This window comes from Clostridium celatum, from assembly GCF_021412605.1.
In the GTDB taxonomy this organism is placed as follows: domain Bacteria; phylum Bacillota; class Clostridia; order Clostridiales; family Clostridiaceae; genus Clostridium; species Clostridium celatum.
This window is the reverse complement of the sequence record NZ_JAJKGM010000018.1, coordinates 1-57,671: the sequence shown is the minus strand read 5'-3', so window position 1 is coordinate 57,671 and position 57,671 is coordinate 1. Positions and strand designations below refer to the sequence as shown.

Annotated in this window: 69 protein-coding genes, 1 tRNA gene and 2 other annotated features; of the genes, 69 read left to right on the top strand and 1 reads right to left on the bottom strand. The window is 32.7% G+C overall.

Annotated elements, in window-relative coordinates; translation table 11 throughout:
• Positions 1 to 50: 50 nt before the first annotated feature.
• From LPC13_RS09335 to LPC13_RS09010, 66 genes are all read left to right on the top strand, one after another.
• Positions 51 to 1,154, top strand: coding sequence for a PIN/TRAM domain-containing protein (locus LPC13_RS09335; RefSeq protein WP_005214292.1), 1,104 nt, complete (start codon positions 51 to 53; stop codon positions 1,152 to 1,154).
• Between the two features lie 12 nt (positions 1,155 to 1,166).
• Positions 1,167 to 1,841: a 2-C-methyl-D-erythritol 4-phosphate cytidylyltransferase gene (gene ispD / locus LPC13_RS09330; protein ID WP_195245063.1), complete on the top strand. Its 675-nt coding sequence runs from the start codon at positions 1,167 to 1,169 to the stop codon at positions 1,839 to 1,841.
• 67 nt (positions 1,842 to 1,908) lie between these two features.
• Positions 1,909 to 2,092 (top strand) — a binding site (T-box leader).
• Between the two features lie 153 nt (positions 2,093 to 2,245).
• Positions 2,246 to 3,955 carry a proline--tRNA ligase gene (locus LPC13_RS09325; protein ID WP_040419765.1) on the top strand — a complete coding sequence of 570 codons (1,710 nt, stop codon included), beginning with the start codon at positions 2,246 to 2,248 and terminating at the stop codon, positions 3,953 to 3,955.
• A gap of 35 nt (positions 3,956 to 3,990) precedes the next feature.
• The gene (gene cysS, locus LPC13_RS09320) at positions 3,991 to 5,391 is read left to right on the top strand and encodes a cysteine--tRNA ligase (protein WP_005214299.1); all 1,401 of its coding nucleotides are present in this window, start codon (positions 3,991 to 3,993) and stop codon (positions 5,389 to 5,391) included.
• A 256-nt stretch (positions 5,392 to 5,647) separates the two neighbouring features.
• Entirely contained in the window at positions 5,648 to 6,058 is a 411-nt protein-coding gene (locus tag LPC13_RS09315; protein WP_005214301.1) for a Mini-ribonuclease 3, read from the top strand.
• Positions 6,059 to 6,078: 20 nt separating this feature from the next.
• A complete protein-coding gene (gene rlmB, locus LPC13_RS09310) occupies positions 6,079 to 6,936 on the top strand; it encodes a 23S rRNA (guanosine(2251)-2'-O)-methyltransferase RlmB (RefSeq protein ID WP_005214303.1) in 858 nt (285 codons plus the stop codon).
• A gap of 22 nt (positions 6,937 to 6,958) precedes the next feature.
• On the top strand, positions 6,959 to 7,471 hold the full coding sequence (locus tag LPC13_RS09305; RefSeq protein ID WP_005214305.1) for an NYN domain-containing protein: 513 nt from the start codon (positions 6,959 to 6,961) through the stop codon (positions 7,469 to 7,471).
• A 31-nt stretch (positions 7,472 to 7,502) separates the two neighbouring features.
• Positions 7,503 to 8,147, top strand: a complete 645-nt coding sequence (gene sigH, locus LPC13_RS09300; RefSeq protein ID WP_005214307.1) for an RNA polymerase sporulation sigma factor SigH — start codon at positions 7,503 to 7,505, stop codon at positions 8,145 to 8,147.
• Positions 8,148 to 8,228: 81 nt separating this feature from the next.
• Positions 8,229 to 8,304: transfer RNA gene (locus LPC13_RS09295), tRNA-Thr, on the top strand.
• 62 nt (positions 8,305 to 8,366) lie between these two features.
• A complete protein-coding gene (gene tuf / locus LPC13_RS09290) occupies positions 8,367 to 9,560 on the top strand; it encodes an elongation factor Tu (RefSeq protein WP_234088760.1) in 1,194 nt (397 codons plus the stop codon).
• A 173-nt stretch (positions 9,561 to 9,733) separates the two neighbouring features.
• On the top strand, positions 9,734 to 9,883 hold the full coding sequence (rpmG, locus tag LPC13_RS09285; protein ID WP_055268369.1) for a 50S ribosomal protein L33: 150 nt from the start codon (positions 9,734 to 9,736) through the stop codon (positions 9,881 to 9,883).
• Between the two features lie 50 nt (positions 9,884 to 9,933).
• Positions 9,934 to 10,164 carry a preprotein translocase subunit SecE gene (gene secE / locus LPC13_RS09280; protein ID WP_005212816.1) on the top strand — a complete coding sequence of 77 codons (231 nt, stop codon included), beginning with the start codon at positions 9,934 to 9,936 and terminating at the stop codon, positions 10,162 to 10,164.
• Between the two features lie 40 nt (positions 10,165 to 10,204).
• On the top strand, positions 10,205 to 10,726 hold the full coding sequence (gene nusG, locus LPC13_RS09275; protein ID WP_005212817.1) for a transcription termination/antitermination protein NusG: 522 nt from the start codon (positions 10,205 to 10,207) through the stop codon (positions 10,724 to 10,726).
• Positions 10,727 to 10,806: 80 nt separating this feature from the next.
• Positions 10,807 to 11,232, top strand: a complete 426-nt coding sequence (gene rplK, locus LPC13_RS09270) for a 50S ribosomal protein L11 (protein WP_195245061.1) — start codon at positions 10,807 to 10,809, stop codon at positions 11,230 to 11,232.
• A 61-nt stretch (positions 11,233 to 11,293) separates the two neighbouring features.
• On the top strand, positions 11,294 to 11,983 hold the full coding sequence (rplA, locus tag LPC13_RS09265) for a 50S ribosomal protein L1 (RefSeq protein ID WP_005212819.1): 690 nt from the start codon (positions 11,294 to 11,296) through the stop codon (positions 11,981 to 11,983).
• Between the two features lie 44 nt (positions 11,984 to 12,027).
• Positions 12,028 to 12,156, top strand: a sequence feature (ribosomal protein L10 leader region).
• Positions 12,157 to 12,192: 36 nt separating this feature from the next.
• Positions 12,193 to 12,696, top strand: a complete 504-nt coding sequence (gene rplJ / locus LPC13_RS09260; protein WP_040419260.1) for a 50S ribosomal protein L10 — start codon at positions 12,193 to 12,195, stop codon at positions 12,694 to 12,696.
• 33 nt (positions 12,697 to 12,729) lie between these two features.
• Positions 12,730 to 13,095, top strand: a complete 366-nt coding sequence (gene rplL / locus LPC13_RS09255; protein ID WP_005212821.1) for a 50S ribosomal protein L7/L12 — start codon at positions 12,730 to 12,732, stop codon at positions 13,093 to 13,095.
• Between the two features lie 302 nt (positions 13,096 to 13,397).
• Positions 13,398 to 17,099: a DNA-directed RNA polymerase subunit beta gene (gene rpoB / locus LPC13_RS09250; RefSeq protein ID WP_195245060.1), complete on the top strand. Its 3,702-nt coding sequence runs from the start codon at positions 13,398 to 13,400 to the stop codon at positions 17,097 to 17,099.
• A gap of 21 nt (positions 17,100 to 17,120) precedes the next feature.
• Positions 17,121 to 20,657 carry a DNA-directed RNA polymerase subunit beta' gene (gene rpoC / locus LPC13_RS09245; protein ID WP_005212823.1) on the top strand — a complete coding sequence of 1,179 codons (3,537 nt, stop codon included), beginning with the start codon at positions 17,121 to 17,123 and terminating at the stop codon, positions 20,655 to 20,657.
• A 151-nt stretch (positions 20,658 to 20,808) separates the two neighbouring features.
• Positions 20,809 to 21,048 (top strand): ribosomal L7Ae/L30e/S12e/Gadd45 family protein, encoded by a 240-nt coding sequence (locus LPC13_RS09240; RefSeq protein ID WP_005212824.1) that lies wholly within the window; start codon positions 20,809 to 20,811, stop codon positions 21,046 to 21,048.
• A 57-nt stretch (positions 21,049 to 21,105) separates the two neighbouring features.
• Positions 21,106 to 21,483, top strand: coding sequence for a 30S ribosomal protein S12 (gene rpsL / locus LPC13_RS09235; protein WP_005212826.1), 378 nt, complete (start codon positions 21,106 to 21,108; stop codon positions 21,481 to 21,483).
• Positions 21,484 to 21,638: 155 nt separating this feature from the next.
• Positions 21,639 to 22,109, top strand: a complete 471-nt coding sequence (gene rpsG, locus LPC13_RS09230) for a 30S ribosomal protein S7 (protein ID WP_005212828.1) — start codon at positions 21,639 to 21,641, stop codon at positions 22,107 to 22,109.
• 77 nt (positions 22,110 to 22,186) lie between these two features.
• Entirely contained in the window at positions 22,187 to 24,253 is a 2,067-nt protein-coding gene (fusA, locus tag LPC13_RS09225; RefSeq protein WP_005212830.1) for an elongation factor G, read from the top strand.
• A gap of 189 nt (positions 24,254 to 24,442) precedes the next feature.
• Complete coding sequence (gene tuf, locus LPC13_RS09220) at positions 24,443 to 25,636, top strand: elongation factor Tu (protein ID WP_234088759.1); 1,194 nt, start codon at positions 24,443 to 24,445, stop codon at positions 25,634 to 25,636.
• A gap of 796 nt (positions 25,637 to 26,432) precedes the next feature.
• A complete protein-coding gene (gene rpsJ, locus LPC13_RS09215; protein ID WP_021876938.1) occupies positions 26,433 to 26,741 on the top strand; it encodes a 30S ribosomal protein S10 in 309 nt (102 codons plus the stop codon).
• Positions 26,742 to 26,820: 79 nt separating this feature from the next.
• Positions 26,821 to 27,450 carry a 50S ribosomal protein L3 gene (gene rplC, locus LPC13_RS09210; protein WP_005212047.1) on the top strand — a complete coding sequence of 210 codons (630 nt, stop codon included), beginning with the start codon at positions 26,821 to 26,823 and terminating at the stop codon, positions 27,448 to 27,450.
• Positions 27,451 to 27,474: 24 nt separating this feature from the next.
• Positions 27,475 to 28,095 (top strand): 50S ribosomal protein L4, encoded by a 621-nt coding sequence (rplD, locus tag LPC13_RS09205; RefSeq protein WP_005212048.1) that lies wholly within the window; start codon positions 27,475 to 27,477, stop codon positions 28,093 to 28,095.
• Positions 28,095 to 28,391 carry a 50S ribosomal protein L23 gene (rplW, locus tag LPC13_RS09200; RefSeq protein ID WP_005212049.1) on the top strand — a complete coding sequence of 99 codons (297 nt, stop codon included), beginning with the start codon at positions 28,095 to 28,097 and terminating at the stop codon, positions 28,389 to 28,391. The genes rplD and rplW overlap by 1 nt, the downstream gene beginning before the upstream one ends.
• 58 nt (positions 28,392 to 28,449) lie before the next feature.
• Positions 28,450 to 29,283 (top strand): 50S ribosomal protein L2, encoded by an 834-nt coding sequence (rplB, locus tag LPC13_RS09195; protein ID WP_005212050.1) that lies wholly within the window; start codon positions 28,450 to 28,452, stop codon positions 29,281 to 29,283.
• 65 nt (positions 29,284 to 29,348) lie between these two features.
• Complete coding sequence (rpsS, locus tag LPC13_RS09190) at positions 29,349 to 29,633, top strand: 30S ribosomal protein S19 (protein WP_005212052.1); 285 nt, start codon at positions 29,349 to 29,351, stop codon at positions 29,631 to 29,633.
• Between the two features lie 21 nt (positions 29,634 to 29,654).
• Entirely contained in the window at positions 29,655 to 29,990 is a 336-nt protein-coding gene (gene rplV, locus LPC13_RS09185) for a 50S ribosomal protein L22 (protein WP_005212053.1), read from the top strand.
• A gap of 20 nt (positions 29,991 to 30,010) precedes the next feature.
• A complete protein-coding gene (rpsC, locus tag LPC13_RS09180) occupies positions 30,011 to 30,679 on the top strand; it encodes a 30S ribosomal protein S3 (protein WP_005212055.1) in 669 nt (222 codons plus the stop codon).
• A gap of 17 nt (positions 30,680 to 30,696) precedes the next feature.
• Positions 30,697 to 31,131: a 50S ribosomal protein L16 gene (gene rplP, locus LPC13_RS09175; RefSeq protein WP_040419026.1), complete on the top strand. Its 435-nt coding sequence runs from the start codon at positions 30,697 to 30,699 to the stop codon at positions 31,129 to 31,131.
• Entirely contained in the window at positions 31,131 to 31,343 is a 213-nt protein-coding gene (rpmC, locus tag LPC13_RS09170) for a 50S ribosomal protein L29 (protein ID WP_005212060.1), read from the top strand. The genes rplP and rpmC overlap by 1 nt, the downstream gene beginning before the upstream one ends.
• A 22-nt stretch (positions 31,344 to 31,365) precedes the next feature.
• A complete protein-coding gene (rpsQ, locus tag LPC13_RS09165; RefSeq protein WP_234088758.1) occupies positions 31,366 to 31,620 on the top strand; it encodes a 30S ribosomal protein S17 in 255 nt (84 codons plus the stop codon).
• 32 nt (positions 31,621 to 31,652) lie between these two features.
• Entirely contained in the window at positions 31,653 to 32,021 is a 369-nt protein-coding gene (gene rplN, locus LPC13_RS09160; RefSeq protein WP_005212064.1) for a 50S ribosomal protein L14, read from the top strand.
• Between the two features lie 17 nt (positions 32,022 to 32,038).
• The gene (rplX, locus tag LPC13_RS09155; RefSeq protein ID WP_040419031.1) at positions 32,039 to 32,353 is read left to right on the top strand and encodes a 50S ribosomal protein L24; all 315 of its coding nucleotides are present in this window, start codon (positions 32,039 to 32,041) and stop codon (positions 32,351 to 32,353) included.
• A 22-nt stretch (positions 32,354 to 32,375) separates the two neighbouring features.
• Positions 32,376 to 32,918 carry a 50S ribosomal protein L5 gene (rplE, locus tag LPC13_RS09150; RefSeq protein ID WP_005212068.1) on the top strand — a complete coding sequence of 181 codons (543 nt, stop codon included), beginning with the start codon at positions 32,376 to 32,378 and terminating at the stop codon, positions 32,916 to 32,918.
• A gap of 15 nt (positions 32,919 to 32,933) precedes the next feature.
• A complete protein-coding gene (locus LPC13_RS09145) occupies positions 32,934 to 33,119 on the top strand; it encodes a type Z 30S ribosomal protein S14 (RefSeq protein ID WP_005212070.1) in 186 nt (61 codons plus the stop codon).
• A 28-nt stretch (positions 33,120 to 33,147) separates the two neighbouring features.
• Positions 33,148 to 33,546, top strand: coding sequence for a 30S ribosomal protein S8 (gene rpsH, locus LPC13_RS09140; RefSeq protein WP_005212071.1), 399 nt, complete (start codon positions 33,148 to 33,150; stop codon positions 33,544 to 33,546).
• Between the two features lie 65 nt (positions 33,547 to 33,611).
• The gene (gene rplF, locus LPC13_RS09135) at positions 33,612 to 34,154 is read left to right on the top strand and encodes a 50S ribosomal protein L6 (protein ID WP_005212072.1); all 543 of its coding nucleotides are present in this window, start codon (positions 33,612 to 33,614) and stop codon (positions 34,152 to 34,154) included.
• 19 nt (positions 34,155 to 34,173) lie between these two features.
• Complete coding sequence (rplR, locus tag LPC13_RS09130) at positions 34,174 to 34,536, top strand: 50S ribosomal protein L18 (RefSeq protein WP_005212073.1); 363 nt, start codon at positions 34,174 to 34,176, stop codon at positions 34,534 to 34,536.
• A 20-nt stretch (positions 34,537 to 34,556) separates the two neighbouring features.
• A complete protein-coding gene (rpsE, locus tag LPC13_RS09125) occupies positions 34,557 to 35,054 on the top strand; it encodes a 30S ribosomal protein S5 (protein WP_005212075.1) in 498 nt (165 codons plus the stop codon).
• 13 nt (positions 35,055 to 35,067) lie between these two features.
• Positions 35,068 to 35,247 carry a 50S ribosomal protein L30 gene (gene rpmD / locus LPC13_RS09120; RefSeq protein WP_005212077.1) on the top strand — a complete coding sequence of 60 codons (180 nt, stop codon included), beginning with the start codon at positions 35,068 to 35,070 and terminating at the stop codon, positions 35,245 to 35,247.
• Positions 35,248 to 35,269: 22 nt separating this feature from the next.
• Positions 35,270 to 35,710: a 50S ribosomal protein L15 gene (gene rplO, locus LPC13_RS09115; RefSeq protein ID WP_005212080.1), complete on the top strand. Its 441-nt coding sequence runs from the start codon at positions 35,270 to 35,272 to the stop codon at positions 35,708 to 35,710.
• Between the two features lies 1 nt (position 35,711).
• On the top strand, positions 35,712 to 36,989 hold the full coding sequence (gene secY / locus LPC13_RS09110) for a preprotein translocase subunit SecY (RefSeq protein ID WP_195245058.1): 1,278 nt from the start codon (positions 35,712 to 35,714) through the stop codon (positions 36,987 to 36,989).
• A 22-nt stretch (positions 36,990 to 37,011) separates the two neighbouring features.
• Positions 37,012 to 37,662 (top strand): adenylate kinase, encoded by a 651-nt coding sequence (locus LPC13_RS09105; RefSeq protein ID WP_040419037.1) that lies wholly within the window; start codon positions 37,012 to 37,014, stop codon positions 37,660 to 37,662.
• Positions 37,662 to 38,411 (top strand): type I methionyl aminopeptidase, encoded by a 750-nt coding sequence (gene map / locus LPC13_RS09100; protein WP_195245057.1) that lies wholly within the window; start codon positions 37,662 to 37,664, stop codon positions 38,409 to 38,411. The genes LPC13_RS09105 and map overlap by 1 nt, the downstream gene beginning before the upstream one ends.
• A 51-nt stretch (positions 38,412 to 38,462) precedes the next feature.
• Positions 38,463 to 38,774: a KOW domain-containing RNA-binding protein gene (locus tag LPC13_RS09095; protein WP_005212091.1), complete on the top strand. Its 312-nt coding sequence runs from the start codon at positions 38,463 to 38,465 to the stop codon at positions 38,772 to 38,774.
• A gap of 7 nt (positions 38,775 to 38,781) precedes the next feature.
• The gene (infA, locus tag LPC13_RS09090) at positions 38,782 to 39,000 is read left to right on the top strand and encodes a translation initiation factor IF-1 (protein ID WP_005212092.1); all 219 of its coding nucleotides are present in this window, start codon (positions 38,782 to 38,784) and stop codon (positions 38,998 to 39,000) included.
• A gap of 40 nt (positions 39,001 to 39,040) precedes the next feature.
• Complete coding sequence (gene rpmJ, locus LPC13_RS09085) at positions 39,041 to 39,154, top strand: 50S ribosomal protein L36 (RefSeq protein WP_003448032.1); 114 nt, start codon at positions 39,041 to 39,043, stop codon at positions 39,152 to 39,154.
• A gap of 211 nt (positions 39,155 to 39,365) precedes the next feature.
• A complete protein-coding gene (gene rpsM / locus LPC13_RS09080; protein WP_005212096.1) occupies positions 39,366 to 39,734 on the top strand; it encodes a 30S ribosomal protein S13 in 369 nt (122 codons plus the stop codon).
• A gap of 15 nt (positions 39,735 to 39,749) precedes the next feature.
• Positions 39,750 to 40,145: a 30S ribosomal protein S11 gene (gene rpsK / locus LPC13_RS09075; protein WP_005212098.1), complete on the top strand. Its 396-nt coding sequence runs from the start codon at positions 39,750 to 39,752 to the stop codon at positions 40,143 to 40,145.
• Between the two features lie 30 nt (positions 40,146 to 40,175).
• The gene (gene rpsD / locus LPC13_RS09070; protein ID WP_005212100.1) at positions 40,176 to 40,796 is read left to right on the top strand and encodes a 30S ribosomal protein S4; all 621 of its coding nucleotides are present in this window, start codon (positions 40,176 to 40,178) and stop codon (positions 40,794 to 40,796) included.
• Between the two features lie 102 nt (positions 40,797 to 40,898).
• On the top strand, positions 40,899 to 41,846 hold the full coding sequence (locus LPC13_RS09065) for a DNA-directed RNA polymerase subunit alpha (RefSeq protein WP_005212101.1): 948 nt from the start codon (positions 40,899 to 40,901) through the stop codon (positions 41,844 to 41,846).
• 12 nt (positions 41,847 to 41,858) lie between these two features.
• A complete protein-coding gene (rplQ, locus tag LPC13_RS09060; RefSeq protein ID WP_005212103.1) occupies positions 41,859 to 42,200 on the top strand; it encodes a 50S ribosomal protein L17 in 342 nt (113 codons plus the stop codon).
• A 251-nt stretch (positions 42,201 to 42,451) separates the two neighbouring features.
• Complete coding sequence (locus LPC13_RS09055; RefSeq protein WP_195245066.1) at positions 42,452 to 43,297, top strand: energy-coupling factor transporter ATPase; 846 nt, start codon at positions 42,452 to 42,454, stop codon at positions 43,295 to 43,297.
• On the top strand, positions 43,282 to 44,157 hold the full coding sequence (locus tag LPC13_RS09050) for an energy-coupling factor transporter ATPase (RefSeq protein WP_040419044.1): 876 nt from the start codon (positions 43,282 to 43,284) through the stop codon (positions 44,155 to 44,157). Before LPC13_RS09055 ends, LPC13_RS09050 begins: the two co-directional genes overlap by 16 nt.
• Positions 44,158 to 44,955, top strand: a complete 798-nt coding sequence (locus LPC13_RS09045) for an energy-coupling factor transporter transmembrane component T family protein (RefSeq protein ID WP_005212109.1) — start codon at positions 44,158 to 44,160, stop codon at positions 44,953 to 44,955.
• 25 nt (positions 44,956 to 44,980) lie between these two features.
• Complete coding sequence (gene truA / locus LPC13_RS09040; protein ID WP_005212110.1) at positions 44,981 to 45,715, top strand: tRNA pseudouridine(38-40) synthase TruA; 735 nt, start codon at positions 44,981 to 44,983, stop codon at positions 45,713 to 45,715.
• 162 nt (positions 45,716 to 45,877) lie between these two features.
• Complete coding sequence (gene rplM / locus LPC13_RS09035; protein ID WP_005212113.1) at positions 45,878 to 46,312, top strand: 50S ribosomal protein L13; 435 nt, start codon at positions 45,878 to 45,880, stop codon at positions 46,310 to 46,312.
• Between the two features lie 26 nt (positions 46,313 to 46,338).
• Positions 46,339 to 46,731 (top strand): 30S ribosomal protein S9, encoded by a 393-nt coding sequence (rpsI, locus tag LPC13_RS09030; protein WP_005212115.1) that lies wholly within the window; start codon positions 46,339 to 46,341, stop codon positions 46,729 to 46,731.
• A 224-nt stretch (positions 46,732 to 46,955) separates the two neighbouring features.
• Positions 46,956 to 48,566 carry a Na/Pi cotransporter family protein gene (locus tag LPC13_RS09025; protein WP_040419047.1) on the top strand — a complete coding sequence of 537 codons (1,611 nt, stop codon included), beginning with the start codon at positions 46,956 to 46,958 and terminating at the stop codon, positions 48,564 to 48,566.
• A 110-nt stretch (positions 48,567 to 48,676) separates the two neighbouring features.
• Positions 48,677 to 49,372 carry an N-acetylmuramoyl-L-alanine amidase CwlD gene (gene cwlD / locus LPC13_RS09020; protein WP_195244165.1) on the top strand — a complete coding sequence of 232 codons (696 nt, stop codon included), beginning with the start codon at positions 48,677 to 48,679 and terminating at the stop codon, positions 49,370 to 49,372.
• A gap of 273 nt (positions 49,373 to 49,645) precedes the next feature.
• A complete protein-coding gene (locus LPC13_RS09015) occupies positions 49,646 to 50,488 on the top strand; it encodes a fumarate hydratase (protein ID WP_005212121.1) in 843 nt (280 codons plus the stop codon).
• Positions 50,489 to 50,499: 11 nt separating this feature from the next.
• Entirely contained in the window at positions 50,500 to 51,069 is a 570-nt protein-coding gene (locus tag LPC13_RS09010) for a Fe-S-containing hydro-lyase (protein WP_005212122.1), read from the top strand.
• Positions 51,070 to 51,180: 111 nt separating this feature from the next.
• Here LPC13_RS09010 and LPC13_RS09005 read toward each other — a convergent pair whose 3' ends face one another.
• The gene (locus LPC13_RS09005) at positions 51,181 to 52,038 is read right to left on the bottom strand and encodes a YitT family protein (protein WP_195244168.1); all 858 of its coding nucleotides are present in this window, start codon (positions 52,036 to 52,038) and stop codon (positions 51,181 to 51,183) included.
• A gap of 314 nt (positions 52,039 to 52,352) precedes the next feature.
• On the opposite strand from LPC13_RS09005, the gene LPC13_RS09000 reads away from it, so the two are divergent.
• The 3 genes from LPC13_RS09000 to ptsP all read left to right on the top strand — a co-directional run bounded on the left by LPC13_RS09000 (position 52,353) and on the right by ptsP (position 57,560).
• Positions 52,353 to 54,566: a ribonucleoside-diphosphate reductase subunit alpha gene (locus LPC13_RS09000; RefSeq protein ID WP_394371318.1), complete on the top strand. Its 2,214-nt coding sequence runs from the start codon at positions 52,353 to 52,355 to the stop codon at positions 54,564 to 54,566.
• A 39-nt stretch (positions 54,567 to 54,605) separates the two neighbouring features.
• On the top strand, positions 54,606 to 55,640 hold the full coding sequence (locus tag LPC13_RS08995) for a ribonucleotide-diphosphate reductase subunit beta (RefSeq protein ID WP_005212125.1): 1,035 nt from the start codon (positions 54,606 to 54,608) through the stop codon (positions 55,638 to 55,640).
• A gap of 300 nt (positions 55,641 to 55,940) precedes the next feature.
• Positions 55,941 to 57,560 (top strand): phosphoenolpyruvate--protein phosphotransferase, encoded by a 1,620-nt coding sequence (ptsP, locus tag LPC13_RS08990; protein ID WP_005212126.1) that lies wholly within the window; start codon positions 55,941 to 55,943, stop codon positions 57,558 to 57,560.
• Positions 57,561 to 57,671: the final 111 nt, after the last annotated feature.

The following is a 57,671-nucleotide window of genomic DNA, read 5'->3' as shown; positions in this document are numbered from 1 at the left end:
TAAATATATAAACATATTATTTAGTATACATAAAAGTAGGAGGTGAAAAAGTGTTTAAAAAAGGACTAAAAATTATATTCACTCTTTTAGGATTAATACTTGGATATGTTATTGGGGAAGGAATATTAGCTGTTGTAAAAAACTTTAATATAAAATTTTTACAAGGCCCAATCAGCATAACAGTATTTTATATTTTTTGTATTTTACTATTTGGAATTATTTTTTATTTTATTTCTCCTTGGATATATAAAACAATTTCATCTATTATAGATAGAATTGGAAAGAGTGTTCAAAATTTAAGTGTTACAGAATTACTATATGGTACAGGGGGAACACTAGTTGGACTGACAATTGCATCTTTTATAGGGTTGCCTATTTCTGGAATATTTAAAAGTGTACACCCTGCAATAGGACCTATAATACTTGTTTTACTTGAATTAATTGCTGCTATTATTTGTGCAGAAATAGCTATAAAAAAGAAAGATGAAATTTCTTCAACATTTTCAATAATGAAGAAGTCTAATAGTAAGGAAAAGAAAAGTAAGGGATTAAATAAAAGTAATGCTAAGGTTTTAGATACGTCAGTAATTATTGATGGAAGAATATTTGATTTATGCAAAACGGGATTTATAGAAGGAACTTTAGTGATTCCAAGTTTTGTGTTAGATGAACTTAGACATATATCGGATTCTTCTGATGGATTAAAGAGAAATAGAGGAAGAAGAGGATTAGATATATTAAATAAGATTCAAAAAGAATTAGATATTGAGACTCAAATCTGGGAAGGTGATTTTAAAGAAATTGCTGAAGTTGATGCTAAATTATTAAAGCTTGCACAGACATTAGGTGGAAAAGTAATAACAAATGACTTTAACTTAAATAAGGTAGCAGAATTTCAAAGAGTTCCAGTGCTTAATATAAATGAGTTAGCAAATGCAATTAAACCAGTTGTTCTTCCAGGTGAAGAAATGAAAGTCATAGTTATAAAAGATGGTAAGGAATCAACTCAGGGAGTTGCATATCTTGATGATGGAACTATGATAGTAGTTGAAGGTGGACGAAAGTTTATTGGAGAAGAAATATTTGTAGTAGTGACTTCTGTGCTTCAAACAGCAGCAGGAAGAATGATTTTTGCAAAACCTAGAGATAATTAAAGGAGAATTTATATGATAAGTGCTATTATATTAGCAGGAGGAAAAGGTAAAAGAATGGGTGCTTCTGTAAGTAAACAGTTTATAGAACTTAAAGGAAAGCCTATTATTTATTATACTATTAAGAAATTTGAAGAAAATAAAAATATAGATAATATAGTAGTAGTATTACCTCCTGATGAAGTATCATATTTTAAAGAAGAAATTTTAAAAAAGTATTCTTTAAAAATAGATAAAATAGTGCTTGGTGGTACAGAAAGGCAAGATTCTGTATATAATGCGCTTAAAAGCATAGCAGATACAGAAACAGATATAGTTCTTATTCATGATGGAGCAAGACCTTTTATTTCTAATAGAATAATAAATGATGGAATAAAGTATGCAAATGAATATGGAGCAGCAGCTCCAGGTGTTATGCCTAAGGATACAATTAAAGTTAAAAATGAAAATAACTTTTCAATTAATACACCAGATAGATCAAGTTTAGTTGCAATTCAAACACCACAAGTATTTAAATATAAAGAAATTTTAAAATGTCATGAAAAAGTAAAGGTAAACAAGGAAGTAGTTACGGATGATACTATGGTAGTTGAAAAATATGGTTATAAAGTTTATCTTTATGAGGGAGAATATACAAACATTAAAGTTACAACACCAGAAGATTTAATTTTAGGAGAAATGCTAATTTAAAATTAAATTACAGTATATTGACAGAGTTTTACTAAAGATTATATAATAAAATAATCAAAAAATAATTAGTAAAGCATTGAAGAAGAATAGTAGAAATCGCCTTATTCAGAGAGAAAATCCATAGGCTGTAAGATTTTCAAATAGATTTTGAACCAGCTTCTGAGTTGTAGGTAAAAACTATCGGTTTAACACCGTTATCATTATTAGAGCACAAATTTAGGTGGTACCGCGGATATAAGTTCGCCCTAATTATATATTAGGGCGAACTTTTTTAATTACTAATTATTGATTTAGAAAAAGTTAACTAAAAAGTAAGAACTAATAACTCTTAGATAGTTACATAGTATAGTAGTTAAATAATATGAAAATTATAATATTAAATACAACAAATGGAGGAACAAATTATGAAGATGTCAAATATGTTAGTATCAACTTTAAGAGAAGTGCCAGCAGAAGCAGAAATAGATAGCCACAAGCTTATGCTTAGAGCTGGAATGATAAGAAAGATGGCTGCTGGAGTATATAACTATATGCCAATAGGTCTTAAAGTTTTAAAGAACATTGAAGAAATAGTTAGAGAAGAAATGAATGAAGCAGGAGCTCAAGAATTTTTAGCATCAGCAGTATTACCAGCAGAATTATGGCAAGAGTCAGGTAGATGGGATGTTTATGGAGATGAAATGTTCAGATTAAAAGATAGAAATAACAGAGATTTTTGTCTTGGGCCAACTCATGAAGAAGTATTTACAGATATAGCAAGAAATGAAATAAAATCATATAAACAACTACCAGTAAATCTTTATCAAATTCAAACTAAGTATAGAGATGAAAGAAGACCAAGATTCGGTGTAATGAGATCAAGAGAATTTATAATGAAGGATGCTTATAGTTTTGATAAAGATCAAGCTGGATTAGATGTATCTTACGATAAAATGCATGATGCATACGTAAAAATATTTAATAGATGTGGAATAGATGCTAAATGTGTTGCTGCTGATTCAGGAGCAATCGGTGGATCAAACTCTGCAGAATTTATGGTTAAATCAGAAGTTGGTGAAGATGATGTAGTATTCTGTTCAGCTTGTGATTATGCAGCAAATATAGAAAAAGCGGAAGCAACAGCAGAAAGAGCAGAAGTTGAAGAATTATTAGAAATGGAAAAGGTAGCTACACCAGATAGTAGAGGGATAGATGAAGTTTCAAGTTTCTTAAATGTATCACCAAAGAAAACAGTTAAATTATTAATGTTTAACGTTGATGGAAAGATAGTAGGCGTAGTTGTTAGAGGCGATAGAGAAGTTAATGAAGTTAAGGTATCAAATGCGGCAAATGCAGCAACTGATATAGCAATGGCATCTCATGAAGAATATAGAAATGCAACTGGTTGTGAAGTTGGATTTGGTGGACCAGTAGGAATAAAAGTAGATTTATTACTAGTAGACGAAGAAGTTACTTATATGTATAACATGATAACTGGAGCAAATGAAACAGGATATCATTTAAAAAATGTTAATTATGGAAGAGACTTCGAAGGAACTGTAGGAGACTTTAGAAACATAGAAAGTGGAGAAAAGTGTCCAGAGTGTGGAGCAGAAGTTACTATAGCTAGAGGAACAGAAGTTGGGCATATATTTAAATTAGGAACTAAGTATTCAGAGGCTATGAATGCTACATTCATAGATGAAAATGGGAAAAATACTCCATTTGTTATGGGCTGTTATGGAATTGGAGTTACAAGAACAATGGCTTCAATAATCGAACAACATCATGATGATAATGGAATAATATGGCCACTTTCAGTTGCACCATATCATGTTTCAGTTATACCTGTAAATATTAAAGATGAAGCTCAAATGGAAATAGCTAATAAACTATATGAAGAATTAAGAAGAATTGGTGTAGATGCTATATTAGATGATAGAAATGAAAGACCAGGAGTTAAATTTAAAGATTCAGAACTTATCGGAATTCCTATGAGAGTTACAGTTGGTAAGAAAATAACTGATGGTGAAGTTGAATTTAAATTAAGAGATGGAGAAATGGAAGTAATTAAGATTGATGATGTTATTGAAACAGTAAAATCTCAATTTGAAAAGAATAATATAAGATTATAATATTAATACACTAAAAGAAAGGGAGGGATCTCACAGTGAAGATTTTTAATAGCTTAACAAGAAAAAAAGAAGAATTTGTTCCATTAGAACCAGGGAAAGTTAAGATGTATGTTTGTGGTCCAACTGTATATAATTTCTTCCACATTGGTAATGGAAGAACATTTATAGTATTTGATACTATAAGAAGATATATGGAGTATAGAGGATACGAAGTAGAGTATGTTCAAAACTTTACAGATATAGACGATAAGATGATAAATAAAGCCAATGAAGAAGGTACAACAGTAAAAGAAATTGGTGATAAATACATTTGTGAATATTACAAAGATGCTGATGGATTAAATATAAAAAGAGCTACTATTAATCCAAGAGCAACAGAATTTATTACAGATATAATTAAGTTTGTTAAAGGATTAATAGAAAAAGGATATGCGTATGAAGTAAATGGAGATGTTTATTTCAGAACTAAGAAGTTTGAAGGATATGGTCAGCTTATAGGTCAAAATTTAGAAGACTTACAAGCTGGAGCAAGAATAAATGTTGATGAAAGAAAAGAAGATCCAATGGATTTTGCTATCTGGAAAGCTCAAAAACCAGGTGAGCCTGCTTGGCAAAGTCCTTGGGGACCAGGAAGACCAGGATGGCATATTGAGTGTTCATGCATGGCTAAGAAATTACTTGGGGACACTATAGATATACATGCAGGTGGTATGGATTTATCATTCCCTCATCATGAGAACGAAATAGCTCAAAGTGAAGCATTAACAGGAAAGAAGTTTGCAAACTATTGGATGCATTCAGCATTCTTAAATGTTAATAATCAAAAAATGTCTAAATCATTAAACAACTTTTTAACAGCAAGAGATGCATTAAAACAATATGATGCAGATGTAATAAGATTCTTAATGCTATCAGGTCATTATAGAATTCAATTAAACTTCAGTAACGATTTATTAGAATCAGCTAAGGCATCAATTGAAAGATTATATAATGCTATAGGAAATTTAGAAAACTTAATAACTGAAGTTAATACAGAAAAGATGAATGATGAAGAAGTTAAGTATTTACAATCTTTAAATCAATATAGAGAAAGATATATTGAAAAGATGGATGATGATTTTAATACAGCAGATGCTATATCAGTATTATTTGATTTAATAAGAGATACAAATAGTAATGTAACTATAAATTCATCTAAAGAATTATGTGAAAAGGCATTATCTCTTATAAGAGAACTTGGAGCTCCACTTGGAATATTACAAAAAACTACTAAGGGGAACTTAGAAGAAGAGATTGAAGCATTAATTGCGGAAAGACAACAAGCTAGAAAAGATAAAAATTTTGCTTTAGCTGATAAGATAAGAGATGAACTAAAAGCAAAAGGAATAGAACTTTTAGATACTCCTCAAGGAGTAAGATGGAAAAAGGTAGACTAATTCAAAAGTGACAAATTGCAAATAATTAATATGAAGTTTTAAGAAGAAACTACTAAATATGTAGTTTCTTCTTAATGTAGATTTTATAAAAATAGCAATTTATAAGTTGAGAGTAATCTTAAATTTGCTATTTGTCATGTTTAATAAATATGTATAATAATTTATTGAAAAGTATTATTTTAATAAGTTATACATTTTATGGATAATATATTTAATGAAAGAATTTTTACCTTTATAATTGATAAGGAGAGAACTTATGTTAAAGGACTTAAAAGTAAAAGAATTTACTGAAAAAGAAGCTAGACTTTTAAATCCACTTCAACTTGCTTTAGTTGGGGATGGTGTATATGAGCTTTTTATAAGAAATTCTATATTAGCTAACAACATTGAGTTAAGTGCACATAAGATGCATGTAAAAGCAATTGGATATGTAAAAGCAAAAAGTCAAAGTGCTATTATGCATGCTATAGAAGAATATTTAACTGAAGATGAAAGTTACATATTTAAAAGAGGTAGAAATGCTAAATCTGCAACAGTGCCAAAAAATGCAGATGTAAGAGACTATAGAATGGCAACTGGATTTGAGGCTTTAGTTGGATACTTATATTTAACTGGTAATAATGAAAGATTAGAATTTGTATTTGAAAATGCATTAAAGATAATCTAATAGCTAAAAGGAGAATAGATATGGCTAAAAGAGAAAACCCTAGAAGAAGAGAAAGAGAATTTAATAAGTTACAAGAAAAACAAAATAGAAGAGAAAGAGCGAGTTTTGCACCGGCAAAAGAAACTAATATTGAAGCAGTAAGAGAAGATTTAGTTATAGGAAGAAATGCGGTTATAGAAGCATTAAAAAGTGATAGAACTATAGAATGTATATATGCTATTAAAGGAGATTTAGAAGGATCAATAAAGGTTGCTTTAGGCCTTGCAAAAGAAAAAGGTATAGTTATTAAAGAAGCAGATAGAAGAAAACTTGATACTATGAGTGAAGGTTTAAATCACCAAGGTATTATTGCAAAGGTTACTCCTTTTAAATATAGTGAAGTAAGTTATATATTAGATTATGCAGAAAAAAAAGGAGAAAAGCCTTTTATAGTAATATTAGATGAAATAGAAGACCCACATAATTTAGGCTCAATAATAAGAACAGCAGAACTTTGTGGAGTTCACGGAATAATAATACCTAAGAGAAGAAATGTTGGAGTAACTTCTACGGTTTACAAATGTGCTGCAGGTGCTATAGAACATATGAGAATTGCAAAAGTTACTAATATAAACGCAACTATTGATCTATTAAAAGAAAGAGGTATTTGGGTTTACGGAGCTGATATTCATGGTAAAGATTATAGCTACAATACAGATTTTTCAGGTCCATGTGCTTTAATAATAGGTAGTGAAGGGAAAGGAATATCAAATCTAACTCTTAAAAAGTGTGATTTATTAGTAAAAATTCCTATGATAGGTAAAATTAACTCTTTAAATGCTTCTGTAGCAGGTGGTATAATGATGTATGAGGTATTAAAAGGAAGATTGACTAAATAATTTAAAGCGACAGAGGTTAAAAGTGAAATTTATTTTTATAGATGGATACAATGTGATTAATAGTTGGAGTAATTTAAAGCATGAAAAAGAAGTTAGTTTAGATAGTGCGAGGCAAAAGCTAATTGATATTTTACATAATTATGGAGCAATACATGGATGTAAAATAATGCTTGTGTTTGATGGATATAAAGTTGCGCGAAATTTAGAAAGTAAGTACGAGTATAATAAAAACCTTACAGTAGTATTCACTAAAAGTGGAGAAACTGCAGATGCTTATATTGAAAAAGAAATACACAATATAGGTAGACGTTTTGAAGTTTCAGTTGTAACATCAGATTCTCTTGAGCAACAAACTATATTCCAGAGAGGTGCAACTAGAATTTCATGTGTTGAATTTTATAATATGATTTTTGATACATCAGAGGATATAAAAAGAACTGTGAGAAGCAAAACAAATGCAGTAAGAGAGAGCACAGTTCAAGATAATATAGATGATGATATTTTAAAAAAGTTAGAAGCGATAAGGCGTAGCTAAAGAATAGTAATTTGGGGTTGGAGGGGAAATTGTGAATAGCAAAGAATATTCAAAAGAAATAGCTAGTGAATTTGAAAGTAAAGCAGAAGAAGAGGTAGTCATAGAAGCGAAAAATGGAAGCGTGAGGGCTCAAGAATATGTTATTTCTAAATATGAAAGCTTTGTGAAAGCAAAATCCAAATCATATTTCCTAATAGGAGCTGATAAAGAAGATATTTATCAAGAAGGTATGATAGGGTTATATAAAGCTATTAGAGATTTTAATTATGAGAAATCAACAACATTTAAAGCTTTTGCAGAGTTATGTATAACTAGGCAGATAATAACAGCTATAAAAACAGCTACTAGGCAAAAGCATATCCCACTAAATACATATATTTCTCTTAATAAACCTGTATCTGAAGATGATTCAGAAAGAACACTTTTGGATATAATATCTAGTATGAAGATAACTGATCCAGAAGAGCTTATTATAAGTAAAGAGAAAAAGAAGTATATAGAGGGTGAAATATCAAAAGTGCTATCAGATTTAGAAAAAGAAGTTCTTCAATCTTATTTAGATGGCAAATCATATCAAGAGATTGCTTGTGATTTAGATAGACATGCAAAGTCTATTGATAACGCTCTTCAAAGGGTTAAGAGAAAGCTTGAAAAATGCCTATCTGATAGCAAATAATAATGGTAAAATCATATTGACAAAAAAAACAAATGATAGTAAACTTTATAATTGGTATATTAAAGTGTATAACGCTTTAATGCTCATGTAGCTCAGTCGGTAGAGCGTCGCCTTGGTAAGGCGGAGGCCGTCGGTTCAATCCCGATCGTGAGCTCCATTATATAAATTTAGTATGCAAACGCTAGGCAAAGTTTATTTAAAATAAGGAGGAATTTTCAAATGGCAAAGCAAAAGTTCGAAAGAAGTAAACCACACGTAAATATCGGAACAATAGGTCACGTAGACCACGGTAAGACTACATTAACAGCAGCTATTACAACAGTATTAGCAAACAGAGGATTCGCAGAAGCGTTCAACTACGCTGATATCGATAAGGCTCCAGAAGAAAAAGAAAGAGGAATCACAATCAATACAGCTCACGTTGAATACGAAACAGAAAACAGACACTACGCTCACGTTGACTGTCCAGGACACGCTGACTACGTTAAGAACATGATCACAGGAGCTGCTCAAATGGACGGAGCTATCTTAGTTTGTTCAGCAGCAGATGGTCCAATGCCTCAAACAAGAGAGCACATCCTACTAGCTTCAAGAGTTGGTGTTGACTACATCGTTGTATTCTTAAACAAAGCAGATATGGTTGATGACGAAGAATTATTAGAATTAGTTGAAATGGAAGTTAGAGAATTATTATCTGAATACAACTTCCCAGGAGATGACATTCCAGTAATCAAGGGATCAGCTTTAAGAGCATTAGAAAACCCAACAGATCCAGAAGCAACAGCTTGCATCATGGAATTAATGGATGCTGTAGATAGCTACATCCCAACTCCAGAAAGAGCAACAGATAAGCCATTCTTAATGCCAGTAGAAGACGTATTTACAATCACTGGTAGAGGAACAGTTGCAACAGGAAGAGTTGAAAGAGGAATTCTTCACGTATCAGACGAAGTAGAAATCGTTGGATTAATGGAAGAAAAGAGAAAAGTAGTTGTAACAGGAATCGAAATGTTCAGAAAGTTACTAGACGAAGCACAAGCTGGAGATAACATCGGAGCATTATTAAGAGGTGTTCAAAGAACAGACATCGAAAGAGGTCAAGTATTAGCAAAAGTTGGATCAGTAAATCCACACAGCAAGTTCGTAGGTCAAGTATACGTACTTAAGAAAGATGAAGGTGGTAGACATACTCCATTCTTCGATGGATACAGACCACAATTCTACTTCAGAACAACAGACGTTACAGGATCAATCAAATTACCAGAAGGAATGGAAATGGTTATGCCTGGAGACCATATCGATATGAACGTTGAGTTAATCACTCAAGTAGCTATGGATGAAGGTTTAAGATTCGCTATCAGAGAAGGTGGAAGAACTGTAGGTTCAGGAGTTGTTACTGCTATAGTTGAATAGTAATTAATTACTTAACATATAAAAGGGCTGGGTTAGTTTACCTAGTCCTTTACCAAGCTAATATTATTGACATAATATCGGTTTTATGGTAAGGTGTTTAAGTAATTAACGAAATAGATAACACAATATCATATAGACTTATATAATTATTTGGATAACTGGAGGTGCAGACTGTGAGAGTTAAGATAACATTAGCATGCACAGAGTGTAAGCAAAGAAACTACAACACAATGAAAAACAAGAAAAATAACCCAGACAGAATGGAAATGCACAAATATTGCAGATTCTGTAAGAAACACACAACACACAAAGAAACTAAATAGTTGACTTTAGAGGAATGACACATATTCGCAATAGTTAAGGATGTGAAGTAATGGCTATTAAAGAAAATGTAAATATTAATACTAAAACTTCTGAAAACAGAGGGCTTTCTAAGTTTTTTAGAGAACTTAAGGCAGAGGTTAAAAGAATAACTTGGCCTTCTAAAGATGACACAAAAAAAGCGTTAATTGCAGTAGGCGTAGTCGTACTAATATATATTATATTAGTAGGCGGGTTAGATTATATTTTTACAAACCTCTTTAAATTAATTTTCAAACTATAATCAAAGGAGGTTTAGATGGGTTTTCTCATCTATAGTAAATATGAGTGAAAGAGCTAGATGGTATGTAGTACACACATATTCAGGATATGAAAACAAGGTTAAAGCTAACCTTGAAAAAACTATTGAAAATAGAAACCTTGAAAGCTTGCTTCTTGACATTCAAGTTCCTATGGAGGAAGTTATTGAAGAGAAAGATGGTAAGACTAAGGTTTCTTTAAAGAAGAAATTCCCTGGTTATGTGTTAGTAAAAATGCTTATGACTGATGAGTCATGGTATGTGGTTAGAAACACAAGAGGTGTAACAGGATTTGTTGGCCCAGGTTCTAAACCAGTACCTCTTACTGAAGAGGAAGTAGAATCTATGGGAGTTGTTGAAATGCCTATAGATATTGACTTAGAAGTAGGAGAAAGCGTAAGAGTTATTTCAGGACCGCTTAGAGAATTCGTAGCGATAATCCAAGAAATAAGCCTTGAAAAGCACAAGATAAAGGCTTTAATTGACATGTTCGGCAGAGAAACTTTAGCCGAACTAGATTTCAACCAAGTTGAGAAATTAGTTTAATATTATATTGTATAAAACTAATGTTTTTAATTAAGTGGGAGGACAAAGTCCGTATTACCACAGTATAGGAGGAATAGTAAATGGCTAAGAAAGTAACAGGAATGATAAAATTACAACTTCCTGCAGGAAAGGCAACACCAGCACCACCAGTAGGTCCAGCATTAGGGCAACACGGTGTTAATATTATGGGATTCTGTAAGGAGTTTAACGCAAAGACTGCTAATCAAGCTGGATTAATAATACCAGTTGTTATAACAGTATATCAAGATAGATCATTTAGCTTTATCTTAAAAACTCCACCAGCTGCAGTTCTAATCAAGAAAGAATTAGGATTAGAAAGTGGTTCAGGAGTTCCAAACAGAACAAAGGTTGGAACATTAACTAAGGATCAAGTTAGAAAGATCGCTGAATTAAAAATGCCAGACTTAAATGCTGCTTCAATCGAAACTGCTATGAGCATGATCGAAGGAACTGCAAGAAGTATGGGTGTTACTATAGCAGAGTAATTCTAATTTTTTTAAAAAAGTGGGAGGTAAAAACCGCTAAAACCACGAAGGAGGCATTACAATGGGAAAGAAATATGTTGAAAGTTCAAAATTAGTAGATAAGAACGTTTTATATACACCAGCTGAAGCTTTAGATTTAGCTGTTAAAACTGCAAAAGCTAAGTTCGATGAAACTATCGAATTACACGTAAGATTAGGGGTAGACCCAAGACACGCTGACCAACAAGTTAGAGGAGCTGTTGTTCTTCCAAACGGAACTGGTAGAAGTGTTAGAGTTTTAGTATTCGCTAAAGGTGCTAAAGCTACAGAAGCTCAAGAAGCAGGAGCAGATTTCGTTGGAGCTGAAGAATTAGTTCAAAAGATCCAAGGTGAAAACTGGTTCGATTACGATGTAGTAGTTGCTACTCCAGATATGATGGGTGTAGTTGGTAGATTAGGTAGAGTTTTAGGACCTAAGGGATTAATGCCAAACCCAAAATCAGGAACAGTTACATTTGATGTAGCTAAGGCTATTGCTGAAATCAAAGCTGGTAAGGTTGAATATAGAGTTGATAAAACTGCTATCGTTCACTGCCCAATCGGAAAGAAATCATTTGGTGTTGAAAAGTTACAAGAAAACTTCCACGCTTTAATGGACGCTTTAGTAAAGGCTAAACCAGCAGCTGCTAAGGGACAATACGTTAAATCAGTATCTGTTTCAAGCACAATGGGACCTGGAGCAAAAATTAACCCAACTAAAGTTTTAGATTAATATTGACATAATGGAATTTACATAGTATAATAAATTTCGTTGTGAAAAAGAAAATACTGTTTCCGTAGACAGTAGGTGCCGAAAGGTTTAAAGTGATCGCCTACCTAGGATATACTAGATATGTGATTATTTGGTCTTCCTGTGTCTATGGGAAGACCTTTCTTAATATATATTACAGTTAATAACTGTGAGGAGGTGGACACACAGTGATAAAGAAGAATAGACAAATCAAAGAAGCTAAGGTAGCTGAGATAAGAGAAAAGTTAGAAAAAGCTCAAGGTGTAGCATTAGCTAATTACCAAGGATTAACAGTTGAAGAAGATACAATGTTAAGAAAGAGCTTAAGAGAAGCTGGTGTTGAATATAAAGTTTACAAGAACTCATTAGTAACATTAGCAGCTAACGAATTAGGTCTAGGTGATTTAGTTCAATACTTAGAAGGGCCAGTTTCAATAGCATTCGGATACGAAGATGCTACTGCTCCTGCAAGAGTATTAAACAACTTCGCTAAAGATCATAAGAAGTTAGAACTTAAAGCAGGTGTTGTTGACGGTATTGTTTATGACAAGGCTGGAGTTGAAAAACTTGCAACAATCCCATCAAAAGAAGTTCTTATTGCAAAACTTCTTGGAAGCTTCAAAGCTCCATTATCAAACCTTGCATATTTATTAAATGCAATTAAAGAAAAAAAAGAATCAGAGTCAGCTGAATAATAAACTGATAAAAATTTTGGAGGTGCAATTAAAATGACAAGAGAAGAAATCATTCAAGCTATAAAAGAAATGACTGTTTTAGAATTAAACGAATTAGTAACTGCTTGCGAAGAGGAGTTTGGTGTTAGCGCTGCTGCTCCAGTTGCTGTTGCTGGTGGAGCTGTTGCAGGTGCTGCAGCAGAAGAAAAGACTGAGTTCGACGTAGTATTAGCTAACGCTGGTGCTAACAAGATCAAAGTTATCAAAGTTGTTAGAGAAATAACTGGATTAGGATTAAAGGAAGCTAAAGAAATAGTTGACGGAGCTCCTAAGACATTAAAAGAAGCTGTTTCTAAAGAAGAAGCTGAAGACATGAAAGCTAAATTAGCTGAAGTTGGAGCTGAAGTAGAAGTTAAGTAATTTCTTAACTTTATATAAAAAGGTGCTTAATAGCACCTTTTTTATTGCCTAAATACAGAAAATGATAAAATTTACTAAAATTGTAGGAATAAAAAATAATATGTAAAAGTGTTGACAAAAAAAATCCATTATGATACTATCATTAAATGTACTATTCATTATGGATAATTATATATTCTTACGAAAATGAGTATAATCAATAGAAAAATGGTTATACTATAACGTGATGCTCTCCGAAAGCATAGGTCCTTAGGGAAATTATGCTTTTGGTTATTTTACTTTAAAACAAGGGGTGAAAATTCATGGTACATCCTGTCCAAGTCGGAAAAAGAACTAGAATGAGCTTTGCTAAGGTTAAAGATGTAACCGAAATGCCAAACTTAATCGAAATACAATTAGATTCTTATGAGTGGTTTTTAAGAGAAGGTTTATTAGAAGTATTCGATGATGTAAATCCAATCACTAACTTTACTGGGAATCTTGTGCTTGAGTTTGTAGACTATAAGCTTGATATGGATAATATCAAATATTCGGTTGAGGAATGCAAAGAAAGAGATTGCACTTACGCAGCTCCATTAAAGGTGTCAGTAAGACTGACAAACAATGAAACTGGAGAAATTAAAGAACAAGAAGTCTTTATGGGTGATTTCCCACTAATGACTGAACAAGGAACATTCATCATCAATGGTGCTGAAAGAGTTATTGTTAGCCAATTAGTTAGATCTCCAGGTGTATATTATAGTAATACTGTTGATAAGAGTGGTAAAAAACTATTCGCTTCAACTGTTATTCCTAACAGAGGTGCATGGTTAGAATATGAAACAGATTCTAATGATGTTATTTATGTGAGAATTGACAAAACTAGAAAATTACCAATAACTATTTTAGCTAGAGCTATGGGTTATGGAAGTGACCAAGAGCTTTTAGACTATTTTGGTGAAGAAGAAAGATTTAAAGCTACTATTGAAAAAGATAATACTAAGACTAAAGAGGAAGCTTTACTTGAAATCTATAAGAGATTAAGACCAGGTGAACCTCCAACAGTAGATAGTGCAGTATCTTTAATAGACTCTTTATTCTTTGATGCAAAGAGATATGATTTATCAAGAGTTGGTAGATACAAATTCAATAAAAAGTTAGCTCTTAACTTAAGACTTATAAACCAAATAGCTGCTACTGATATAATAAACCCTTCAACTGGAGAAATAATGGTTGAACAAGGTGAAAAAATTAGCAGAAGCATGGCTGAGGATATTCAAAATGCAGGAATTAATTCTGTTGATATCTTAGTTGAAGATAAAGTTTTAAGAGTTATAGGTAACCACTTTGTAGATATAGAAAAAGTAGTATCATTTGATATTAGTGATTTAAACATAAGAGAAGCTGTTCATTATCCAACTCTAATGGAAATATTAGAAAATTACGATGATGAAGCGACTATCAAAGAAGAAATTAAAAAGAACATAACTAGATTAATACCTAAACATATAGTAAGAGATGATATATTTGCAACTATAAGCTACGAATTAGGATTAGCTTACGGTGTAGGATATACTGACGACATAGACCATTTAGGTAACAGAAGATTAAGATCTGTTGGTGAGCTTCTTCAAAATCAATTTAGAATTGGTTTATCAAGAATGGAAAGAGTAGTTAAAGAAAGAATGACTATTCAAGACCAAGAAGCAATTACACCACAAATGTTAATCAATATTAGACCAGTTGCTGCATCTATCAAAGAATTCTTTGGTAGTTCACAATTATCACAATTCATGGATCAAACAAATCCACTTTCAGAATTAACACATAAGAGAAGATTATCTGCTTTAGGACCAGGAGGTCTTTCAAGAGAAAGAGCTGGTTTCGAAGTAAGAGACGTTCACCATTCTCATTATGGTAGAATGTGTCCTATAGAAACTCCAGAAGGACCAAATATAGGGCTTATTAACTCACTTGCAACATATGCAAAAGTTAATGAATATGGATTTATTGAAACTCCATATAGAATTATAGATAAAGAAACTGGTGTTGTGACTAATGAAATAAGATACTTCACAGCTGATGAAGAAGATTTATATTTAATAGCACAAGCAAAAGAACCAATCGGTGAAGACGGTAGATTTGTAGACAGTAGAGTTACTGTTAGATATAAGCATGACATATTACAAGTTAATGCTAAAGATGTAGATTTAATGGACGTTTCACCAAGACAAATAGTTTCAGTTGCAACAGCAATGATACCTTTCCTTGAAAATGATGACGCGTCTAGAGCACTGATGGGTGCGAACATGCAACGTCAAGCAGTTCCACTATTAAAGCCACAAGCGCCTATCGTTGGTACAGGAATAGAATACAGAGCAGCAGCTGACTCAGGAGTATTACCAAAGGCTAAAAATTCAGGTAAAGTTGTATATGTTAGTTCTTCAGAAATCAGAGTTAAGAGAGATGCTGATGGCGGAATTGACACATATAAATTACTTAAATTCAAGAGAAGTAACCCAGGTACTTGTATAAATCAAAGACCTTTAGTTGATAAGGGTGAAATTGTATTTAAGAACCAAGTATTAGCTGATGGACCAGCAACTGACCTAGGAGAAATCGCATTAGGAAAGAATATCAGAATGGGATTCATTACTTGGGAAGGTTACAACTACGAGGATGCTATGCTTATCTCTGAAGAATTAGTAAGAGAAGACGTATTTACTTCTATCCATATTGAAGAATATGAATGTGAAGCTAGAGATACTAAGCTAGGACCAGAAGAAATAACAAGAGATATTCCAAACGTAAGTGAAGATGCTCTTAAAGATATAGATGAAAGAGGAATAATCAGAATCGGTGCTGAAGTTAGATCAGGAGATGTACTTGTAGGTAAAGTAACACCTAAGGGTGAAACTGAGTTAACAGCTGAAGAAAGATTATTAAGAGCGATATTCGGTGAAAAGGCTAGAGAGGTAAGAGACACTTCTTTAAGAGTTCCACACGGAGAAGCTGGTATCATCGTTGATGTAAAAGTATTTACAAGAGAAAACGGTGATGAATTAAATCCAGGTGTAAATGAGCTTGTAAGATGTTACATTGCTCAAAAGAGAAAAATATCTGTTGGAGATAAGATGGCAGGACGTCACGGTAACAAAGGGGTTATTTCTAGAGTTTTACCAGAAGAAGATATGCCATTCTTACCAGATGGTAGACCACTACAAATTTGTTTAAATCCACTAGGGGTTCCATCTCGTATGAATATCGGTCAGGTATTAGAAGTTCACTTAGGATGGGCAGCAAGTCAATTAGGATGGCATATAGCTACTCCTGTATTTGATGGTGCTACAGAACAAAATATTGAAGAATGCTTAGTAAAAGCAGGATACAATGCGCATGGAAAGACTGTATTATACGATGGAAGAACTGGAGAACCATTTGATAATGAAGTTACAGTTGGTATAATGTATATCTTAAAACTTGCTCACTTAGTTGATGATAAGATCCATGCTAGATCAACAGGTCCATATTCATTAGTTACTCAACAACCACTTGGAGGTAAAGCTCAATTCGGTGGTCAAAGATTTGGGGAAATGGAAGTTTGGGCATTAGAAGCTTACGGTGCAGCTCACACATTACAAGAAATCTTAACAGTTAAGTCAGATGATGTTGTAGGTAGAGTTAAGACATACGAAGCAATAGTTAAAGGTGAAAATATTCCAGAACCAGGAGTACCAGAATCATTTAAGGTTCTTATCAAAGAACTTCAAGCTTTATGTTTAGATGTTAAAGTGTTAAATGAAGACAATGAAGAAGTTAAATTAAAAGAATTCTCAGATGATGATTCTGATGAGTTAGAAGTAAACATTGAAGGTACTGAAGAAGTAATTCCGGAACATGTAGCTGATGAAGACAGCTATACAGTTAATGATGAAGAAATTGAAGAGGATATTGATTATGAATCATTTGCTCTTGAAGGTTTTCATGAAGAAGAATTAGATGAATTCGTTGATGACGAACACTAAAATTGAAGGGAGGATATACCCTTGTTTGAATTAAACAATTTTGATGCTATACAAATAGGTTTAGCTTCACCAAGCCAAATTAGAGAATGGTCAAGAGGAGAAGTTAAAAAACCAGAAACAATTAACTATAGAACTTTAAAACCAGAAAGAGATGGTCTATTCTGTGAAAGAATTTTTGGACCTATGAAAGACTGGGAATGTCATTGTGGTAAATACAAGAGAGTTAGATATAAAGGGATTGTTTGTGACAGATGTGGAGTTGAAGTTACAAAAGCTAAAGTAAGAAGAGAGAGAATGGGGCACATTGAACTGGCTGCTCCAGTATCTCACATTTGGTACTTTAAAGGAATTCCATCAAGAATGGGATTACTTTTAGATATGTCACCAAGAGCTTTAGAAAAAGTTCTTTACTTTGCGTCATATATCGTTATAGATCCAAAAGAAACTTCATTACTTAAAAAACAACTTTTAAGTGAAAAAGAATATAGAGAAGCAGTTGATAAGTTCGGTGAAGAAAGCTTCGTAGCTGGAATGGGTGCAGAGGCTGTTCAAGAAATCTTAGGAGAAATCGACTTAGATGCATCTTCAAGAGACTTAAAAGAAGAGTTAAAGACTAGTAGTGGTCAAAAGAAAGTAAGAATCATAAGAAGACTTGAAGTTGTAGAATCTTTTAGAAAATCTGGAAATGATCCAAGATGGATGGTTATAAATGTTATTCCAGTTATTCCACCAGATTTAAGACCAATGGTTCAATTAGATGGAGGAAGATTTGCTACATCTGATTTAAATGATTTATATAGAAGAGTAATAAACAGAAATAACAGATTAAAGAAGCTTTTAGATTTAGGAGCTCCAGATATAATCGTTAGAAATGAAAAGAGAATGCTTCAAGAAGCAGTTGATGCTCTTATAGATAATGGTAGAAGAGGAAGACCAGTAACTGGTCCTGGAAACAGACCTCTAAAATCTTTATCAGATATGTTAAAAGGTAAGCAAGGTAGATTTAGACAAAACTTACTTGGTAAGAGAGTTGACTACTCTGGTAGATCAGTTATCGTTGTTGGACCAGAGTTAAAGATGTACCAATGTGGTTTACCAAAGGAAATGGCTTTAGAATTATTCAAGCCTTTCGTAATGAAAAAATTAGTTGAAGATGGCGTAGCTCATAACATAAAGAGTGCTAAGAGAATGGTTGAAAGAGTAAATGATCAAGTATGGGATATACTTGAAGAAGTTATTACTGACCATCCAGTTTTACTTAACAGAGCACCTACTCTACACAGACTTGGAATTCAAGCATTCCAACCTGTATTAGTAGAAGGTAGAGCTATTAAGCTACACCCATTAGTATGTACAGCATATAATGCGGACTTCGATGGAGACCAAATGGCTGTTCACGTACCTTTATCAGTTGAAGCACAAGCAGAAGCAAGATTCTTAATGCTTGCAGCTGGAAACATAATGAAACCTTCAGATGGTAAGCCAGTTTGTGTACCTACACAGGATATGGTTTTAGGTTCATATTACTTAACAATGGATAAAGAAGGTGCTAAGGGTGAAGGAAGTGTATTCTCAAGCATAGATGAAGCTATAATGGCTTATAATGTTGGAGAAATAGCTGTTCACGCTGCTATTAAAGTTAGAATGTTTAAAGAAGTTAATGGAGAAGTTAAATCAGGTATAATCAATACTACTGTTGGTAAGATTATATTCAACGAATCTATTCCTCAAGATTTAGGTTACGTAGATAGAACAAATCCAGAAACTGAATTTGATTTAGAAGTTGATTTCTTAATTACTAAGAAAACTTTAGGAAAACTTATAGATAAGTGTTATATAAAACACGGACCTACTAATACATCAATAATGCTAGATAATATTAAAGCATTAGGATATCACTACTCATCAATTGGTGCCGTAACTGTTGCTGCATCAGATATGATAGTACCTGAAGCTAAGTATGCACTACTTAAAGATGCTGAAGAAACAGTTGAAAAAGTAGAAAAGATGTATAAGAGAGGATTCATATCTGAAGATGAAAGATATGAAAAAGTTATTGAAAAATGGAGTAAGACTACAGAAGATGTAGCGAATGCACTTATGGATAGCTTGGATAAATTCAATCCAATATTCATGATGGCTGACTCTGGAGCCAGAGGTTCTAAGGCTCAGATAAAACAATTAGCTGGTATGAGAGGACTTATGGCCGCTCCATCAGGTAAGATTATCGAGCTACCAATCAAGGCATCATTTAGAGAAGGTCTAGACGTATTAGAATACTTCATATCAACACACGGTGCTAGAAAGGGTAATGCCGATACAGCACTTAAAACTGCCGATTCAGGTTACTTAACTAGAAGACTTGTTGACGTATCACAAGACGTTATCGTAAGAGAAGAAGATTGTGGTACTGAAAGAGGATTAATAGTTTCTGAAATTAAGGAAGGTAACGAAGTAATCGAAGGATTAGCAGAAAGACTATATGGTAGATACACTGCTGAGGAAGTTATCAACCCTCAAACAGGTGAAATATTAATAGGTAAAGATGAATATATAGAATCAGACATGGCTGATAAGATTACAGCTGCTGGTGTTAAGAAGGTTAAAATAAGATCTGTATTTACATGTAACTGTAAGGTTGGTGTTTGTGCTAAATGTTACGGTATGAACATGGCTACAGCTCAAAAAATTAACATCGGAGAAGCTGTTGGTATTATAGCAGCTCAATCTATCGGAGAACCTGGTACTCAGCTTACAATGAGAACATTCCATACTGGTGGTGTTGCGACTGGTGCGGATATCACTCAAGGTCTTCCTAGAGTTGAAGAATTATTTGAAGCTAGAAAACCTAAGGGTCTTGCAATAGTATCAGAAATTGCAGGTACAGTAAGAGTTGAAGAAACTAAGAAGAAGAAGACTGTATTTGTAATGGGTGCAGATGGAGAAGAACGTAGCTATGATATTCCATTTGGTTCAAGATTAAGAGTTTCTGATGATGATATAATAGAAGCTGGAGATGAAATAACAGAAGGTTCAGTTAACCCTCATGATATAATGAGTATCAAGGGTGTTGAAGGTGCTAGAAGATACTTACTTTCTGAAGTTCAAAAGGTTTATAGACTACAAGGGGTTGATATCAACGATAAGCACTTAGAAGTAGTTGTTAGACAAATGACTAGAAAAGTTAAGGTTTCTGATTCAGGAGATACTGAATTATTACCAGGAACTATGATAGATATGTTTGACTTTGAAGCAGAAAATGAAAGAGTTAGAGAGTTTGGTGGAGAAGAAGCTAAGGGTGAAATAGCATTACTAGGTATTACTAAAGCAGCTCTTGCAACTGATAGTTTCTTATCAGCAGCATCATTCCAAGAAACTACTAGAGTTCTTACAGAAGCAGCAATCAAAGGAAAAATAGATCCATTAATAGGATTGAAAGAAAATGTTATTATAGGTAAGTTAATTCCAGCTGGAACAGGTATGATGAGATATAGAACTGTTAAGCTAGATGTACCAGGGCAAGATGAAGAAAAAGAGATTGCCAATACAATAGAATAATACATTGCAATTTTATTGACATGTGTATGCTTAAATGATAAAATACCAATTGTGTGATTTTGAAGCTACACTACAGTATTATTGTCTACATGATTTCATGGAGGCATCTGTATAACATGCCTCTGTGAACTTTAATTAAGGAGGGGGATTCATGTTAGACAGAATTGTAGGAAAAAAAGTAATTGGAATAAAACAAAGTACTAAGTTGATAAAAAATGGCGAAGGAAAAGTTTTATATGTAGCTAAAGATGCAAATGCTAAGTTGATATCTCCAATTATTCAACTAGCAGAAGAGAAAAACATTAAAATTGTAGAAGTATCTACAATGAAAGAACTTGGGAAAATAGGCGGGATAGATGTTAAAGCATCAGCGGTATTGACCCTAGAATAAAATAAATTAGTGTTTATCTTATTTTATATAGATAAATAAATTTCAGGAGGTGAAGAAATGCCAACTATAAGCCAATTAGTAAGAAAAGGTAGAAAAACTGTTGTTAACAAATCTACAGCACCAGCACTTAACGAGTGTCCACAAAGAAGAGGAGTTTGTACTGTTGTAAAAACTACTACTCCAAAGAAGCCTAACTCAGCTTTAAGAAAAATTGCCAGAGTAAGACTTACAAACGGATTCGAAGTTACTGCTTACATCGGTGGTGTAGGACACAACTTACAAGAGCACAGCGTTGTTCTTATAAGAGGTGGTAGAGTTAAGGACCTTCCTGGTGTTAGATACCATATCGTAAGAGGAGCACTAGACTGTGCTGGAGTAGCTAACAGATTACAAGGAAGATCTAAATACGGTGCTAAGAGACCAAAGCAAAAATAGTTTTCTAAACTAAGACAGTGCTTATCTTCGGCATTTACATAGGCTGGGAATTTTACATAAGGTTTATATAGATGTAAGAAGCGAAGCACTTTACGGTAAGTAAACTTACCGAGTACCTATGAATTAAATTAAAAATTGTTAAGGAGGGAAGAAAAGTGCCAAGAAAAGGATTTATCGCAAAAAGAGATGTATTACCAGATCCAATGTACAACTCAAAAGTTGTTACTAAGTTAATAAACAACGTAATGGAAGATGGTAAAAAAGGAGTAGCACAAAAGATTTGCTACGAAGCGTTTGAAATTATGGCGCAAAAAACAGGCAAAGATGCTTTAGAAGTATTCGAAGAAGCTATGAACAATGTTATGCCTTTATTAGAAGTTAAAGCTAGAAGAATAGGTGGTGCTAACTACCAAGTTCCAATCGAAGTTAGACCTGAGAGAAGACAAACTTTAGGTATCAGATGGATACTAGCTGCTGCTAGAAAAAGAGGCGAAAAAGTTATGGCTCAAAGATTAGCTGGAGAATTATTAGATGCAGCTAACAATACTGGAGCTGCTGTTAAAAAGAGAGAAGATACTCACAAAATGGCAGAAGCAAACAAAGCATTCGCTCACTACAGATACTAATACTACAAAAACTGTTTTGGCTTATGCCAAAACAGTTTTGTCGAATATAAAATTACTCATTGAGAGGAGGACATACAATGGCTAGAAAATATCCATTAGACAAATTCCGTAACTTTGGAATAATGGCTCACATTGATGCTGGTAAAACAACAACAACTGAGCGTATATTATTCTATACAGGAAAGAGCCACAAAATAGGAGAAGTTCATGAAGGTGCTGCTACAATGGACTGGATGGTTCAAGAGCAAGAAAGAGGTATAACAATTACTTCTGCAGCAACAACTTGTTTCTGGGAAGGTCATGAATTAAACATCATCGATACTCCAGGACACGTAGATTTCACAGTTGAAGTTGAAAGATCATTAAGAGTTCTTGATGGAGCTGTTACAGTTCTTGATGCTAAGAGTGGGGTTGAACCACAAACTGAAACTGTTTGGAGACAGGCAGATAAGTACGGTGTTCCAAGAATGATTTATGTTAATAAGATGGATGCTACAGGAGCTGATTTCTTCAGATGTATAAACACTGTAAGAGATAGATTAAAAGCTAATGCAGTGCCAATACAAATACCAGTTGGTGCAGAAGCTGACTTCAGAGGTATGGTTGATTTAATAACTAATAAAGCAATCATAACTTATGATGATCTAGGTAAAGATGTAAGAATTGAAGAAATTCCTGCAGACTTAGTTGATCAAGCTGAAGAATACAGAATGGCAATGATTGAAGCAATTGCTGAAACTGATGAAGCGTTAATGGAAAAATACCTTGAAGGTGAAGAATTAACTGAAGAAGAGTTACACACTGCTTTAAGAAAAGCTACAATAGCTAACGAAATCGTTCCATGTATCTGTGGGTCTTCATACAAAAACAAAGGGGTTCAAGAAATGATCAACGGTGTTGTTGCTTACTTACCATCACCATTAGACATTCCTGCAATCCAAGGGCAAACTTTAGAAGGTGAAGAAGATTCAAGAGAAGCTTCAGATGAAGCTCCAATGTCAGCTTTAGCATTCAAAATTGCTACTGACCCATTCGTTGGAAAGCTTGCTTTCACAAGAATTTATTCAGGTGTAATGAACAGTGGTTCATATGTTCTTAACTCAACTAAGGGTAAGAAAGAAAGAATCGGAAGACTTGTTAAAATGCACTCTAACACAAGAGAAGAAGTTGAGTCATTAGAAGCAGGTGAATTAGGAGCAATCATCGGATTAAAGAACACTACTACTGGTGATACTTTATGTGATGAAAATGCACCAATCATACTTGAATCAATGGAATTCCCAGAACCAGTTATATCTGTAGCTATCGAGCCAAAGACAAAAGCTGGTCAAGAAAAGATGGGATTAGCTTTATCTAAATTAGCTGAAGAAGACCCAACTTTCAAAACATGGACTGATCAAGAAACTGGTCAAACAATCATCGCTGGTATGGGTGAGTTACACTTAGATATCATCGTTGATAGATTACAAAGAGAATTCAAAGTTGAATGTAACGTTGGAGCTCCTCAAGTTGCTTACAAAGAAACTATCAGATCAGCTGTTAAAGCTGAAGCTAAGTATGCTAAGCAATCAGGTGGTAAGGGTCAATACGGTCATGCTGTTATTGAAATGGAACCAACTGAAGGAGAATACAGCTTTGAAAATGCTATCGTTGGGGGAGCTGTTCCAAGAGAATACATTCCTGCAATTGATGCTGGTATCCAAGAAGCTGCTAAGAACGGTATCATAGCTGGTTACGAAGTTATTAACTTCAAAGTTAAGTTAGTACACGGTTCTTACCACGAAGTCGATTCATCAGAAATGGCATTCAAGATTGCTGGTTCTATGGCATTCAAGAACGCTATGCAAAAAGCAAGCCCAGTATTACTTGAACCAATGATGAAGGTTGAAGTAACTGTACCAGAAGAGTACATGGGAGATGTTATCGGTGATATCAACTCAAGAAGAGGTAGAATGGAAGGTATGGAAGCAGTTAACGGAGCTCAAGTTATAAGAGCATACGTTCCACTAGCTGAAATGTTTGGATATGCTACATCTTTAAGATCAAGATCTCAAGGTAGAGGTAACTACTCAATGGTATTCGATCACTATGAAGAGGTACCAAAGAGCATCCAAGAAGAAGTTGCTGGTAAGAGAGCTAAATAATAAATAAATTGTAATAATTTCTTGCAATGTTGTTCATAATTATATTATGAAGGCATTGCGAGAGTTAAAATATATATTTTTTATAAAAAATAATTAAATTTTTAAAAATAATGATGAAATTTGTAAACTTAATAGTTATAATAATATTAAGATTAACATAATTTTATTTCCATAAAGGAGGATTTTCAAATGGCAAAGCAAAAGTTCGAAAGAAGTAAACCACACGTAAATATCGGAACAATAGGTCACGTAGACCACGGTAAGACTACATTAACAGCAGCTATTACAACAGTATTAGCAAACAGAGGATTCGCAGAAGCGTTCAACTACGCTGATATCGATAAGGCTCCAGAAGAAAAAGAAAGAGGAATCACAATCAATACAGCTCACGTTGAATACGAAACAGAAAACAGACACTACGCTCACGTTGACTGTCCAGGACACGCTGACTACGTTAAGAACATGATCACAGGAGCTGCTCAAATGGACGGAGCTATCTTAGTTTGTTCAGCAGCAGATGGTCCAATGCCTCAAACAAGAGAGCACATCCTACTAGCTTCAAGAGTTGGTGTTGACTACATCGTTGTATTCTTAAACAAAGCAGATATGGTTGATGACGAAGAATTATTAGAATTAGTTGAAATGGAAGTTAGAGAATTATTATCTGAATACAACTTCCCAGGAGATGACATTCCAGTAATCAAGGGATCAGCTTTAAGAGCATTAGAAAACCCAACAGATCCAGAAGCAACAGCTTGCATCATGGAATTAATGGATGCTGTAGATAGCTACATCCCAACTCCAGAAAGAGCAACAGATAAGCCATTCTTAATGCCAGTAGAAGACGTATTTACAATCACTGGTAGAGGAACAGTTGCAACAGGAAGAGTTGAAAGAGGAATTCTTCACGTATCAGACGAAGTAGAAATCGTTGGATTAATGGAAGAAAAGAGAAAAGTAGTTGTAACAGGAATCGAAATGTTCAGAAAGTTACTAGACGAAGCACAAGCTGGAGATAACATCGGAGCATTATTAAGAGGTGTTCAAAGAACAGACATCGAAAGAGGTCAAGTATTAGCAAAAGTTGGATCAGTAAATCCACACAGCAAGTTCGTAGGTCAAGTATACGTACTTAAGAAAGATGAAGGTGGTAGACATACTCCATTCTTCGATGGATACAGACCACAATTCTACTTCAGAACAACAGACGTTACAGGATCAATCAAATTACCAGAAGGAATGGAAATGGTTATGCCTGGAGACCATATCGATATGAACGTTGAGTTAATCACTCAAGTAGCTATGGATGAAGGTTTAAGATTCGCTATCAGAGAAGGTGGAAGAACTGTAGGTTCAGGAGTTGTTACTTCAATAGTTGAATAGTAATAACACTTTAAACTTTTTGTTTAAAATTCTTTTCAAATATAAATTTTAAAATAAGCGCTAAAATGTTATCACAAAAAATAGAGAAAGTAAGGGGACGCCTTTACTTTCTCTTTTTTTATTTTAAAAGTCATAAGAGTTAAGTTGATTTAATTATATAATGTTCAATAGATAGTATATAAAAGAAGTTTATAATAATATAATTTTATGGCTTGTTAAGATAAATTAAAATTCAATTTTAAGATGAATAAGTAATTAAGATGATATTATTATAGTTACTTTCAAATATAAAGCAAAAAATAAAATATAAAATATAATTATATATAAATAGACAAGTTATATAAATAAAAGAGATAAAAAACGAAAAAATATAACAATAATTGTTTAAAAATATATTAAATGGTGAAAAATTATAAATATAAACCAATAGAAAGTAAAATTTCATTAAATATACTATTGAAAAAAAGTAAAAATCGATATAAAATTATAACAGTTGAATGACGAATTTACTTTTTTAAGCTTAATGAAAAAAACTAAAAAATGGTTTTAAAAAGATGAAAAAAAGTCTTGATAAACATATTTAAAGATAGTATAATAAAGAAGTTGTGTAGCATAACGCGATGAATCAAGAGGTTGCCGGACTTCCGGGTTATTCTTGAGGAGCAAGTCAGGATCTAGAATCCGACGGCAGGGGTAGATGTCTGTGTTCTTAGGTATGAAACACCAGGAACAGTTTACAGAACTACAACTGTTGTGCGTTAGAAGTAAAGCGTACATGAAAAGGAGGGAAACCAGAATGTCAAAACAAAAAATAAGAATCAGATTAAAGGCTTTTGATCACACTATATTAGATCAATCTGCTGAAAAAATCGTTGAAACAGCTAAATCAACAGGAGCAAAGGTTGCAGGTCCAGTACCACTACCTACTGAAAAAGATGTTGTTACAATATTAAGAGCTGTTCACAAATACAAAGATTCAAGAGAACAATTCGAAATCAGAACACACAAGAGATTAATCGACATCGTTAATCCATCACCAAAAACTGTTGATGCATTAATGAGATTAAACTTACCTGCTGGTGTAGATATCGAAATAAAGCTATAATAGCTTAACTATTAAATAAACAGTTTGAACGGTTATGATTGCTAAGCAATCCGCTAATACGTTTAGGAGGTGTAAATACATGAAAAAAGCTATAATCGGTAAGAAAATTGGGATGACTCAAATATTCGATGAAAATGGAAAAGTTGTTCCTGTAACTGTAGTAGAAGCTGGACCATGTGTTGTTGTTCAAAAGAAGACTATCGAAAAGGATGGTTATGAAGCAATACAAGTTGGTTTCGGTGAAATAAGAGAAAAATTAGTTAACAAGCCAGTAAAAGGACACTTTGCTAAGGCTGGAGTATCTTTAAGAAGAACTTTAAAAGAGTTCAGATTAGAAGATTGCAGCGCTTATGAAGTAGGTACAGAAATAAAAGCTGATACTTTCGTTGCTGGAGATAAGGTTGACGTTTCAGGAGTTTCTAAAGGTAAGGGATTCCAAGGTGTTATTAAGAGATGGAATGCTAACAGAGGGCCAATGTCACACGGTTCTAAGTTCCACAGAGCAGTAGGTTCAATGGGAGCTTCTTCTGATCCATCAAAAACATTTAAGAACAAACAAATGCCAGGACACATGGGACACGTAAACACTACTGTATTAAACTTAGAAGTTGTTAAAGTAATAGCTGAAAAGAATTTAATACTTATCAAGGGTGGTATCCCAGGTGCTAACAAGAGCACAGTTGTAATAAGAAACGCTGTTAAAGCTTAATTTCTTTAGAAAGGAGGAGACAGAATGCCTACAGTAGGATTATTTAACAAAGAAGGAAATAAAATTGAAGATATTCAATTAAATGATAAAGTATTCGCTGTTGAAGTGAATGCAGATGCTATGCACCAAGTAGTTGTTGCATTATTAGCTAACAAGAGACAAGGAACTCAATCAGCTAAGACTAGAGCTGAGGTTAGAGGAGGCGGAATCAAGCCTTGGAGACAAAAGGGAACTGGTAGAGCTAGACAAGGTTCTATAAGAGCACCTCAATGGATCAAAGGTGGAGTTGTATTCGCACCAAAGCCAAGAGATTACAGAATGTCTATACCAAAGTCAATGAGAAGAGTTGCTATGTTATCAGCATTAACTAGCAAAGTTCAAAATGATGAAATGATAGTATTAGATAGCTTAACATTAGAAGCTCCAAAGACTAAGGAAGTTGTTAAAATGTTAAATGCTTTCAATGCTAAGAAGACATTAATTGTTACTGCTGAATCAAACGAAGTAGTTTACAAATCAGCTAGAAACATAGAAGGAGTAGAAGTACTTCCAGTAAACAACATCAATGTTTATGATTTATTAAAATATCCAAAAGTAATCATGACTAAGGATGCTGTATCAAAGATTGAGGAGGTGTACGCATAATGAAGTTAACTAGCCACGATATAATCAGAAAGCCAGTTATAACTGAAAAGTCAATGGCTGCTATGGCAGACAAAAAGTACACTTTCATAGTTCATATGAGCGCTAACAAGGTTCAAATCAAGAAAGCGGTTGAAGAAGTTTTCGGCGTTAAAGTTGAAAAAGTTCAAACAATAAGAACTATGGGAAAAACTAAGAGAATGGGCGTACATGTTGGTAAGAGAGCTGACCAAAAGAAAGCTATAATCACATTAGCTCAAGATAGCAAAGGTATTGAATTCTTCGAAGGAATGCAATAATATAAAAGCGTAGTATTGGTAAAAATACCAGATAAGCTTAAAGAAGGAGGGAATTAGCATGGCAGTTAAAAAGTTTAGACCTACTACACCATCAAGAAGACAAATGACAATGGCAAGTTTTGAAGAAATAACTACAAACAGCCCAGAGAAGTCACTTCTTGTTTCTTTAAAGAAAACTGGTGGTAGAAATGCTCAAGGTAAAATAACTGTTAGACACCACGGTGGTGGAGCTAAGAGAAAATATAGAATAATAGATTTCAAGAGAAATAAGGATGGTATTCCAGCAACAGTTGCTACTATAGAATACGATCCAAACAGAACAGCATACATTGCTTTAGTAGTATATGCTGATGGTGAAAAGAGATACATTCTTGCACCAGTAGGATTAAAGGTTGGAGATACAATCGTATCTGGACCAGAAGCTGATATCAAAGTTGGTAATGCTAAAGCATTAAAAGATATGCCAGTTGGTACAGTTGTTCACAACATTGAATTACAAGCTGGTAAAGGTGGCCAAATGGTTAGATCAGCAGGTACTTCAGCTCAATTAATGGCTAAAGAAGGAAATTATGCAACATTAAGATTACCTTCAGGCGAAATGAGATATGTAAGAATCGAATGTAGAGCTACAATCGGTACAGTTTCTAACACTACTAACGATATCATCAACATTGGTAAAGCTGGTAGAAAGAGACACATGGGATGGAGACCTACAGTTAGAGGTTCTGTAATGAACCCTTGCGATCACCCTCACGGTGGTGGTGAAGGTAGATCACCAATCGGTAGACCAAGTCCAGTTACTCCATGGGGTAAACCAGCACTTGGATACAAGACTAGAAAGAATAAGAAGTATTCTGATAGATTCATAATAAAGAGAAGAAATAGTAAGTAATTGAAGAGAAGTTAATTCTCTTCAGGCTTACTGGGCCTAGAGATTATGAAGGGAGGCAAATTATAGTGAGTAGATCAATAAAAAAGGGACCTTTCGTACACGAAGGACTTTTAAAGAAGATAGAAGAAATGAATGCTAATGGTGAAAATAAGGTTGTTAAGACTTGGTCAAGATCATCAACTATTTTCCCACAAATGATTGGTCACACAATCGCTGTTCATGATGGTAGAAAACACGTTCCAGTATATGTGAGCGAAGATATGGTAGGACACAAATTAGGTGAATTTGCGCTTACTAGAACATACAGAGGACACGATTACGACGAAAAAGCATCAAGAAAAAGAAAGTAATCTGGGAAAGGAGGAACATCAATGGAAGCTAGAGCTATAGCTAAATATGTGAGAATGTCTCCAATGAAAGTAGGAGTTGTTCTTGATTTAATAAGAGGAAAAAACGTTAACGAGGCTTTCGCTATATTACAATACACTCCAAAAGATGCTGCAGTTGTTATAAACAAAGTTTTAAAATCAGCTGTTGCAAATGCAGAGAACAATCATGACTTAAATGTTGAAAACTTATATGTTGCTGAAACATTCGTAGGTGCTGGTCCGACTTTAAAGAGATTCAGACCAATGGACCACGGTAAAGCGTTCAGAATCAATAAGAGAACAAGTCATATAACAGTAGTAGTTAAAGAAAGAGCTTAGTAAGAAGGAGGGAAAAACAAGTGGGTCAAAAAGTACATCCTCACGGACTTAGAGTTGGAGTTATCAAAGGTTGGGATGCAAAATGGTACGCTGATAAGAGAACATTTGCAGACAACTTAATCGAAGATAACAAAATTAGAGAATTCGTAAAGAAGGAACTTTTCTCAGCTGGTATCGCTAAGATCGAAATCGAAAGATCAGCTAAAAGAGTTAAGTTAAATATACACACTGCTAAACCAGGTGTTGTTATTGGTAAAGGTGGTGCAGGAATCGAAGCTTTAAAAGCTAAGGTTGCTAAATTAGTAAACGGAAAGAACATCTTAATAAACATAGTTGAAGTTAAGAATGCTGAAGCAAATGCTCAATTAGTTGCTGAAAACATTGCTGCTCAATTAGAAAAGAGAGTTTCTTTCAGAAGAGCTATGAAACAAAGCATCCAAAGAGCTATGAAATTAGGAGCTAAGGGTGTTAAAACAGCTTGTTCAGGAAGATTAGGCGGAGCTGAAATTGCTAGAACAGAACAATATCATGAAGGAACAATTCCACTACAAACATTAAGAGCTGATATCGATTATGGATTTGCTGAAGCAGATACAACATACGGTAAAATCGGAGTTAAAGTTTGGGTTTATAATGGAGAAGTTCTTCCAACTAAAAAAGTTGAAAAGAAGGAAGAAGTTAACGCGTAAGAAAGGAGGAATAAGTCATGTTAATGCCTAAAAGAGTTAAGCATCGTAAGGTACAACGTGGTAGAATGAAAGGAAAAGCTACTAGAGGTAATTTCCTTGCATACGGAGATTTCGGTATCCAAGCACAAACTTGTGGATGGATAACAAGCAACCAAATTGAATCTGCCAGAATTGCTATAAACAGATACATTAGAAGAGGAGGAAAACTTTGGATAAAAGTATTCCCAGATAAGCCAGTTACTGAGAAACCAGCTGAAACAAGAATGGGTTCTGGTAAAGGTTCACCAGAATACTGGGTAGCTGTAGTTAAACCTGGTAGAGTGTTATTTGAATTATCAGGAGTTAACGAAGAAGTTGCAAGAGAAGCAATGAGACTTGCATCACACAAACTTCCTGTAAAGTGTAAGTTCGTTACAAGAAGAGATTTTGAGGAAATGGGTGGTGAAGAATAATGAAGGCTAGAGAATTAAAAGATTTAAGAGCAAATAATCCTCAAGATTTAGTTGCTAAATTAGGAGAATTAAAAGCTGAATTATTCAACTTAAGATTCCAATTAGCTACAGGACAATTAGAAAATCCTATGAGAATAAGAGAAGTAAAGAAATCTATAGCCCAAATCAAAACCATCATTAGAGAAGAAGAGATCAGGGCATTTGAACAGTAAATCTGGAAGGAGGTAGCCCCTAATGGAAAGAGGATTAAGAAAGAAGAAAATCGGTAGAGTTGTTTCTGATAAAATGGATAAGACTATCGTAGTTGCTGTTGAAACTAAGGTAAGACATCCACTATACGGAAAAACTATGAATAGAACTACTAAATTCAAATCTCATGATGAAAATAATGAAGCTAACATGAATGATAGAGTATTAATAATGGAAACTAGACCATTATCTAAAGATAAGAGATGGAGACTTGTTGAAATAGTTGAAAGAGCTAAATAAGCTTTTTAAGACTGAAAGGAGGGTAAATTTCAATGATACAACAACAAACCTTATTAAAGGTAGCAGATAACTCAGGTGCTAAAGAAATAATGTGTATCAGAGTTTTAGGCGGATCAAAGAGAAAGTTCGGTAACATTGGAGATATAATAGTAGCTAGCGTTAAAAGTGCAACACCAGGCGGAGTTGTTAAAAAAGGTGACGTTGTAAAAGCTGTTATTGTTAGATCAGTAAGAGGATTAAGAAGAGCTGACGGTTCATACATCAAATTTGATGAGAACGCTGCTGTTATAATAAAAGAAGATAAGCAACCAAGAGGAACTCGTATCTTCGGACCAGTTGCTAGGGAGCTAAGAGATAAAGAATTTAACAAAATATTATCATTAGCACCAGAAGTTCTATAATAGAGGAGGTGGCTAATTTGAAGTTACACGTTAAAAAGAACGACACAGTAGTAGTTATTTCTGGTAAAGATGCTGGGAAAACTGGTGAAGTTTTAAAGGTATATCCAAAGACAGGTAAAGTTCTTGTTCAAGGAGTTAATATAGTAAAGAAACATCAAAAGCCAACTAGAGCAAACGCTCAAGGTGGAATAATAGAAAAAGAAGGAGCTATATTCGGCTCAAAAGTTATGTTATACTGCACAAAATGCAAAAATGCTACAAGAATTAGCAGCAAGATCTTAGAAGATGGTACTAAGGTTAGAGTTTGTAAGAAGTGTGGAGAAACATTATAGAATCTGAAAGGAGGTACTAATTATGACACCAAGACTTCAAGAGAAGTATACAAACGAAGTAATTCAAGCAATGACTGAAAAGTTCGGATACAAAAATATCATGGAAGTTCCAAAGCTTGAAAAAATAGTTATAAATATGGGAGTTGGAGAAGCTAAAGAAAACCAAAAGGTTTTAGAATCTGCGGTTGCTGACTTACAACTTATTTCAGGACAAAAGCCAATCTTAACAAGAGCAAAGAAATCAGTTGCAAACTTTAAGATCAGAGAGAACATGGCATTAGGATGTAAAGTTACATTAAGAGGAGCAAAGATGTTTGAATTTGCTGATAAGCTAATGTCAATCGCTCTTCCAAGAGTTAGAGATTTCAGAGGAGTTTCTGATAAGGCATTTGATGGAAGAGGAAATTATTCTTTAGGTATTAAAGAACAATTAATATTCCCAGAAATAGAATACGATAAGATCGATAAGGTTAGAGGAATGGATATAATCTTCGTTACAACTGCAAAGACTGACGAAGAAGCAAGAGAATTATTAAGATTCCTTGGAATGCCATTCGCTCAATAATAAGGAGGGAAAACTGTGGCACGTAAAGCTATTATTGAAAAGTGGAGCAAAGCTCCTAAATATAAAACAAGAGCTTATACAAGATGCAGAATATGTGGAAGACCACATGCAGTATTAAGAAAGTTTGGTATTTGCCGTATATGCTTTAGAGAACTTGCTTACAAGGGTGAAATTCCTGGTTGTAAGAAGGCAAGCTGGTAAACCTAACGACTGAAAGGAGGCAAATTAAATGGTTATGACAGATCCTATCGCAGATTTACTAACTCGTATTAGAAATGCGAATGCTGTAAGACACGAAGTAGTAGAAGTTCCTTCTTCAAACGTAAAGAAGGCTGTTGCAAATATATTATTACAAGAGGGATACATCAAAAATATTGAAGAATATAATGACGGTGTTGTTCCAATGATGAGATTATCTCTTAAATACGGTTCTAACAAAGAAAGAGTTATAACTGGAATCAAGAGAATATCAAAGCCAGGTTTAAGAGTATACTGTAAGAAAGATGAAGTTCCAAGAGTTCTTAATGGATTAGGAATCGCTGTAATTTCAACTTCAAAAGGTATAGTTGTAGATAGAGAAGCTAGAAAATTAGGCTTAGGCGGAGAAGTTGTTTGCTACGTTTGGTAGTAATTAATTTTGAAAATTAACTAGATTAACATATAGATCTAACAAGTAAAACAGGAGGTGCGGTTATGTCAAGAGTAGGTAGATTACCAATAGCTATCCCTGCTGGTGTTACAGTAACAGTTTCAGAAGATAACGTAGTTACTGTTAAAGGACCAAAAGGGCAATTAGTTAAAGCTATGGATAAAGACATGAATATAGCAGTTGAAGACAACCAAGTTGTTGTAACTAGACCTAGTGACGTTAAAGAGCACAGAGCTCTTCACGGTTTAACTAGAGCATTAATCAACAACATGATCATAGGAGTTGAAAAGGGATACCAAAAGACTCTAGAATTAATCGGTGTTGGTTATAGAGCTCAATTACAAGGAAAGAAACTTGTAATGAACTTAGGATTTTCACACCCAGTTGAAATAGAACCAGCTGAAGGAATTACTTTCGAAACTCCAGCAGCTACAAAAGTAGTTGTATCAGGAATCGATAAGCAATTAGTTGGTGCTGCTGCTGCTGATATCAGAAAGTGGAGAAAACCTGAGCCATATAAGGGTAAAGGAATTAAGTTCGAAGGCGAAGTTATCAGACGTAAAGAAGGTAAAACTGGTAAGAAATAATTAGGAAGGAGTGAACCTTATGTTCAAGAAGGCAGACAAAAAAGCAAGTAGAGCAAAACGTCACCTTAGAGTACGTAAGAAAGTTTCTGGTACTCCTGAAAGACCAAGACTTTCAGTATATAGAAGTGAAAAGAATATATATGCTCAAATCATAGATGATATAAATGCTGTTACTTTAGTATCTGCTTCAACACTAGATAAAGATGTTGATGTTAAAGTAGGCGGAAATAAAGAAGCTGCTAAGTTAGTTGGTGAACTAGTTGCTAAGAGAGCTTTAGATAAAGGTATTACTGAAGTTGTATTCGATAGAGGTGGATACGTATATCACGGAAGAGTTCAAACTTTAGCAGAAAGCGCTAGAGAAGCAGGTTTAAAATTCTAATAAAACAAGGAGGGAAATCAATGAGAATCGATCCTAGCACACTAGACCTTAAGGAAAAGGTTGTTTTTATAAACAGAGTTACTAAGGTTGTTAAGGGTGGTAGAAACTTCAGATTCAGCGCGTTAGTAGTTGTTGGTGATGAGAACGGACACGTAGGCGTAGGAATGGGTAAGTCAATCGAAATCCCAGAAGCAATTAAAAAAGGTATCGAAGACGCTAAGAAACATATGGTTAGCGTTGCTATAGTTGGAACAACAGTTCCTCATGAAATATATGGTAAGTTTGGAACTGGTAAAGTTTTAATCATGCCAGCTAAAGAAGGTACAGGAGTTATCGCTGGTGGACCAGCAAGAGCTGTATTAGAATTAGCAGGATTAAAGGACGTTAGAGCTAAGTCTTTAGGTTCAAACAATCCAAGAAACATGGTAAATGCTACAATTAATGGTTTAGCAAACTTAAGAACAGCTGAAGATATAGCTAGATTAAGAGGCAAAACTGTTGAAGAAATTTTAGGTTAGGAGGTATTACGCAATGGCAAAGATAAAGGTTACTTTAGTTAAAAGCTTAATCGGCAGAAAGAAAGACCATATCGCTACTGCAAATGCTCTTGGTCTAAGAAAGATCAACAAAACTGTAGAGCATGAGGATACTCCTCAAATCAGAGGTATGATCAACAAAGTTGACTACTTATTAAAAGTAGAAGAAGTATAATAAAGAGGAGGTGCACTAAGATATGAAACTTCATGAATTAAAGCCAGCAGCTGGTAGCAAGAAGGCTCCTAAAAGAGTTGGTAGAGGTACTGGTTCAGGTTTAGGAAGAAACGCTGGTAAAGGTGAAAAAGGACAAAACGCTAGATCAGGCGGTGGAGTTAGACCAGGTTTTGAAGGTGGTCAAATGCCATTATACAGAAGACTTCCTAAGAGAGGATTCACTAATATCTTCGCTAAGAAAATCGTTTCTATCAACGTTGATAGATTAAACGGATTCGAAAACGGCACAGTAGTAACTCCAGAATTATTACTTGAAACAAGAGTAATATCTAAAGTTTTAGACGGAGTTAAGATATTAGGAAACGGAACATTAGAAAAAAGCCTAACTGTACAAGGATGCAAGGTATCTAAGTCAGCGGCAGAAAAGATAGAAGCAGCTGGAGGAAAAGTTGAGGTGATTTAATATGCTATCAACCCTACGTAATGCCTGGAAGGTTCCGGAACTTAAAAAGAAATTTTTATGGACGATATTTTTAGTAGCAATTTTCAGGATGGGGATTCACATTCCTGTTCCTGGAATTGATACTAGTTATTTAAACGAAATGACAAATTCAAGTGGATTACTTGGTTTTTATAACTTAATATCTGGTGGTGCTTTAAGTAAATTTAGTATATTTGCACTAAGTGTTTCACCATATATTAATGCATCAATCATAATTCAATTATTAACAATTGCAATTCCTTCATTAGAACAACTTTCTAAAGAAGGTGAAGAAGGTAGAAAGAAAATTCAATCTATTACAAGATATCTTTCAATAGCGATAGGATTTGTATTAGCAATTGGTATTTTCTCAATGATTGCATCGCAAGGTGCAGCAACTGGATTAAGCACAGCTCAAAAAGCTGTAGTATTAATATCACTAGTTGTAGGATCTACTTTCTGTATGTGGCTTGGTGACCAAATAACTGCAAAAGGATTTGGAAATGGAGTTTCAATATTAATATTCGTTAATATAGTATCTCAGTTGCCAGTTACTTTAATGTCATTATTTACATTAGAGAAAGCAAAAGAAATTACTATAATTGAAATAGCATTATTCTTAATTGGTGCGTTAGCACTATTAGTAGTAACAATATTCTTCTCATTAGCAGAGAGAAGAGTTCCAATCCAATATGCTGGAAAGGCTGTTGGTACTAAGGTTATGAGAGGTCAATCTACTCATATACCATTAAGTTTAATTGGATCAGCAGTTATTGCAATAATATTTGCAATGTCTGTAATGATGTTCCCTGCAACAATAGCTAATTTCTTCCCAGGTAAGGGATGGTCTACTTGGATATTAACAAGTCCATATAGCATATTTAATGAGTCTACATGGATGTATCCAGTATGTTATGCAGTATTAACTATATTCTTTACATGGTTCTATACTCAAATAACATTTAAACCAGATGAGATGGCTGAAAATCTTCATAAGTCTGCAGGCTTTGTACCAGGTATAAGACCAGGTGAAGCTACAGAGAAGTATTTTGAAAAGTTACTTACAAAAGTATCTTTAATTGGGGGATTATTTGCAGCAGTTCTTGCTGTAAGTCCAATAATAATAGCTAATTATACACCGTTTCAAGGAATACAATTTGGTGGAACATCATTATTAATATTAATTGGAGTTGGTTTAGATTTCTCTAGACAATTAGATTCACAATTAGTTATGAGACACTACCAAGGATTCTTAAAATAGATTTATAATGGAGATGATGCCCGTGAAGATAGTATTATTAGGTCCTCCTGGGGCTGGAAAAGGAACACAGGCAAAATCAATTAGTAATAGATACTCTATACCACATATTTCTACAGGGGATATCTTTAGAAAAAATATTTCCGAAGAAACCCCTCTAGGAATAGAAGCAAAAACATATATTGACAATGGTCAGTTAGTTCCAGATGAAGTAACTATTAATATGGTTAAGGATAGACTAACATGGGAAGACTGTAAAAATGGATATTTATTAGATGGTTTCCCAAGAACTGTTGCTCAAGCTGAAGCTCTACAAGAGTTTTTAGCTGGAAGAAATGAAAGCTTAGATACAGCATTATGCATTGAAGTACCTAGTGATTTTATTCTTGAAAGAATGACAGGAAGAAGAGTTTGTTTATCATGTGGAGCTAGCTATCATGTTAAGTTTAACCCACCAGCGGTTGATGGTGTTTGCGATTTATGTGGTGACAACATTATCCAAAGAAAAGATGATGTTGAAGAAACTGTTAAAGAGAGACTAGATGTCTATGAAAGACAAACACAACCACTGATTGATTTTTACAAAGGAAAGAATTTACTTTCCACAGTAGATGGAACAAAAGCTATTAATGAAGTATTTGAAGGTATCTGCGAAATATTAGGGAGTGTAAACTAATGATTATTATCAAAAATGATAAAGAAATCGACCTAATGAGGATAGCTGGAAAAATAGTAGCAGAAACTCTACTGCTTGTTGAAAAACACGTTAAACCAGGGATAACTACTGCTGAATTAGACAGGATAGCAGAAGAATTTATAACTAAGCATGGAGCAATCCCTTCATTTAAAGGGCTCTATGGATTTCCTGCTTCACTATGTATATCTGTTAATGAGCAAGTAGTTCATGGAATACCAGGAGGGTATGTATTAAAAGAAGGAGATATTATTAGTGTAGACTGTGGAGCACATATTAATGGATTCCATGGTGATGCAGCAAGAACATTTGCTGTAGGGAATATTTCTGATGAAGCAAAAAGGCTTATTCAAGTAACTGAAGAATCATTCTTTAAAGGAATTGAATTTGCTAAGCCAGGAAATAGACTAACTGATATATCACATGAAATACAACGCTATGTTGAGGCTTCAGGTTTCTCAGTTGTAAGAGATTTCGTAGGTCACGGGATAGGAAAATCAGTCCATGAGGATCCAGAAGTTCCTAACTTCGGAAGACCAGGCCGAGGTCCAAAATTAGTTGCTGGTATGACCTTAGCTATAGAACCTATGGTTAATATGGGAACATATAGAGTGGCTACTTTAGGTGATGATTGGACAGTAGTCTCAGCAGATAAGAGTCTTTCGGCTCACTACGAAAACACTGTTGTAATTTTACCAGATGGACCAGAGATATTAACACTGATTAAATAAGTGTTGCTTAGTTATAAATTCGCATGATACCAAAAGGTGGCTTGTAAATTTATGGCTAAGGTAATCATCGAGGTGAAAAATTTGCAAAACAATGACTTAATTGGGAAAATTGTTCTTTCAAAATGCGGAAGAGATAAGGATCATTATTACGTTATTGTTGATAAAGTAGATGATGATTATTACCTTCTTAGTAATGGAAGTAATAAGAAAGTTCAGATGCCTAAGAAGAAAAAATTAAAACATTTTAATGTTTTAGAAGATGTAGATGATGAGATTAAAGCATCAATTATGTTAAAAGAAAAAGGTACTGATTTAAAGATAAAGAGATTTCTAAAACTAAAAGGCATTGTTAAGGAGGGTTGATTACCTTATGTCAAAAGATGATGTAATAGAAATGCAAGGTGTAGTCTTAGAGGCTTTACCAAATGCAATGTTTCAAGTTGAGTTAGAAAGTGGTCATAAAATTTTAGCTCACATATCAGGAAAATTAAGAATGAACTTCATAAGAATTCTACCTGGAGATAAGGTTACTATAGAGCTTTCTCCATATGACCTAACAAGAGGAAGAATTACTTGGAGAGCAAAATAAGGTAAAAAGTTTACCATAAATTACACAAGGAGGGTTAGCGATGAAAGTAAGACCATCAGTTAAGCCTATTTGCGAAAAGTGCAAGATTATAAGAAGAAAAGGAAGAGTAATGGTAATCTGTGAAAATCCTAAGCACAAGCAAAAACAAGGCTAATATGATTCAATATTAGGCAGAATAATTTACAATTATTAATATATTGACTTTTATTTGAAAGTTCAATATTATTATATAGGCGTTTAAATCAGCTTATTGATTTTAGGTACGGCTGACAATAGATTTTATCTATTGACCTAAGATTTTAATATAAATTTTACCAAAAGCAAAATAAAAATTGCATTTCAATATACAGGAGGTGTAAGTTCGAATGGCAAGAATATCAGGAGTTGACCTACCAAAGGAAAAAAGAGTTGAGATAGGTCTAACATATATATACGGAGTTGGTTTATCTACTTCTCAAAAGATACTAGCTACTACTGGAATTAACCCAGATACTAGAATTAAGGATCTTACTGAAGATGAAGTAAATGAAATCAGAAACTATGTAAACAAGAACTTAATGGTTGAAGGTGACTTAAGAAGAGATGTTGCTTTAAACATAAAGAGATTAGTTGAAATAGGTTGTTACAGAGGAATTAGACATAGAAAAGGTCTTCCAGTTAGAGGACAAAAAACTAAGACTAATGCTAGAACTAGAAAAGGTCCTAAGAAGACTATCGCAAATAAGAAGAAGTAGTGAGGAGGGATTTCGATGGCTCAAAAAGTCAAAAAGACTACTAGAAGAAGAAAAGAAAGAAAGAATGTTGAGCATGGTGCTGCACACATCCAATCAACTTTCAATAACTCAATAGTTACTTTAACTGATGCGGCTGGAAATGCTTTATCATGGTCAAGTGCTGGAGCATTAGGTTTCAGAGGTTCAAGAAAGAGCACACCATTTGCATCACAAATGGCAGCAGAAACTGCAGCTAAAGCAGCTATGGAACACGGTTTAAAGAGTATAGAAGTATACGTTAAAGGACCAGGTGCTGGTAGAGAAGCAGCTATAAGATCATTACAAGCTGCAGGATTAGAAGTAACTCTAATTAAAGACGTTACTCCAATTCCACACAACGGATGTAGACCACCAAAGAGAAGAAGAGTCTAATTTATTTAAATTCAACAGGAGGTGTAACGAATGGCAAGATATACTGGAGCTACATGTAGATTATGTAGAAGAGAAGGTCAAAAGCTATTCCTTAAGGGAGATAGATGTTTCACAGATAAATGTGCTTTCGTAAGAAGAAGCTACGCACCAGGACAACACGGAGCAGCTAAGAAAAAGTTATCTAACTACGGAGTACAATTAAGAGAAAAGCAAAAAGCTAGAAGAATATACGGTGTTTTAGAAGGCCAATTCAGAAAATACTATGAAAAGGCTGACCACATGAAGGGAATCACTGGGGAAAACTTATTAATGTTACTAGAAATGAGATTAGATAACGTTGCGTACAGATTAGGATACGGTGCTTCAAGAAACGAAGCTAGACAATTAGTTACTCACGGTCATTTCTTAGTAAATGGTAAAAAAGTTGATATTCCATCATACAGAGTATCTGTTAATGATGTAATTTCAGTTTGCGAAAAGAGCAGAGGAACTGAAAAGTTCAAGACTTTCGTAGAAAATCCAAAGACATTACCAAAATGGTTAGAAGCTAACGTTGAAAACTATGAAGGTAAGGTTGTTGCTGCGCCAGCTAGAGAAGACATTGACGTTCCAGTTAACGAAACTCTAATTGTCGAATTATACAGCAAGTAATAAATTCTAATTTATAATATTAAGATTTTTATCTTAATATTATAAATTGAATCAGTTGCCCTCATAAAAAGTTGCCATTTTATATATAAGGAGGGTTTGTACATGTTAGAAATAGAAAAGCCAATAATTGAGTGTATAGAATCAAATGAGGATGGTACATATGGTAAATATGTAGTTGAACCATTAGAAAGAGGATACGGAATTACTCTTGGAAATGCGATGAGAAGAATACTTTTATCATCACTTCCAGGTGTAGCAACTACATCAATTAAAATTGATGGAGTGCTTCACGAATTCTCAACTGTACAAGGTGTTAAAGAAGATGTTACAGAATTAATTCTAAACATTAAATCTTTAGCATTAACAATGGAAGGTGAAGGTCCACAAACTATTTATATAGATGCAAAAGGACCAGGAGTTGTTACAGGTGCGGACATAAAGACTGATGGAAATGTTGAAGTTATAAATAAGGATTTACACATTGCAACACTTGATGAAGATGGTAAATTATATATGGAATTAACAGTTAATAGAGGAAGAGGATATGTTACTCAAAACAAGAATAAGAGTGATGCATTACCACTTTCAGCTATAGCTATTGATTCAATATACACTCCTGTAAAGAGAGTTAACTTTACTGTTGATAATACAAGAGTTGGTCAAATCACTGATTATGACAAATTAACATTAGAAATTTGGACTAATGGAACTATTAAGATTGATGAAGCTATAAGCTTATCAGCTAAAATATTAATAGAGCACTTTAAATTATTCATGTCATTAGGCGTAGCTACTAATGATGTTGAAATTATGATAGAAAAAGAAGAAGATAAGAAGGAAAAAGTCCTAGAAATGACAGTTGAAGAGCTAGATCTTTCAGTTAGATCTTATAACTGCTTAAAGAGAGCTGGTATCAATACTGTTCAAGAACTTGCAACTAAATCAATGGATGACATGATGAAAGTAAGAAATCTAGGAAAGAAATCCTTAGAAGAAGTTGAAAGAAAGCTTAAGGAATTAGGTTTAGCCTTAAAACTAAGCGACGAGTAGGGAGGTAAATCCATGGCAGGTTATCGTAAGTTAGGTCTTTCTACAGACCAAAGAAGAGCTATGCTTAGAAGTCTTGTTACTAGCTTCTTAAAGCATGGTAGAATAGAAACTACTGAAACTAGAGCTAAAGAAGCTAGATCAATAGCTGAAAAGATGATTACTCTTGGTAAAAGAGGAGATCTTCACGCTAGAAGACAAGTTTTAGCTTACGTTTTAGAAGAAGAAGTAGTTAAGACATTATTTGAAGAAATCGCTCCAAAGTACGCTGATAGAAACGGCGGATACACTAGAATGATCAAAAAAGGTCCTAGAAGAGGAGACGGTGCTGAAGTTGTTATACTTGAATTAGTATAATTTCAGTAGGGATTAAGCTAAGCTTAATCCCTTTTTCGTATATAAAGAATTATTTTAGTATTGAAGCTATCTTTAAATTATATATAATAATTAAAAGTAGAACTATAATATATGTGAGAATAAAAAGTTGATTTTTAAAATTACTTGTATTTAAATGGCGCTTATATATAATTAAGTTATGGAAATTTATATAAAAATTTATAGAACTTAGGTATATAATAATTGCACTTTATTTAAAAGGAGGGATTAATATTATGGAGAAAATGATAGAATGTAAAAATGTAGTTTTTAGATATTCAGCAACTGAAGGTGAAATTCCGAAGGTGGCTATAGATGGATTAAATTTAGAAGTTAAAAAAGGTGAGTTTTTAGTAGTCTTAGGACATAATGGTTCAGGAAAGTCTACAGTAGCTAAACATATGAATGCATTACTAACTCCAAGTGAAGGAATTGTAATAGTAAATGGGATGGATACCTCAAATGAAGATAATTTATGGGATATAAGATCAAGTGCAGGTATGGTGTTTCAAAACCCTGATAACCAATTAGTTGCAACTATAGTTGAAGAAGATGTAGCTTTTGGACCAGAAAATTTAGGAGTACCACCAGAGGAAATAAGAAAAAGAGTTGATGAAGCATTAGAAAAGGTTGGAATGAGTGAATATAAAAGACATGCACCACATTTATTATCAGGGGGACAAAAACAAAGAATTGCTATTGCAGGAATATTAGCAATGCAACCTAAATGTATAATATTTGATGAACCAACAGCAATGCTTGATCCTGCTGGGAGAAGAGAAGTACTTAATAATATTAAAGAGTTAAACAAAAAGCATGGAATAACTGTTATCTTAATAACACACTATATGGATGAAGCTGCAGAAGCTGATAGAATAGTAGTAATGGATAAAGGTAAGGTTATTATTGAAGGTATTCCAAGAGATGTATTTTCAGAAGTAGAAACAATGAAAAAAATAGGTCTAGATGTTCCACAAGTAACTGAAATTTGTTATGAATTAAAAAAAGCAGGAATTAATATAGATACTAAAATTTTAAATGTGAATGAGATGGTGAGTGCGTTATGTCAATTAAGATAGAAAATTTAACACATATATATATGCCAAAATCACCTTTTGAAAAGAAGGCTTTAGATAATGTAAATTTAGTTATAGAAGATGGAGAATTTTTAGCGTTAATAGGTCATACAGGATCAGGAAAATCAACGCTTATACAGCATCTTAATGGGTTGTTAGAACCTAGTTCTGGGAGAATAGTAGTAGATGATGTTGATATAACTAATAAAGAAACTAAATTAACTGATATAAGAAAAAAGATAGGATTAGTATTCCAATATCCTGAATATCAATTATTTGAAGAAACTATAGAAAAAGATATTGCCTTTGGACCTACTAATTTAGGGTTGAATGAAGATGAAATTTTAAGAAGAGTTAAAATTTCTATGGAGATGGTTGGTTTAGATTATGAAACATATAAAGATGTTTCACCATTTGATTTAAGTGGAGGTCAAAAAAGAAGAGTTGCTATAGCAGGTGTTATTGCAATGGAGCCAAAAGTATTAATATTAGATGAACCTACAGCTGGATTAGATCCAAAAGGAAGAGATGATATTTTAGATCAAATAAAAATTCTACATCAGAAATATAAAATGACCATAGTTTTAGTTAGTCATAGTATGGAAGATGTAGGTAAGCTTGCAGAAAGAATTGTAGTAATGAATCAAGGAAAAATTGCACTTTTAGGAAAGCCAGAAGAAATTTTTAAAGAGGTAGAAACTTTAGAGAGTATAGGATTAGCTGTACCACAAGTAACTTATTTAATGAGAGCTCTTAGAGAAAAGGGATTTGATGTTTCTGAAGAAGTATTTACAGTTGAACAAGGGAGCAAAGAATTACTAAGAATATTATCTAAAAATAATTTAAGAAGGGGGGATATTTAAATGATTAAAGATATAACTATTGGTCAATATATACCAGGGGAGTCTTTTATACATAAATTAGACCCTAGAACCAAAATATTAATATCATTTTTATTTATAATTAGTCTTTTTATTGTAGATAAGTTTACAGCATATATATTTGTAGTGGCATTTTTAGCATTAGTAGTTTATATAGCTAAAATATCACCTAAATACTTATATAAAGGATTAAAACCAGTATTCTTTTTAATTGCACTTACTGCAATTTTAAATATTTTTATGTTAAGAGAAGGTAGATTACTTTTTGAATTAGGATTTATAAAAATTTATGATTCAGGGATAAGAACAGCATTGTTTATGGCAATTAGGCTAATACTGCTTATAATGGGTACTTCAGTATTAACATTAACTACATCGCCAATTGAGTTAACTGATGGAATAGAAAGATTATTAAAGCCAATAGGAAAACAAATAGCTCATGAACTAGCTATGATGATGACTATTGCATTAAGATTTATTCCAACACTTATAGATGAAACTGATAAAATTATGAAGGCTCAAAAAGCTAGAGGAGCAGATTTTGAAAGTGGTAATATAATTCAAAAGGCAAAAAGTTTAATACCATTATTAGTACCACTATTTATTAGTTCTTTTAGAAGGGCAGATGAACTTGCTATGGCAATGGAAGCAAGATGTTATAGAGGGGGAGCTGGTAGAACTAGAATGAAGGTATTAAAATTTTCATCTAGGGATGCAATAGCTTTTGGATCATTTGCAATATTATTAGCAATAATATTAGTATTTAAATTTGCTATATAGCAATTAAACTTGAAAAGGTGATAATTTGAAAAATATAAAATTAACATTAGAATATGATGGAACTAATTATTATGGTTGGCAGAAACAAAATGGAATGAAGACAATACAAGGTGAATTGGAAGAAGCTATATTTAATGTAACTAAGGAAAAGTGCGATTTAACAGGAAGCTCTAGAACAGATGCAGGAGTTCATGCAAAAGGTTTTATAGCTAATTTTAAAACAAATAGTAAGGTGCCTCCAAATAAGTTTAGAGAGGCACTAAATGTAAAATTACCTAATGATATTGTAGTTGTTAAATCAGAAGAGGTGGAAGAGAGTTTTCATGCAAGATATTGTGCTAAAGGTAAAACATATGAATATTCTATTTTAAATAGTGATGTCCCATCTGCATTAATAAGAAATACAGTATATCATTATAAATATAATTTAGATGTTGAAGCTATGAAGATAGCAGCAAAACAATTTATAGGGACTCATGATTTTGCGGCATTTAAAACGCAAGGTAGTTCTGTAAAGGGTACTATAAGGACTATATTTGATGTGAATGTAGAAAAAAACGATGAAATAATAAAAATTTCTGTAAAAGGTGATGGATTTTTATATAATATGGTTAGAATAATAGTTGGAACTTTAATAAATGTTGGTAGAGGTAAAACTGATGCAACTGATATAATCAATATTATAAATAAGAAAGATAGAACTTTAGCAGGAGATTGTGTACCACCGAATGGTTTAATATTAAAAGAGGTTTATTATTAAAAATTTTTAATAAAATATGTTGACACGCCCGTAAGCGTGTATTATAATTTAATTTGTTTGTTAGAATAATTTATGTACGGAAGACCGAAGCATAAGGTCTTGACATAAATGCTATACTAAAAAATAGTACGGCGATAAATGTAAGTTCAGGGAGGGAAAAACATGAAATCATACATTGCAAAAGCACAAGAAGTTGAAAGAAAATGGTATGTTGTTGATGCTGCTGGTAAGCCACTAGGAAGAGTTGCTAGCCAAGTTGCTTCAATCTTAAGAGGAAAAAATAAGCCAACATTTACACCAAATGTTGACTGCGGAGATCACGTAATAGTAATCAATGCTGAAAAAGTTGTTTTAACTGGTAAGAAGTTAGATCAAAAAATGATGAGAAAATACAGCGGTTACGTTGGTGGATTAAAGGAAGTTCCATACAGAGAAGTTCTTGATAAGAAACCAGAATTCGCTTTCGAAGAAGCTGTTAGAAGAATGCTTCCAACAGGAGTATTAGGAAGAAAAATGCTTAAGAAGTTAAAAGTATACAGAGGTGCTGAGCACGAACATGCAGCTCAACAACCAGAAGTACTTGAATTAAAGTACTAATACAGGCTCGGGAGGAGGAATAAAAAATGGCAAAAGTTCAATACATGGGTACTGGAAGAAGAAAAAAATCAGTTGCAAGAGTTAGACTTGTACCAGGAAATGGTAAAGTTACTATCAACAATAGAGACATCGAAACTTTCTTTGGTTTAGAAACTTTAAGAATGATTGTTAACCAACCATTAGTTTTAACTGAAACTAAGGACAAATATGACGTTTTAGTTAACGTTCACGGTGGTGGATTCACAGGTCAAGCTGGAGCTATCAGACACGGAATTACAAGAGCTTTAATTAAATCAGATGAAAACTTAAAATCTGAATTAAAGAAAGCTGGTTTCGTAACTAGAGACTCAAGAATGAAAGAAAGAAAGAAATACGGTCTTAAGAAGGCAAGAAAAGCATCTCAATTCTCAAAGAGATAGTATTTTTTTCAAGGAAAGAGGCATTTTTGCCTCTTTTTTTTATGCATATTAAATTAGAGATTATATTTAATATATAAAGTTAGATTTAAAAATATTAAAGAGAAATATTAAATCCATGTTAAAAATTGTTGAAATATCTTAACAAACGTTAAAAGTTGGTGTAAACTTTAATTTGTAAAATATTTATAAATACATAAAATATTCAAAAGTGAGGAGAATATATTTTGGATACGTTAATGACAATAATTAAGTTATTAGGTGGATTAGGATTATTTATCTACGGAATGAAGTTAATGGGCGATGGTCTAGAGAATGCAGCAGGAGAAGGGTTAAAGAAGATACTAGAGAAAGTAACTAAAAACCCTATAATTGCGGTTGTAGTAGGTGCTATAGTAACTATGGTTATTCAAAGTAGTAGTGCTACTACAGTAATGGTAGTTGGATTTGTTAATGCAGGATTAATGAATTTAGCACAAGCAGCAGGAATTATAATGGGGGCTAATATAGGGACAACTATTACAGCACAATTAGTAGCATTTAAACTAGATACAATAGCACCTATATTTGTTTTTGTTGGTGCTATGATGGTAATGTTCGTTAAAGGCAAGAAGAGAAGAGAAATTGGTAATATAATACTAGGATTCGGTATATTATTTGTTGGTATGGGTACAATGAGTGGTGCAATGAAGCCATTAACATCATTACCTGTATTCCAAGAAATACTTACAACAGTAGGACAACACTGGTATCTAGGAATAATAGCAGGGGCAGTAATTACTGCAGTATTACAAAGTTCATCTGCAACTACTGGTATTTTAGTAGCTTTAGCAACTGCAGGAGCTATAGATATAAAGATGGCTTTACCAATAATATTTGGATGTAATATTGGTACATGTGTAACAGCAATGCTTGCTACAATAGGAACTAATAAAACTGCTCATAGAGCTGCCATGTTACATTTTATATTTAATGTTGCAGGTACAGTAATATTCTTACCATTCTTATTAACAGGATGGCTTGGAGATTTAGTTTCATACTTTAGTGATAATGTAACTAGACAAATAGCTAACTCTCATACAATATTTAATATTGTAAATACATTAATAATGGTACCTTTAATTCCGGTATTATGTAAAATAGTAGAGAAAATAATACCAGGTGAGGATGATGAAAAAGTAGGGCCCAAATATATTGATGATAGACTACTAGAAACACCTGTAATTGCAGCAGGACAAGTTGTTAAAGAAACTCTTAGAATGGCAAATAAGGCTAAAACAAGTTTAGAATTAGCAATGACAGCATTTATGAAAAATGATGAAAGTACAGCACAAAAAGTTTATGAAAATGAAGAAGTAATAAATAATTTAGAAGAATGTATAACTACTTATTTAGTTAAACTTTCTAAGTGTGAATTATCAGATAAAGAAAAGAATATAGTTGCATCTACTTTCCATATTGTAAATGATATTGAAAGAATAGGTGATCATGCTGAAAATATTGCTGATTTAACTATTCAAAAGATAAATAAAAAATTACAATATAGTGAAGAGGCTTTAGGGGAAATTACTAAAATGTATGAAACTACTCTAAAAGCATTAGATATATGTATTGAAAGTTATGAAAATAGAGATACAGAAAAGGCTAAAAATATTGTGGATATTGAAGCTGCAATAGATAAGCAAAATAAAAAATATAGAGATTTACACATAAGAAGATTACATGAAGGTACGTGTAATGCATATGCAGGAGCAATCTTCCTAGATTTATTAAGTAATTTAGAAAGAATAGGGGATCACTCTACAAATATTTCTGAAATAGTTATAGAAAATAACTAATAAAAAGAGTCACGAAAGTGACTCTTTTTTTATTGATTACTTCTAATGGAATAATAAATTATTTAAATAAACATAATAAATATGATATCAATATTGATGGAGGATTTATTATGAAGAAATTAGTTGTGGCTATGATTACTGTTCTAATGTTTTTTTATTACACAATGCCAGTTAATGCAAAAACCATTGATGACACTGAAAAGATAATTTTAATTGATGCAGGTCATGGTGGAATCGATGGAGGTGCTAAATCTAAAAATGGAACAATTGAAAAAGATATAAATCTTCAAATTGCATTAAAACTTAAAGACTGTTTAGAGGAAAAGGGCTATAAGGTTTATATGACAAGAGATAGTGATGAAGGTTTATATGAAAAGGGAACTACTATTAAAGAAAAGAAAAGAGAAGATTTAAAAAATAGGGCTAAAATGAAAGTAGATACATCTTGTGATATATTTATTTCTATTCATCAAAATATGTTTCCTCAAAGTAAGTGCTTTGGAGCACAAGTTTGGTTTGCTTCAAATGATAAAAGCTATAAATTGGCAACATTAATACAAAACTCTTTAAAAGAAACAATAAAGGACAATAATAAAAGAGTAGCAAAACCAGCAGCAGAAGCTTACTTAATTTTAAGAGATAAATATGATGGAGCATCAATATTAGTTGAATGTGGATTTTTATCTAATCCAGAAGAAGAAATGAGACTTAAGAGTGAAGAACATCAAAATTTAATAGTTGAAGGAATCGTGAAAGGAATTGATATGTATTTTGATGAAAATATAGAAATTAATGATGCTGCTTAAAGATTTCCTTGGAAATATGACAATAAAATAAATTAAAGAATAAATTTAGATAAAATTAGACTATACCAGTAATACTGAGTAAAGTCTAATTTTTTTGTAAGAAAGATTAGCATTAATAATTAGTAAGTAAATATTAATTATTAGAAAATATATTATTATAGTTATTGAAAAAATGTTATAAAAAGAATAAACTAAAAATATAAAATAAGAACGATATTATAAAAAAATAAAAGAATATTCGTGTTATTAAAAATTATATAAGGGGGCTTAATTGTGAGAGAAATACATATATCAGAAATTATAGAAGTAGTAAAGGAATTATGTATAGAGGCTAATTATTATTTATCTAAGGATATAAATGAAGCTTTGAGTGATGCAAAAGAAAAAGAAACTTGGCCACTTGCTGAAAGTATATTAGATAAATTAATTTTAAACTCTAATATTGCAAAGAATGAACAGATGCCAATATGCCAAGATACAGGAATGGCATGTATATTCGTAGAGATTGGACAAGATGTACACGTTGTTGGAGGATTACTTGAAGATGCTATTAATGAAGGGGTTAGAAGGGGATATAAAGATGGTTTTTTAAGAAAATCTGTAGTAAAGGATCCATTAAATAGAGTAAATACTAAGGATAATACACCTGCTATTATTTATTATGATATAGTAGGTGGTAATAAGATAAAAATAACAGTTGCACCTAAGGGATTTGGCTCTGAAAATATGAGTAGAATAAAAATGCTTAAACCATCTGATGGGGTAAACGGTGTTAAAGACTTTGTACTTGAAACTGTAAAATTAGCAGGACCTAATCCATGCCCTCCAATAGTAATAGGAGTTGGAATAGGTGGGACTTTTGATAAAGCTGCTTATTTAGCTAAAAAGGCATTAATAAGACCAATAAATAAGAATAATGATGAAAAATTTTATAGTGATATGGAAAATGAGTTATTAGAATCTATAAATGAGCTTGGAATAGGACCACAGGGGTTTGGTGGAAAAACTACAGCCTTAGGTGTGAACATAGAAGTATATCCAACTCATATTGCAGGATTACCTGTAGCAGTAAATATTAATTGTCATGCAACAAGACATAAAGAAAGAGAAATATAGGGGGATAAACGATGATTAGAATAAGCACACCATTAAAAGGAGAAATAACAGAATCCTTAAAGGCTGGAGATAGTATTTTGCTTTCTGGAATAATATATACAGCTAGGGATGCTGCTCATGGTAGATTAATCAGTTTATTAGATGAAGGAAAAGAACTTCCTATAAATTTAAAAGATGAAATAATATATTACGTGGGACCAACTCCTGAAAAGCCAGGTCAAGTTATAGGATCAGCAGGTCCAACAACAAGCTATAGAATGGATGGTTATGCACCAACTCTTTTGGATTTAGGACTAAAAGGAATGATTGGTAAAGGAGTTAGAAGTGAAGAGGTTATAGAATCTATTAAGAGAAATAAAGCTATATATTTTGGTGCCATAGGTGGAGCTGGAGCTTTAATAAGTAAATCTATAATCAGATCAGAAGTAGTAGCTTATAATGATTTAGGAGCAGAAGCTATAAGAAAGCTAGAAGTTAAAGATATGCCATTAGTAGTCATTATAGATGCAAAAGGAAATAACCTCTACCAAATAGGGCAAAATGAATATTTAAATTGTAATGTAAAAAACTGTGATGCATAAAATCTTGTGATATAGGTTTTATTCAAAAGTTAAGGTGTTAGTTAAAAAAGTGATGATATAACATTTTTTGAATGTTATATCATCACTTTTTGGTTTGATTTTATCTAACAATTAAATTGCTTGGAAGCCTTTTCCTTTAACCTCTGATACATCGATTATAGTAATAAATGCCTTAGGATCAATTCTAAGGATTTTATTTTTTAAACTAATCATTTGAGAGGTTGTTACTGCAACATATAATAATTTTTTCTTATTATGAGTATAGCCACCTTCAGCCATAAGACTAGTTATTCCACGATTCATATCCTTAATAACATAATTAATTATGTCATCCTCTTTTTCAGTTAATATAAGAAGCAGCTTTTTGCTTGTAAATCCGTTTAAAACTTTATCTAAAACTGTACTTGTAATAAAGAGAGATATAAGAGTATATAAAGCTTTAGGAACACCAAAAATAAATGCTGCTATTGTTACTATAACTAAGTTAAATCCAAATCCAACTTTTCCAATATCAAGATTAGAATATTTTTTTCTTATAACCATAGTTATAATATCAGTTCCACCTATAGAACCATTTCTAAAGAAAACTAATCCATAACCAATTCCACTTAATAAACCACCATATATACAGTAAAGTAATGTATCATCTACACTAACTAAACTAGATAATGGTTTAGTAATCATTAAAGCTGTAGAAAAGGAAATCATACCTATAGCGGTATAAATAGTAAATCTTTTGCTAAGAAACTTATAGCTTATAAAAAATAAAGGAATATTAAGAATGAAAACTGTAATTCCTGATGGTATTTCAAAAAGGTATTGTAAAATAAGACCTATCCCTGTAACGCCACCACTTAGTAATTGTGCATTAGATAAGAATAAATTAACACCAAGAGATGAAATAAAACAACCTAATACAATTACAACAACATCGATATAAAATTGCTTATTTTTTAAAAAATCTTTCATAAAATGATACCTCATTTAAGTAATAAATTAAATTTCTATAAAAATTATATATTAAATATAAGCTTATGTTAAGTTATTTATAAAATTTTAGGCTTATAAGAAAACGGTAATAATTATTATTAAAAAATAATTATTATAGATAAACAAAGAAAATAGTAGTAATTTAATGAATTATAAGTATTCTTTTAATTTTTTTGCTTTATTAATTGTTTTACAAGAATAAATAGCACCATTATAATTAACAATATATTGTGTGAGAGAATAATAAATATACTATATATAGTGGAGGAACGACGGTGAGTAATTTAGAAAATATATGCCAATTTGCAATTGAGGGAATTAGTGATTCACAAGGAGTATATGTTAAAGAAAAGCTTCTTGAAAGCTGCAAAAATATAATAAGAGAAAATATGGATAGCAATGGTGTTAGAAATTCTGTAATACAAGCAGCTTTAGAATTGACAACAGAACAGGAACCTAAGTGGCAATATGTTGCATCAAAGCTTTATGTATATAGATTATATGATGAGATAAAAAGCAATAGAAAAATAGAATCTGAAATGAATCCATATACTGATTTTTTTGATTTCATATGTGAAATGACTGAAAAAAATTTATATGGAAAATATATTTTAGAAAACTATTCAGAAGATGAAATAAAAGAATTAGAAAAGGAAATAAAACCTGAAAGGGATTTTTTATTTACTTATAGTGGTATAGATTTATTAGCAAAGAGATATTTAATTCAAGATTATGATAGAAAACCTCTTGAGCTTCCACAACAAATGTTTATGGGAATAGCAATGCATTTAGCAATTCCAGAAAGAAAAGAAACTAAAGTTATGTGGGCAAAGAGGTTTTATGATGTTTTAAGTTCTTTAAAGGCTACTATGGCCACTCCTACTATGTCTAATGCTAGAAAGCCATTTTATCAATTAAGCTCATGCTTTATAGATACAGTTGAAGATAGCTTAAAGGGAATATATAAATCAATAGATAATTTTGCTGAAGTTTCAAAATTCGGTGGAGGAATGGGTATTTATATAGGGAAAATAAGAGCTATTGGATCATCTATAAGAGGATTTAAAGGTGCATCAGGAGGAGTTATTCCATGGATAAAGCTATTTAATGATACTGCAATTGCAGTTGATCAATTAGGAGTAAGAAATGGTTCAGTTGCAATTTGGCTTGATGCATGGCATAAAGAAGTACCAGAATTTTTACAACTTAGAACTAATAATGGGGATGATAGAAAAAAGGCTCATGATATTTTCCCAGGCCTTTGTTATCCAGATTTATTTTGGAAGCTTGCAGAAAATGATATTGATGCAAATTGGTACATGATGTGTCCTCATGAGATAAAAACTATTAAAGGATATTCTCTTGAAGATTTTTATGGGGAAGAATGGGAAAAAAGATATTATGACTGTGTAAATGATGAAAGAATAGAAAAAAGAGTTATGTCTGTTAAAGATATAGTTAGATTAATAATAAAAAGTGCGGCAGAGACTGGAACTCCATTTGCCTTTTATAGAGATACTGTAAATAAGATGAATCCTAATAAACATAAAGGTATGATTTACTCGTCTAATCTTTGTACAGAAATAATGCAAAATATGAGTCCAATGAATATACAAGAAACAACCATAGTTGATGAAAATGGAGATACCATAATTGTTGAAAAAACTAAAGCAGGAGATTTTGTTGTTTGTAACTTATCATCTGTAGTTTTAGGAAATGTAGATGTAACCTCAGATGAAGAGGTTGAATATGTAGTAGAAACTCAAATAAGAGCAATGGACAATGTTATAGACTTAAATTATTATTCAGTACCATTTGCAGAAGTTACAAACAAAAAGTATAGAGCAATAGGTTTAGGTACTAGTGGATACCATCATATGCTTGCAAATAACAAAATTCATTGGAATGAAGAAAAACATTTAGAATTTGCAGATAGTGTTTATGAAAAAGTAAATTATTATGCTATTAAAGCTAGTATGAATATTGCAAAGGAAAAAGGAAAATATTCATGCTTTGAAGGTTCTGATTGGGATAATGGAGAGTATTTTAACTTAAGAAATTATAATTCAGATAAATGGAATGACTTAAAGAAAGAAGTTAATAAATTTGGTTTAAGAAATGGATATCTTTTTGCAGTTGCACCTAATGGTTCTACAGCTACAATTGCTGGTACAAGTGAAGGGATAGATCCTGTTATGTCAAGATTCTGGCTTGAGGAGAAGAAGGGAAGTATAGTTCCTAAAACAGCACCAAATTTAAGTTGGGAAAATTTCTGGTATTATAATTCAGCATATAATATAGATCAAGATTTATGTGTTGAGATAAATGGAATAAGACAAAGACATATAGATCAAGGTCAATCATTTAATTTATATATAACAACAGATTATACTATGAGACAAATAATGAATTTATATATAAAAGCTTATAAATGCGGAGTTAAATCAATTTACTATGTAAGATCAAAATCATTAGAAATATCAGAATGTGAAAGCTGTTCAGCATAATTTAGCTTAGATATTTTTTATAGAAGCGGGAGAATAATAATGAATATAAATAAAAAGCCTTTATTTAATGAAAATGGTGATATTGAAGTAAGTAAAAGAAAAATGATAAATGGTAACACTACTAATTTAAATGACTTCAATAATATGAAGTATGGATGGGTAAGTGAATGGTATAGGCAAGCAATGAATAATTTTTGGATACCAGAAGAGATAAACTTAGCTCAAGATTTAAAAGATTATAGTAAATTAGATGAATATGAAAGAAGTGCTTATGATAAAATTTTATCTTTTTTAATATTTTTAGATTCCATACAGACAGCAAATTTAAGTAATATAAATAATTATATAACAGCTAGTGAGATTAATTTATGCTTAACTATTCAAGCATTCCAAGAAGCAGTTCATTCTCAGAGTTATAGTTATATGCTTGATACCATTTGCTCACCGGAAAAAAGAAATGAAATTCTTTATCAATGGAAAGATGACAAAATACTTTTAGAAAGAAATAAGTTTATAGGCCGACAATATAATAAATTTTTAGAGAGTCCGACTAAGGAAAATCTTATAAAAACTATTATGGCAAACTTTATTTTGGAAGGTATTTATTTCTATTCTGGATTTATGTTCTTTTATAACCTTGAAAGAAATGGGAAAATGCCAGGTTCAGCACAAGAAATTCGTTATATAAATAGAGATGAAAATACACATCTTTGGTTATTTAGAAATTTAATTAAAGAACTTCAAAAAGAAGAGGAAGAAATATTTACTAAGGAATTAATAAATGAACTAAGAACTATGATGGAAATAGGAGTTCTAAATGAGATAAAGTGGGGAAATTACGTAATTGGTGAAAATATTCAAGGGATAAATAAAAATTTAATAGAAAGTTATATTAAATTTTTAGGAAATAAAAGATTAAAAGAAATAGGATTAGAACCTATATTTGAAGGATATGATAAAAATCCAGCAACATGGGTAGATTCATTAGCTAATGCTAATGCTGTTAAAACAGATTTCTTTGAAGCTAAGTCTACAGCTTATGCAAAAGCAAGTGTTTTAGTTGATGATTTATAATCATTAACTAAAGCATGATTTTTGTTTAAAATCTTATTGAAAATGTTATTTATCTATTTTAAAGTTAAAAAAATTACAAAATAACTTTGAATTTATTATAAAATTAATCAAAAAAAGTATATTTTGGAAAAAAATTCATAAAAAATAATATATAAAACAAAATTTTCATGATAACGTTATTAACAAATCAAAAAAATATGATATAATACATTATAGTTTGAAAAAATATGTTAATACACATTAAATTTAAAATAAATAAAAAAGTACTAAATTTTGCTTAAGTGTAGGAGGAATTCAATAATGAAAAAAGGTATCGCTGCATCAAAAGGGTATGCAATAGGTAAAGTATTCATTCAAGAACACGAAGAAATAGTTATAACTGATGCTAAGGTTTCAGATGTAGCTGCAGAAAAGGAAAAATTACAAAATGCTCTTGCAGCATCAAAAGAACAATTAACTGCAATTAAAGAAAAAACACTTGCTGAAATAGGTGAACATGAAGCTGCTGTTTTCGAAGCTCATTTAACTTTATTAGATGACCCAGAGTTTACTGGAACTATGGAAATGACAGTTGAAACAGAAAGCTTAAATGCTATGAAAGCTGTTCAAAATGTTACAGATACATTCGTTATGATTTTTGAATCAATGGATGATGCATATATGAGAGAAAGAGCTGCTGATATTAAAGACGTTTCTAAGAGAATCATCTCTAACTTAGCAGGAAAAGGTGGAAGTGCTTTTGCTATAACTGAAGCAAATACAGTTGTTGTTGCTTATGACTTAACACCATCAGATACAGCCCAATTAGATAGATCAAAAGTTGTTGGTTTCTTAACAGATATCGGAGGAAGAACTTCTCACTCTGCTATCATGGCTAGAACATTAGAAATTCCAGCTGTAGTTGGTCTAGGAGATATAACTACATCAGTTAAAAATGGTGATTCAATAATCGTTGATGGTATTGAAGGATTTGCAATAATTAACCCATCAGAAGAAGTTATTGCTGAATATGTAGCTAAGAAAGAAAAATTTGCTGCAGAACAAGAAGAATTAAAGAAACTTATCGAAGTTAAAACTGTAACTAAATCAGGTAAGAGAATAGAAGTTTGCGGTAACATTGGTAAGCCAGAAGATATAGATCAAGTTTTAGCTAACGGTGGAGATGGTGTAGGATTATTCAGAACTGAATTCTTATACATGGACAGAGATCAAGCTCCAACTGAAGAAGAACAATTTACAGCTTATAAAACTGTTTTAGAAAAAGCTAACGGTAAGCAAGTTGTTATTAGAACATTAGATATCGGTGGAGATAAGGTATTACCTTACTTACCATTACCAGAAGAAATGAACCCATTCTTAGGCTACAGAGCTATAAGATTATGTTTAGATAGAAAAGATATATTCAAGGTTCAAATCAGAGCTTTATTAAGAGCTTCTGTATACGGAAACCTTTGTGTTATGTTCCCAATGATTTCAGGCTTAGAAGAATTCCAAGCTGCTAAAGAATTCGTTGAAGAATGTAGAGCTGAATTACATGCTGAAGGAGTTCAAACTTCAGAAACAACTCAATGGGGTATCATGGTTGAAATTCCAGCTGCAGCAGTATATGCAGATGAATTAGCTAAGCACGTTGATTTCTTCTCAATAGGAACAAACGACTTAATCCAATACACATTAGCTGCTGACAGAATGAGCGAAAAAGTATCATACCTTTATAATCCAATGCACCCAGCTGTATTAAGATTAATAAAGATGACTATAGATGGAGCTCACAAACATGGTAAGTGGGTTGGAATGTGTGGAGAAATGGCAGGAGACGAAGCTGCTATCCCTACATTAGTTGAATATGGATTAGATGAATTCTCAATGAGTGCTACATCAATCTTAACTGCTAAGAAGATAATATTAGAACAAGAATAATATATAAGGAATCGCAATAGCGATTCCTTTTTTATTGTATTTAGAAAACCACTTGCTATGCAAGTGTGTTCAGATTAGCTTAAGCGGTGAGTATGAAAAAAAACTCCTTTT

Bases quoted from the DNA above. Each gene is read 5' to 3' on its own strand.
- LPC13_RS09095 (WP_005212091.1), top strand. From the start codon at position 38,463: ATGGCTAAGGTAATCATCGAGGTGAAAAATTTGCAAAACAATGACTTA.
- rpmC (WP_005212060.1), top strand. From the start codon at position 31,131: ATGAAGGCTAGAGAATTAAAAGATTTAAGAGCAAATAATCCTCAAGAT.
- rplW (WP_005212049.1), top strand. From the start codon at position 28,095: ATGAAGTTAACTAGCCACGATATAATCAGAAAGCCAGTTATAACTGAA.
- rplD (WP_005212048.1), top strand. From the start codon at position 27,475: ATGCCTACAGTAGGATTATTTAACAAAGAAGGAAATAAAATTGAAGAT.
- LPC13_RS09325 (WP_040419765.1), top strand. From the start codon at position 2,246: ATGAAGATGTCAAATATGTTAGTATCAACTTTAAGAGAAGTGCCAGCA.
- LPC13_RS09240 (WP_005212824.1), top strand. From the start codon at position 20,809: ATGTTAGACAGAATTGTAGGAAAAAAAGTAATTGGAATAAAACAAAGT.
- rpsI (WP_005212115.1), top strand. From the start codon at position 46,339: ATGGCAAAAGTTCAATACATGGGTACTGGAAGAAGAAAAAAATCAGTT.
- rplP (WP_040419026.1), top strand. From the start codon at position 30,697: ATGTTAATGCCTAAAAGAGTTAAGCATCGTAAGGTACAACGTGGTAGA.
- rplE (WP_005212068.1), top strand. From the start codon at position 32,376: ATGACACCAAGACTTCAAGAGAAGTATACAAACGAAGTAATTCAAGCA.
- rpsM (WP_005212096.1), top strand. From the start codon at position 39,366: ATGGCAAGAATATCAGGAGTTGACCTACCAAAGGAAAAAAGAGTTGAG.
- tuf (WP_234088759.1), top strand. From the start codon at position 24,443: ATGGCAAAGCAAAAGTTCGAAAGAAGTAAACCACACGTAAATATCGGA.
- rpsD (WP_005212100.1), top strand. From the start codon at position 40,176: ATGGCAAGATATACTGGAGCTACATGTAGATTATGTAGAAGAGAAGGT.
- rplQ (WP_005212103.1), top strand. From the start codon at position 41,859: ATGGCAGGTTATCGTAAGTTAGGTCTTTCTACAGACCAAAGAAGAGCT.
- rpmJ (WP_003448032.1), top strand. From the start codon at position 39,041: ATGAAAGTAAGACCATCAGTTAAGCCTATTTGCGAAAAGTGCAAGATT.
- fusA (WP_005212830.1), top strand. From the start codon at position 22,187: ATGGCTAGAAAATATCCATTAGACAAATTCCGTAACTTTGGAATAATG.
- LPC13_RS09315 (WP_005214301.1), top strand. From the start codon at position 5,648: ATGTTAAAGGACTTAAAAGTAAAAGAATTTACTGAAAAAGAAGCTAGA.
- LPC13_RS09010 (WP_005212122.1), top strand. From the start codon at position 50,500: ATGATTAGAATAAGCACACCATTAAAAGGAGAAATAACAGAATCCTTA.
- rplA (WP_005212819.1), top strand. From the start codon at position 11,294: ATGGGAAAGAAATATGTTGAAAGTTCAAAATTAGTAGATAAGAACGTT.
- rplF (WP_005212072.1), top strand. From the start codon at position 33,612: ATGTCAAGAGTAGGTAGATTACCAATAGCTATCCCTGCTGGTGTTACA.
- rpsH (WP_005212071.1), top strand. From the start codon at position 33,148: ATGGTTATGACAGATCCTATCGCAGATTTACTAACTCGTATTAGAAAT.
- LPC13_RS09005 (WP_195244168.1), bottom strand. From the start codon at position 52,038: ATGAAAGATTTTTTAAAAAATAAGCAATTTTATATCGATGTTGTTGTA.
- rplC (WP_005212047.1), top strand. From the start codon at position 26,821: ATGAAAAAAGCTATAATCGGTAAGAAAATTGGGATGACTCAAATATTC.
- rplM (WP_005212113.1), top strand. From the start codon at position 45,878: ATGAAATCATACATTGCAAAAGCACAAGAAGTTGAAAGAAAATGGTAT.
- secY (WP_195245058.1), top strand. From the start codon at position 35,712: ATGCTATCAACCCTACGTAATGCCTGGAAGGTTCCGGAACTTAAAAAG.
- rpsJ (WP_021876938.1), top strand. From the start codon at position 26,433: ATGTCAAAACAAAAAATAAGAATCAGATTAAAGGCTTTTGATCACACT.
- rpsE (WP_005212075.1), top strand. From the start codon at position 34,557: ATGAGAATCGATCCTAGCACACTAGACCTTAAGGAAAAGGTTGTTTTT.
- rlmB (WP_005214303.1), top strand. From the start codon at position 6,079: ATGGCTAAAAGAGAAAACCCTAGAAGAAGAGAAAGAGAATTTAATAAG.
- infA (WP_005212092.1), top strand. From the start codon at position 38,782: ATGTCAAAAGATGATGTAATAGAAATGCAAGGTGTAGTCTTAGAGGCT.
- secE (WP_005212816.1), top strand. From the start codon at position 9,934: ATGGCTATTAAAGAAAATGTAAATATTAATACTAAAACTTCTGAAAAC.
- rplK (WP_195245061.1), top strand. From the start codon at position 10,807: ATGGCTAAGAAAGTAACAGGAATGATAAAATTACAACTTCCTGCAGGA.
- rpsL (WP_005212826.1), top strand. From the start codon at position 21,106: ATGCCAACTATAAGCCAATTAGTAAGAAAAGGTAGAAAAACTGTTGTT.
- rpmD (WP_005212077.1), top strand. From the start codon at position 35,068: ATGGCAAAGATAAAGGTTACTTTAGTTAAAAGCTTAATCGGCAGAAAG.
- map (WP_195245057.1), top strand. From the start codon at position 37,662: ATGATTATTATCAAAAATGATAAAGAAATCGACCTAATGAGGATAGCT.
- cwlD (WP_195244165.1), top strand. From the start codon at position 48,677: ATGAAGAAATTAGTTGTGGCTATGATTACTGTTCTAATGTTTTTTTAT.
- LPC13_RS09045 (WP_005212109.1), top strand. From the start codon at position 44,158: ATGATTAAAGATATAACTATTGGTCAATATATACCAGGGGAGTCTTTT.
- rpsQ (WP_234088758.1), top strand. From the start codon at position 31,366: ATGGAAAGAGGATTAAGAAAGAAGAAAATCGGTAGAGTTGTTTCTGAT.
- rplN (WP_005212064.1), top strand. From the start codon at position 31,653: ATGATACAACAACAAACCTTATTAAAGGTAGCAGATAACTCAGGTGCT.
- LPC13_RS09050 (WP_040419044.1), top strand. From the start codon at position 43,282: ATGTCAATTAAGATAGAAAATTTAACACATATATATATGCCAAAATCA.
- rplV (WP_005212053.1), top strand. From the start codon at position 29,655: ATGGAAGCTAGAGCTATAGCTAAATATGTGAGAATGTCTCCAATGAAA.
- ispD (WP_195245063.1), top strand. From the start codon at position 1,167: ATGATAAGTGCTATTATATTAGCAGGAGGAAAAGGTAAAAGAATGGGT.
- LPC13_RS08995 (WP_005212125.1), top strand. From the start codon at position 54,606: ATGAATATAAATAAAAAGCCTTTATTTAATGAAAATGGTGATATTGAA.
- tuf (WP_234088760.1), top strand. From the start codon at position 8,367: ATGGCAAAGCAAAAGTTCGAAAGAAGTAAACCACACGTAAATATCGGA.
- ptsP (WP_005212126.1), top strand. From the start codon at position 55,941: ATGAAAAAAGGTATCGCTGCATCAAAAGGGTATGCAATAGGTAAAGTA.
- LPC13_RS09065 (WP_005212101.1), top strand. From the start codon at position 40,899: ATGTTAGAAATAGAAAAGCCAATAATTGAGTGTATAGAATCAAATGAG.
- rpoB (WP_195245060.1), top strand. From the start codon at position 13,398: ATGGTACATCCTGTCCAAGTCGGAAAAAGAACTAGAATGAGCTTTGCT.
- rplL (WP_005212821.1), top strand. From the start codon at position 12,730: ATGACAAGAGAAGAAATCATTCAAGCTATAAAAGAAATGACTGTTTTA.
- rplR (WP_005212073.1), top strand. From the start codon at position 34,174: ATGTTCAAGAAGGCAGACAAAAAAGCAAGTAGAGCAAAACGTCACCTT.
- nusG (WP_005212817.1), top strand. From the start codon at position 10,205: ATGAGTGAAAGAGCTAGATGGTATGTAGTACACACATATTCAGGATAT.
- rpsK (WP_005212098.1), top strand. From the start codon at position 39,750: ATGGCTCAAAAAGTCAAAAAGACTACTAGAAGAAGAAAAGAAAGAAAG.
- rplB (WP_005212050.1), top strand. From the start codon at position 28,450: ATGGCAGTTAAAAAGTTTAGACCTACTACACCATCAAGAAGACAAATG.
- rplO (WP_005212080.1), top strand. From the start codon at position 35,270: ATGAAACTTCATGAATTAAAGCCAGCAGCTGGTAGCAAGAAGGCTCCT.